At 69.5% G+C, this 57671-nt stretch carries 43 protein-coding genes, 1 tRNA gene, 1 pseudogene and 2 CRISPR repeat arrays (2 of these 47 cut by a window edge); of the genes and pseudogenes, 28 read left to right on the forward strand and 17 right to left on the reverse strand.

Annotation, left to right across the window (positions count from 1 at the left end; all coding sequences use genetic code 11):
• The 4 genes from ACZ6MZ_RS00505 to ACZ6MZ_RS00520 form a co-directional block, all read left to right on the forward strand.
• Positions 1 to 2239, forward strand: the 3' portion of a protein-coding gene (locus tag ACZ6MZ_RS00505) for an ABC transporter substrate-binding protein (protein WP_469348927.1). 635 nt of this gene lie to the left of the window's left edge; 2239 of the gene's 2874 nt are visible here — the last part of the coding sequence; its start codon lies beyond the left edge, outside the window; its stop codon occupies positions 2237 to 2239.
• Positions 2240 to 2346: 107 nt separating this feature from the next.
• A complete protein-coding gene (locus tag ACZ6MZ_RS00510; RefSeq protein ID WP_469348929.1) occupies positions 2347 to 5493 on the forward strand; it encodes a SpoIIE family protein phosphatase in 3147 nt (1048 codons plus the stop codon).
• A gap of 156 nt (positions 5494 to 5649) precedes the next feature.
• The gene (locus ACZ6MZ_RS00515; protein WP_469348931.1) at positions 5650 to 6066 is read left to right on the forward strand and encodes a YciI family protein; all 417 of its coding nucleotides are present in this window, start codon (positions 5650 to 5652) and stop codon (positions 6064 to 6066) included.
• Entirely contained in the window at positions 6063 to 7295 is a 1233-nt protein-coding gene (locus ACZ6MZ_RS00520) for an RNA polymerase sigma factor (RefSeq protein ID WP_469348933.1), read from the forward strand. The genes ACZ6MZ_RS00515 and ACZ6MZ_RS00520 overlap by 4 nt, the downstream gene beginning before the upstream one ends.
• Before the next feature lie 131 nt (positions 7296 to 7426).
• On the opposite strand, the gene ACZ6MZ_RS00525 is transcribed toward ACZ6MZ_RS00520, so the two are convergent.
• From ACZ6MZ_RS00525 to ACZ6MZ_RS00545, 5 genes are all read right to left on the reverse strand, one after another.
• Positions 7427 to 10018 carry a hypothetical protein gene (locus tag ACZ6MZ_RS00525; RefSeq protein ID WP_469348935.1) on the reverse strand — a complete coding sequence of 864 codons (2592 nt, stop codon included), beginning with the start codon at positions 10016 to 10018 and terminating at the stop codon, positions 7427 to 7429.
• Positions 10019 to 10167: 149 nt separating this feature from the next.
• Positions 10168 to 11142: an MASE1 domain-containing protein gene (locus ACZ6MZ_RS00530; RefSeq protein WP_469348936.1), complete on the reverse strand. Its 975-nt coding sequence runs from the start codon at positions 11140 to 11142 to the stop codon at positions 10168 to 10170.
• A 62-nt stretch (positions 11143 to 11204) separates the two neighbouring features.
• Positions 11205 to 12038, reverse strand: a complete 834-nt coding sequence (locus tag ACZ6MZ_RS00535) for a PP2C family protein-serine/threonine phosphatase (protein ID WP_389789933.1) — start codon at positions 12036 to 12038, stop codon at positions 11205 to 11207.
• A gap of 170 nt (positions 12039 to 12208) precedes the next feature.
• The gene (locus ACZ6MZ_RS00540) at positions 12209 to 13621 is read right to left on the reverse strand and encodes a nucleotidyl transferase AbiEii/AbiGii toxin family protein (protein WP_469348938.1); all 1413 of its coding nucleotides are present in this window, start codon (positions 13619 to 13621) and stop codon (positions 12209 to 12211) included.
• A gap of 99 nt (positions 13622 to 13720) precedes the next feature.
• Positions 13721 to 15976, reverse strand: coding sequence for a family 2 encapsulin nanocompartment cargo protein terpene cyclase (locus ACZ6MZ_RS00545; RefSeq protein ID WP_469348940.1), 2256 nt, complete (start codon positions 15974 to 15976; stop codon positions 13721 to 13723).
• 222 nt (positions 15977 to 16198) lie between these two features.
• Between ACZ6MZ_RS00545 and ACZ6MZ_RS00550 the strand changes: the two genes are divergently transcribed.
• From ACZ6MZ_RS00550 to ACZ6MZ_RS00565, 4 genes are all read left to right on the forward strand, one after another.
• On the forward strand, positions 16199 to 16795 hold the full coding sequence (locus ACZ6MZ_RS00550) for an HhH-GPD-type base excision DNA repair protein (protein WP_389789928.1): 597 nt from the start codon (positions 16199 to 16201) through the stop codon (positions 16793 to 16795).
• Positions 16796 to 16956: 161 nt separating this feature from the next.
• On the forward strand, positions 16957 to 18495 hold the full coding sequence (locus tag ACZ6MZ_RS00555; RefSeq protein WP_389789926.1) for a M28 family metallopeptidase: 1539 nt from the start codon (positions 16957 to 16959) through the stop codon (positions 18493 to 18495).
• Positions 18496 to 18725: 230 nt separating this feature from the next.
• Positions 18726 to 19028: a type II toxin-antitoxin system VapB family antitoxin gene (locus ACZ6MZ_RS00560; protein ID WP_041987019.1), complete on the forward strand. Its 303-nt coding sequence runs from the start codon at positions 18726 to 18728 to the stop codon at positions 19026 to 19028.
• Between the two features lie 141 nt (positions 19029 to 19169).
• Positions 19170 to 19805 carry a LytR C-terminal domain-containing protein gene (locus ACZ6MZ_RS00565; RefSeq protein ID WP_389789925.1) on the forward strand — a complete coding sequence of 212 codons (636 nt, stop codon included), beginning with the start codon at positions 19170 to 19172 and terminating at the stop codon, positions 19803 to 19805.
• A 167-nt stretch (positions 19806 to 19972) separates the two neighbouring features.
• On the opposite strand, the gene upp is transcribed toward ACZ6MZ_RS00565, so the two are convergent.
• The gene (gene upp, locus ACZ6MZ_RS00570; RefSeq protein ID WP_384334814.1) at positions 19973 to 20611 is read right to left on the reverse strand and encodes a uracil phosphoribosyltransferase; all 639 of its coding nucleotides are present in this window, start codon (positions 20609 to 20611) and stop codon (positions 19973 to 19975) included.
• A gap of 145 nt (positions 20612 to 20756) precedes the next feature.
• Here upp and ACZ6MZ_RS00575 point away from each other — a divergent pair, with 145 nt between their 5' ends.
• From ACZ6MZ_RS00575 to ACZ6MZ_RS00590, 4 genes are all read left to right on the forward strand, one after another.
• Entirely contained in the window at positions 20757 to 21002 is a 246-nt protein-coding gene (locus tag ACZ6MZ_RS00575; RefSeq protein WP_384177952.1) for a hypothetical protein, read from the forward strand.
• Positions 21003 to 21308: 306 nt separating this feature from the next.
• The gene (locus tag ACZ6MZ_RS00580; protein ID WP_384177955.1) at positions 21309 to 21845 is read left to right on the forward strand and encodes a tRNA adenosine deaminase-associated protein; all 537 of its coding nucleotides are present in this window, start codon (positions 21309 to 21311) and stop codon (positions 21843 to 21845) included.
• Positions 21846 to 21954: 109 nt separating this feature from the next.
• Positions 21955 to 22383, forward strand: coding sequence for a tRNA adenosine(34) deaminase TadA (gene tadA / locus ACZ6MZ_RS00585; RefSeq protein ID WP_384178592.1), 429 nt, complete (start codon positions 21955 to 21957; stop codon positions 22381 to 22383).
• Positions 22384 to 22496: 113 nt separating this feature from the next.
• Positions 22497 to 22581: transfer RNA gene (locus tag ACZ6MZ_RS00590), tRNA-Ser, on the forward strand.
• Between the two features lie 474 nt (positions 22582 to 23055).
• Positions 23056 to 26133: a CRISPR direct-repeat array (repeat unit 28 nt; unit sequence GTCGGCCCCGCGCCTGCGGGGGTGTTCC).
• A gap of 928 nt (positions 26134 to 27061) precedes the next feature.
• On the opposite strand, the gene cas2e is transcribed toward ACZ6MZ_RS00590, so the two are convergent.
• The 8 genes from cas2e to cas3 form a co-directional block, all read right to left on the reverse strand.
• Positions 27062 to 27340: a type I-E CRISPR-associated endoribonuclease Cas2e gene (gene cas2e, locus ACZ6MZ_RS00595; protein ID WP_469348943.1), complete on the reverse strand. Its 279-nt coding sequence runs from the start codon at positions 27338 to 27340 to the stop codon at positions 27062 to 27064.
• On the reverse strand, positions 27337 to 28455 hold the full coding sequence (gene cas1e / locus ACZ6MZ_RS00600; protein ID WP_389674986.1) for a type I-E CRISPR-associated endonuclease Cas1e: 1119 nt from the start codon (positions 28453 to 28455) through the stop codon (positions 27337 to 27339). Before cas1e ends, cas2e begins: the two co-directional genes overlap by 4 nt.
• 3 nt (positions 28456 to 28458) lie before the next feature.
• A complete protein-coding gene (cas6e, locus tag ACZ6MZ_RS00605) occupies positions 28459 to 29286 on the reverse strand; it encodes a type I-E CRISPR-associated protein Cas6/Cse3/CasE (protein WP_469349614.1) in 828 nt (275 codons plus the stop codon).
• A gap of 5 nt (positions 29287 to 29291) precedes the next feature.
• Positions 29292 to 30158, reverse strand: coding sequence for a type I-E CRISPR-associated protein Cas5/CasD (gene cas5e, locus ACZ6MZ_RS00610; protein WP_469348944.1), 867 nt, complete (start codon positions 30156 to 30158; stop codon positions 29292 to 29294).
• Complete coding sequence (cas7e, locus tag ACZ6MZ_RS00615; RefSeq protein WP_469348945.1) at positions 30155 to 31309, reverse strand: type I-E CRISPR-associated protein Cas7/Cse4/CasC; 1155 nt, start codon at positions 31307 to 31309, stop codon at positions 30155 to 30157. The genes cas5e and cas7e overlap by 4 nt, the downstream gene beginning before the upstream one ends.
• Positions 31310 to 31442: 133 nt before the next feature.
• Positions 31443 to 32063, reverse strand: a complete 621-nt coding sequence (gene casB, locus ACZ6MZ_RS00620; RefSeq protein ID WP_469348947.1) for a type I-E CRISPR-associated protein Cse2/CasB — start codon at positions 32061 to 32063, stop codon at positions 31443 to 31445.
• Between the two features lie 66 nt (positions 32064 to 32129).
• The gene (gene casA, locus ACZ6MZ_RS00625) at positions 32130 to 33899 is read right to left on the reverse strand and encodes a type I-E CRISPR-associated protein Cse1/CasA (RefSeq protein WP_469348948.1); all 1770 of its coding nucleotides are present in this window, start codon (positions 33897 to 33899) and stop codon (positions 32130 to 32132) included.
• 220 nt (positions 33900 to 34119) lie between these two features.
• Positions 34120 to 37104, reverse strand: coding sequence for a CRISPR-associated helicase Cas3' (gene cas3, locus ACZ6MZ_RS00630; RefSeq protein ID WP_469348950.1), 2985 nt, complete (start codon positions 37102 to 37104; stop codon positions 34120 to 34122).
• 185 nt (positions 37105 to 37289) lie between these two features.
• Positions 37290 to 40123: a CRISPR direct-repeat array (repeat unit 28 nt; unit sequence GTCGGCCCCGCGCCCGCGGGGGTGTTCC).
• A 1202-nt stretch (positions 40124 to 41325) separates the two neighbouring features.
• On the opposite strand from cas3, the gene ACZ6MZ_RS00635 reads away from it, so the two are divergent.
• The 12 genes from ACZ6MZ_RS00635 (at position 41326) to ACZ6MZ_RS00690 (ending at position 51020) form a co-directional block, all read left to right on the forward strand.
• Positions 41326 to 41784, forward strand: a complete 459-nt coding sequence (locus tag ACZ6MZ_RS00635; protein ID WP_384177958.1) for a helix-turn-helix domain-containing protein — start codon at positions 41326 to 41328, stop codon at positions 41782 to 41784.
• Between the two features lie 3 nt (positions 41785 to 41787).
• Positions 41788 to 42345 (forward strand): VapC50 family PIN domain-containing toxin, encoded by a 558-nt coding sequence (locus ACZ6MZ_RS00640; protein ID WP_384177961.1) that lies wholly within the window; start codon positions 41788 to 41790, stop codon positions 42343 to 42345.
• A gap of 907 nt (positions 42346 to 43252) precedes the next feature.
• On the forward strand, positions 43253 to 43666 hold the full coding sequence (locus ACZ6MZ_RS00645) for an ATP-binding protein (RefSeq protein WP_469348952.1): 414 nt from the start codon (positions 43253 to 43255) through the stop codon (positions 43664 to 43666).
• 364 nt (positions 43667 to 44030) lie between these two features.
• Positions 44031 to 44234: a cold-shock protein gene (locus ACZ6MZ_RS00650; protein ID WP_319684733.1), complete on the forward strand. Its 204-nt coding sequence runs from the start codon at positions 44031 to 44033 to the stop codon at positions 44232 to 44234.
• A 278-nt stretch (positions 44235 to 44512) separates the two neighbouring features.
• On the forward strand, positions 44513 to 46066 hold the full coding sequence (locus ACZ6MZ_RS00655) for a DEAD/DEAH box helicase (protein ID WP_469348954.1): 1554 nt from the start codon (positions 44513 to 44515) through the stop codon (positions 46064 to 46066).
• A gap of 151 nt (positions 46067 to 46217) precedes the next feature.
• Complete coding sequence (locus tag ACZ6MZ_RS00660; RefSeq protein ID WP_384177971.1) at positions 46218 to 46526, forward strand: SCO5918 family protein; 309 nt, start codon at positions 46218 to 46220, stop codon at positions 46524 to 46526.
• A 67-nt stretch (positions 46527 to 46593) separates the two neighbouring features.
• Complete coding sequence (locus ACZ6MZ_RS00665) at positions 46594 to 46797, forward strand: cold-shock protein (RefSeq protein ID WP_384177974.1); 204 nt, start codon at positions 46594 to 46596, stop codon at positions 46795 to 46797.
• A 177-nt stretch (positions 46798 to 46974) separates the two neighbouring features.
• The gene (locus tag ACZ6MZ_RS00670) at positions 46975 to 47139 is read left to right on the forward strand and encodes a hypothetical protein (RefSeq protein ID WP_384177977.1); all 165 of its coding nucleotides are present in this window, start codon (positions 46975 to 46977) and stop codon (positions 47137 to 47139) included.
• Positions 47140 to 47205: 66 nt separating this feature from the next.
• Positions 47206 to 47499 (forward strand): Dabb family protein, encoded by a 294-nt coding sequence (locus tag ACZ6MZ_RS00675; protein WP_384177980.1) that lies wholly within the window; start codon positions 47206 to 47208, stop codon positions 47497 to 47499.
• Positions 47500 to 47676: 177 nt separating this feature from the next.
• Positions 47677 to 48507, forward strand: coding sequence for an RNA polymerase sigma factor SigF (locus tag ACZ6MZ_RS00680; protein ID WP_384177984.1), 831 nt, complete (start codon positions 47677 to 47679; stop codon positions 48505 to 48507).
• 245 nt (positions 48508 to 48752) lie between these two features.
• Positions 48753 to 49619: an RNA polymerase sigma factor SigF gene (locus ACZ6MZ_RS00685; RefSeq protein WP_030349953.1), complete on the forward strand. Its 867-nt coding sequence runs from the start codon at positions 48753 to 48755 to the stop codon at positions 49617 to 49619.
• Between the two features lie 252 nt (positions 49620 to 49871).
• On the forward strand, positions 49872 to 51020 hold the full coding sequence (locus ACZ6MZ_RS00690) for a serine hydrolase domain-containing protein (protein WP_389790414.1): 1149 nt from the start codon (positions 49872 to 49874) through the stop codon (positions 51018 to 51020).
• 140 nt (positions 51021 to 51160) lie between these two features.
• Here ACZ6MZ_RS00690 and ACZ6MZ_RS00695 read toward each other — a convergent pair whose 3' ends face one another.
• Positions 51161 to 51367 (reverse strand): hypothetical protein, encoded by a 207-nt coding sequence (locus ACZ6MZ_RS00695; RefSeq protein WP_384177991.1) that lies wholly within the window; start codon positions 51365 to 51367, stop codon positions 51161 to 51163.
• A 306-nt stretch (positions 51368 to 51673) separates the two neighbouring features.
• On the opposite strand from ACZ6MZ_RS00695, the gene ACZ6MZ_RS00700 reads away from it, so the two are divergent.
• The 4 genes from ACZ6MZ_RS00700 (at position 51674) to ACZ6MZ_RS00715 (ending at position 56284) form a co-directional block, all read left to right on the forward strand.
• Positions 51674 to 52159 carry a MarR family winged helix-turn-helix transcriptional regulator gene (locus ACZ6MZ_RS00700; protein WP_384177994.1) on the forward strand — a complete coding sequence of 162 codons (486 nt, stop codon included), beginning with the start codon at positions 51674 to 51676 and terminating at the stop codon, positions 52157 to 52159.
• Positions 52160 to 52253: 94 nt separating this feature from the next.
• Entirely contained in the window at positions 52254 to 54713 is a 2460-nt protein-coding gene (locus tag ACZ6MZ_RS00705; protein ID WP_469349616.1) for an MFS transporter, read from the forward strand.
• 153 nt (positions 54714 to 54866) lie between these two features.
• Complete coding sequence (locus ACZ6MZ_RS00710; RefSeq protein ID WP_389790410.1) at positions 54867 to 55694, forward strand: YceI family protein; 828 nt, start codon at positions 54867 to 54869, stop codon at positions 55692 to 55694.
• A gap of 119 nt (positions 55695 to 55813) precedes the next feature.
• Positions 55814 to 56284, forward strand: coding sequence for a PPOX class F420-dependent oxidoreductase (locus tag ACZ6MZ_RS00715; protein WP_469348958.1), 471 nt, complete (start codon positions 55814 to 55816; stop codon positions 56282 to 56284).
• A 36-nt stretch (positions 56285 to 56320) separates the two neighbouring features.
• Here ACZ6MZ_RS00715 and ACZ6MZ_RS00720 read toward each other — a convergent pair whose 3' ends face one another.
• Together ACZ6MZ_RS00720 and ACZ6MZ_RS00725 are read right to left on the reverse strand one after the other, a co-directional pair.
• Positions 56321 to 57142 (reverse strand): TetR/AcrR family transcriptional regulator C-terminal domain-containing protein, encoded by an 822-nt coding sequence (locus tag ACZ6MZ_RS00720; RefSeq protein ID WP_469348959.1) that lies wholly within the window; start codon positions 57140 to 57142, stop codon positions 56321 to 56323.
• 121 nt (positions 57143 to 57263) lie between these two features.
• Positions 57264 to 57671, reverse strand: a pseudogene (locus tag ACZ6MZ_RS00725) (MFS transporter); it runs 1097 nt beyond the window's last position.

Consider the following 57671-nt stretch of genomic DNA (forward strand, 5'->3'; position numbering starts at 1 on the left):
GGCCGCGGTGGGCACCCTGAGTGCCCTGCCCGGCAAGGCGCCCGTCTTCCTCGGACTGCGCCGTGAGATCCGCTGGTTTCTCGGTACGACCTACCTCAACCAGGGCCCGAGGGCGGAGCGCAGTGAAGGCCGTACCTGGCGGGTCCTCCACCTCTGGCCGCCCGGCTCGGTCCGTCAGCGTCTCGGCGCCGTGGTCCGGGACATCCGGGACGGCGGTCTGATGGACAACGCGGAGCCGACCGGGCTGAACGAGGACGCCCAGCGCAGGCACCTTCAGCTCCGTGTGCACGCCTTACGGGAAGACCTGCGCGACGCCCACTCCGCCTGGGCGCCGGACCTGCGCGGCCGCAAGCGCCCGACGCCGCCGGTGCTGATCCTGCCCCGGGCCGACATGGACAACGGCCGCATCGAACTGATCAAGGCGATCAGCGACATCCGCAGTATCCGCAGTGAACTCGACCCGATGCTGGTGATCGCGGCCGTCCGGCAGCCGGACATCGAGAATCTGCAGCGCAGCGTCACCGCCCGGCGTTCGGCGGGAGGTTCCCTTCCCAGGTCGGCCGCGGAGCTCCCTGACTGGTACGCCGCCTGGAACCGGGCCCGACGTGTGAGCCAGTCCCCGAGTCTCGAGGGGAGCACCCTGCCCTGGGTACTGAGGATGCCGCTGCCCGACAGGTTGCTGCACCAGCCGGACCTGGGGGTGGGCAGTCTCCGCCGTCCGGGACTCTCCGCCGGAAGGCCGCGGTGGACCTGGCTCTGGTCCCTGCCGGCCCTCACCCTGTTGCTGGGCGCCGCGGGAGTGGGCGTCGTACTCCGCGACGCCGAACTGGGCAAGGAATACTGCGTGGGCGGCCTGAGCGGCATAAACCGTGACTCCGAGCGCGTCCCGTTCGGGGGCGGCGAGAACGCCGAGTGCGTGGGCGTCGCCACCGGCACGGTCACCTTCCCCGTCGCGCCGAAGGTGCAGGCCCTCATAAAGAAGGCCAACGAAGAGATCGGCGACAGCGACTACGTCACGATTGTCTACGCGGGTCCACTGAGCGGCACCACCGGGGAACTGGTCAAGGGCGCCGAAGAACTGCGCGGCGCCTACCTCGCGCAGGTGACACGCAACGAGCAGTCCCCGGTCAAGCTCAGGATTCTGGTGGCCAACGGCGGCAAGGACATGTACAGCCAGCAGATCATGGCCAAACACATCGTCGACCTCGCGCGCAGGGACAAGTCGATCGTCGGTGTGGTCGGCATGGGCCGGGACATGACCGACAGCGACAAGGTCCAGGACATGTTCCGTGAGGCCGAACTGCCGGTGGTCTCCGGCACCAACTCCGGGACGTACCTCGCCCAGTACCCCAACTTCTTCGGCCTTGCCGCGACCGACAAGTGGCAGAGCGAACAACTCGCTCTCATCGCTCAGCAGTTGACGACGACGCCCGAGAAGGAGCGTGCTGTCGTCCTCGCCCGCGACCCCGGGGAGAGCCACGATCGCTACACCGTGGAGCAGAAGGAGTACGGCACGCGGATGCTGACAGCCGCCGGCTACCGGGTGGAGGTGCTGCCGGACTACAGCCTCGAGAACGGCAAGCCCGTGCTCGACAGTCAGATCGCGGACATCTGCCGGGGAGACGTACCGCTGGCCTTGTATTTCGCGGGCCGGTCCGAGGACGTCACGCCGCTGATGAACGGCATCATCTCCACTCCCGCCTGCAACCGGGAACAGATCGCGGTGCTGGCCGGCGACGACCTGTCCAGGGCGGGCTTCGCCACCAAGCGCAGCCTGGTCGCGGCCAACGTCACGCTCTACCACCTCACCCTGACCGCGCTGGAGAAGTCCGCGGACCGCTCGGTCTTCTACGACCGCCTGGCCAACCTCCCCAAGAAGGCGAGCGAGGACCTCGGCCTGAGCCCCCGGGCGACGTACAAGTCCGAGGAACTGGCCGACGGGCAGACGGCGCTCACGCATGACGCGACGGAAGTGCTGTACCGGGCGGCCACCCGCGACGGAAAGCCGCGCGGCCGGGCGGAGGCGTGGGCGAACCTCCGGATGATGGACGTGACGTCACTCGCGACCGGGCGCATCAACTTCACCGTGCCGTTCTCCGACGAGCGCCCCAAGGGGTACGCGGTCTCCCTCGTACGGGTCGCGAACCCGGGCAGCGGTGACTACAAGCGGACCGTGCTGTGCGCAAGGGCAGCGGGCGACACCGAGCCGCTGACCAAGGAGCTGTGTTCCATCGGGTGAGCCGTTCACGTCACGATTGCTTCAAATAGACTCCAAAGGGGAAGTAGGGGCTGTAAGGGGCATCCGAGGCAGCCCTGTCGTACGCGTGCGCGGCGGGAGGTGGGCGAATGGCGGAGCAGGTCCCCAGGGACATGGATGCCACCTCTGCCGCGCGGCTGCACATGATCACCAAGGCGGGTGACGAGCTGGGGGGCGCCGATCTCCTGGGCTTCGCGCTCGACCACGCGGTGACGGAGGTGGGCGGGCTGGGCGGGATGGTGCATCTGCGGGGGCCCGGCGGCCGGGGCCTGCTGCTGATGGCGGCGCACGGACTGGTCCGTACGGTCGCCCAGGACTGGGAAGAGATCGAGGAGACCGGGCCCACCGCCCCGGCCCGCGCGGTGACCGACGGCACGACGGTCTGGGTGCCCGCCCATGACGGCGGGGGCGGTACGGACGACCATGACAGCGGGGACCGTACGGACCGCGAGCCCGGTCCAGTCAGCCACGACGACCCGGACGGTCCAGACGGTCCAGCCGCCCGGGATGATACGGACGGCGGAGACACGGTGCCCGGGGTCGCCCCCGGGCACCTCCCGTACGCAGCCGCGCACCGGGAGCGCGGCTCGGCGCTGCCGGCCGGCAGCGGCCTGCTGGCCGTCCCCCTCCTCACCCCGGGCGGCGTGGCGGGCGCCCTGTCCGTGCTGGCGGTCGACGGCGACGAGCCCACACCACGGCAGCGGGCGACCGTCGAGGCACTCGCCGCCTGGGCCTCCCTCCGTCTGCGCGAACAGTCGGTGACGCCGCGGGCGGCGGACGCCGGTCAGCTGTGGGAGCTGCCGCCCGACACCCCGCTGTGGGAACAGCCGCCCGCCACCCCTCTGCGGCAGGCGCTGCAGGCGGTCAGGGTGGGTTCCTGGGAGTGGGAGCTGGCCACCGGCGAGCAGATCTGGGACGAGCCGACCCTCACCCTCCTCGGCATGGACCCGAGCTCACCGAAGCAGCGCTTCGAGACCTGGACCAGCCTGGTCCAGCCCGATGACCTGCCGTGGGTGCTGGTCGAGGTCGAGCAGGCGATCCGCAACCGCAGGGTGTTCAGCGTGGAATACCGGATCTGCCGGCCGGACGGAACCACGGGCTGGGTCACCGCGCGTGGCCGGGTGCTGCTCGGCAAGGACGGTGAACCGGCCCGCATGGTGGGCACGCTGTGGGACTCGACCGAGAGCCGTATCGCCCGGGATTCGGTGAGCCGCGCGCTACGCCACATGAGCGACGCGTTCTTCGCGGTCGACCGGGACTGGCGCATCACCTTCGTCAACGTTGAGGCGGAGCGGCTGCTCGGCGCCTCCCACACGCTGCTCGGCCGGGTCCTGTGGGACGCCTTCGCGGCCGTCAGCGTCGATGTCGTGGAACTGGGCCTGGAGACGCGCTACCGGGACGCCGCCGACAGCGGCACCCCGGTCGGATTCGACGTGCGGTGGCCCGCCAACCAGCACTGGTACCACATGCGGCTGGTCCCGGTGCCCGACGGACTGACGGTGTACGCCGCCGATGTCACCCAGACCCGGTCGCGGGAGGCCGAGCGCACCGCCGCGGAACACGCCGCGGCCGAGCGCAACGCCCGGATCACGGAGCTGACCAACGCGCTCGCGGAGGCCCTGACGATGCACGACGTGGTGAACGCCGCCGCCGAACGGGTCATGCAGCCGTTCGGCGCCACCGGCCTCGTCGTCCAGCTCATCCAGGACGAGACGATACGAGTCGCCGGGGCCGTCGGGTATCCGCAGGCGTTTCTCGACAGCATCGACGGCTCTGCGGTGGGCGCCGTCGGCGCGGTCGAGGATGCCTTCCGCAGCAGGAAACCGGCCTTCATCTCCTCGGTTGAGGAGTACGTCGAGCTCTATCCCGAGTCGGCCGAGCGCCCCGCCGCGGCCGAGAAACGCGCCTGGGCCTTCCTGCCCCTGATCGTCTCCGGCCGCGGCATCGGCTGCTGCGTCATCTCCTTCAACGAGTCGCGCCATCTCATCGGGGAGGAGCGGGCGCTGCTCACCGCGCTCAGCGGGCTGATGGCGCAGGCCATCGAGCGCGCCCGGCTGTACGACACGGAGCACACCCGGGCACAGGAGCTCCAGCGGGGACTGCTGCCGCACGCCCTGCCGACGCTGCACGCCGTCACCGCCGCCGCGCGCTATCTGCCCGCCAGCGAGGGCATCGACGTCGGCGGCGACTGGTACGACGTGATCCCCCTGTCCGGCGCCCGGGTGGCGCTGGTCATCGGCGATGTGATGGGGCACGGCCTGTCCGAGGCCGCCACCATGGGGCGGCTGCGCACCGCCGTGCACACGCTGGCCGATCTGGAGTTCCCGCCCGCCGAACTGCTCACCCGCCTCAATGACGTGGTGAACGACCTCGGGGACGACTTCTTCGCCACCTGCCTGTACGCCGTGTACGACCCCGCCACCTCCACCTGCACCTTCGCCCGCGCCGGGCATCCCCCGCCGGCCATCCTGCATCCCGGGGGCACCGTCCAGTTCCTCGACCACTCGCCCGATCCCCCGCTGGGCGCCGCCCGCCCGCCGTTCGAGACCGTCGAGGTCAGCCTGCCGGAGGGCAGCCTGCTCGTCCTCTACACCGACGGGCTGGTCGAATCCGCCACCCGGGACATCGACCGCGGTATGGAGCAGCTGGCGAGCACACTGGCCGGCGCGGCCCCCGGTCCCGGCGTTCATGCCGCGGGGACCGGCGTTCACGCCGCCGGGACCAAGGCCGCACGGCGCGACATCGCCCGGGGCGAGAGCGAGTCACTGGAACGGCTGTGCGACGACGTACTGGCCGCGCTGCTGCCGGAGAAGCAGCTCACGGACGACGCCGCGCTGCTCATCGCCCGTACCCACGCGACCGCCCCCCGCGACATCGCCGCCTGGCGGCTCTCGGACGGGCCGATCGCCGCGGGCGAGGCACGCGACCATGTCCGGGAGCAGTTGACGCGCTGGGATCTCGACACCCTCACCATGACCGCCGAGCTGCTGGTCAGCGAGCTGGTGGGGAACGCCATCCGGTACGGCAAGGGCCCCATCGGGCTGCGTCTGCTGCTCGGTGAGGGGCTGATCTGCGAGGTCTCGGACGGCAGTCTGACCACGCCCCGTATCCGCCATGCCTCGGACACCGACGAGGGCGGCCGCGGACTGCAGCTGGTCGCCGCGCTCTCCCAGCGCTGGGGTACGCGCTACACCGCCACCGGCAAGTGCATCTGGACCGAACAGCAAGTGCCCTGACCCCCGAGCCCGGCCACTCCGCCTGACCTGCGGCCCGGCCCCGCGAAAAAATTCCAAGAAAATCTTCCGCGCGGTGTCGAGAACACGTCGCCCGCTCCGACGTCCCCTGTGAGAGTTGCCCACGAGGGGCGACGGCGCGGCCGAGGAGCAAGAATCATGAAGTATCTGGTGATGGTGCAGGGCTCGCAGGCCGACTACGAGGCGATGCGCGGCAAGGGCTCCGCGCACTGTCCGGCCTGGAGCGAGAAGGACCTGCAGGCGATGTTCGCGTTCATGGGGGAGATCGCGAACGACCTCGCCGAGTCCGGTGAGCTCGTGGACGGGAACGGACTGACCGAGCCCGCGGAAGCCCGCTTCGTGAGCGCGGGCAAGGACGGCCGGCCGGTGATTTCGGACGGTCCCTACGGCGAGACCAAGGAGCTGCTCGCCGGGTACTGGGTGATGGACTGCGAGAGTCTGGAGCGGGTCACCGAGATCGCCGTGCGCCTTGCCCAGTGCCCGGGGCCCGAGGGCTCCCCCGTCTACCCGGTGGTCATCCGCCCCATCCAGGGCGCCGGCGGAGGCGATGTGTGAGACGCACGACCGGTATCGAGGACCTGCTGCGCCTGCACGCGCCGCAGGTCCTCGGCGCGCTGGTACGCCGGTACGGGCACTTCGGCGCGGCCGAGGACTCCGTACAGGAGGCGCTGCTCGCCGCCGTGCGGCAGTGGCCCGAGACCGGCCTGCCCGACAATCCGCGCGGCTGGCTGATCAAGGTCGCCTCCCGTCGCCTCATGGACCAGCTGCGCGGCGACGAGGCGCGGCGCGGACGCGAGGAGACGGCCGCCGCGCTCACACCGCGCGACGCCTTCACGGCGCCACCGCCCGGTGAGAGCCGCGCGCCGTCCGAGGACGACACCCTCACCCTGCTCTTCCTGTGCTGCCACCCCGGGCTGACCCCGGCCGCACAGATCGCGCTCACCCTGCGGGCCGTCGGCGGTCTGACCACGGCCGAGATCGCCCGCGCGCATCTGGTGCCCGAGGCGACGATGGCGCAGCGGATCAGCAGGGCCAAACAGAAGGTCAGGGGCGTGCCCTTCCGGCAGCCGGGTCCTGAGGACCGCTTCCAGCGGCTCGCCGCCGTCCTCCAGGTGCTCTACCTGATCTTCAACGAGGGCTATACGGCGACCTCCGGCAGCGATCTGCACCGCGCCGATCTCGCCCGCGAGGCGATCCGGCTGACCCGGGCCGTGCGCCGGCTGCTGCCCCAGGAGGGAGCGGTGACCGGGCTGTTGGCGCTGATGCTGCTCACCGACGCCCGCAGCGCGGCGCGCACAGGACCGCACGGCGAACTGATCCCGCTCGACGAGCAGGACCGTACGCGCTGGGACCGGCGGGCCATCACCGAAGGCACCGCCCTGGTCGAGGAGGCCCTGTCCCAGGGGCCCGCCGGCGCCTACCAGTTGCAGGCGGCCATCGCGGCGCTGCACGACGAGGCGGCGCGGGCCGAGGACACCGACTGGCCGCAGATCCTCGCGCTGTACGACATCCTCGTACGCCGCGCCCCCGATCCCATGGCCGAACTCGGCAGGGCGGTGGCGGTCGCCATGGTGCACGGCCCCCGGGCCGGGCTGGCCGAAGTCGCCACGCTGGAGGACCGCTTGGCGGGCCACCACCGGCTCGATGCCGTACGCGCCCACCTGCTGGAGAAGGCCGGAGATGTCGAAGGCGCACGCGCCGCCTACCAGTTGGCGGCCCGGCGCACGCTCAGCATCCCGGAGACCCACTACCTCCACATGCGCGCGGCCCGCCTGCCGCGCTGAACCGGCCCTGATCCGGCCCCGGAAGTGACGCGGCGTAACGCGGCGTCGGCCGCCGGTCCTGGGGACCGGCGGCCGACTGTGTGGATCCTTGAGGTACCGGGCGCGCTACTTCACGTCGCGCGCCGGGCGGGCTACTTCACGTCGACGTAATCGCCGGCGGTGGTCACCGGACTCGTCGTGGCGGTGCCCGCGAAGCTGTAGCGCCAGTAGCCGTCCACGGAGGCGGTGACCGTGGTCTTCAGATTGCTGGACGCGTCGGTCTTGATCGTCTTGACGGTGGTGTAAGTGGTGGAGTTGGCCTTACGGAACTGCAGCTTCACCGACTGGCTCGCGTACCCGTCGTACGCGGACGCCTGCCAGCTGCTCCGGGTCAGCTTGCCCGTGACGGTGATGGTCTTCCCCTTCGTGACCGGCTCGGGCGAGGCGTTGACCGTCAGCTTGGCGAAACGCAGGATCGAGGCGTTCTGCGCGGCGTGCAGGTCGGTGAAGCTCCGCCCGTCGGCGGACTGCGCCCAGGCGGCCACCTTCCACTCGCCCGCCAGCCCGCTCAGGCCCAGGTCACGCCGTACATCCACGACGAAGTCGGTCCTGCAGGTCGAGGTGGTGGCGTTCACCTTCGTACAGACAGCAGGCCAGGGGCTGATGAGGACACCGTCGGGCGTGGTGTACGAGCGGTGGTAGAGGTACAGATCGCCACCGGCGATGCCGGCCGGGTCGGTGGCGGTGAACTGCGCCGGGATCACCTGCGAGCCGGCCGTGTCGAAGACAACGGGCTTGCCGCCGTTGACCAGCACATTGGAGATCTTGGTCGCGCCGACCGTTTCGTCTCCGCCGGGTGTCGCGCCCGCGAAGGCGCGCATGATCGTACGCCGCAGGCTTCCGCCCTGGTCGTTCACGGCCGTCGCGCGCAGCGAGACGAAGGAGACCGAGGACGGAACGGTCAGCTCGGCCGAGGCGCTCTCACCGGAACCGGAGAGGGGCAGCGCGGTCCAGTGAGCCCCGTCGTCCGTCGAGTATTCGAGGCCGGTGAGGGTGTCCACCGCCTCGGAGTGCCGGGTGGCGGCCGTCGCGCCGATACGGACCGGGCCCGCTCCGGCCGTGTTCCTGGCGTCGAGTCCCGACGTCGCGAAGTCGAGGTCGATCAGCGGCAGTTCACCCGAGCCGCTCTGGCTCGAGGAGCTGAACGTCCACTCGCTCCGCACCTGCGTGGAGAGCCGGGCGTACGGCACCCTGCGGGAGACGGTCTGGTCGAGCTCGTATGTCGCCCGCCCGCTCGGGACGGTGGCGGACAGCTGCTGATACGGCGTCATGTCGGCGCCCGAGGCGAGGATCTGCCCCTGCGAGGTGAGCAGGAACGACGTCTTGGACCGACCGTCGATCCCCGCGTTGCCGTCGCTGTCGGTGAAGGCCATGGGCTCGTACAGCCACATCTTCGTGGACTGCCGGGACGACCCTCCGCCGTCGCGCAGGCTCGGTGCGAACGGGGCCGCGCCGAGCGTCTCCCCCGCCGACGTGCCCGCCGCCAGGGTCCTGTCCTTGAGCGTCAGCGAGTGCTCGTAGGTGCCGTAGTGCAGGATCCGCGAGTACGAGACGCCCGGCGTCGCGTACTCGGTGACGGTTCCGGGGGCCGGGACCGAGGAGCCGAGGTACACACCGGTCCATTCCCCGAGGTTCGGCACGGAGAGCAGTTCGCCCAAGGTGCCGTTGCCCGGGGCGCGTACGGACGTGACCGTCTTGGCCAGGCTCGCCGTGCCCACCTGGGCCACGGGCGAGGCGGGAACCGTGTTCTGGAACGCGTGCGTCAGGTCGTACCGGTACGGGCTCGGCACACTGGCCGAGGTGCCCTTCTTCGCCAGCACGTCATGGATGCGGAGCGCGGTTCCGGGGACGGAGAAGGGAGTCACGTACACCGCGGCCGATCCGCTTCCCGCGAAGCCGGCGAGGTCACCTCCCGGAAGCGAGATCCATACGGCGGAGCTGTAGCGGCTCGCGGTCGTGTCGTCGACCTTGATCGCGGTCTCCTTGGCCGCGCTCTGGTCGAACGACACCGTCAGGCTCTTGGCGGCCACCGTGAAGGTCTTGGTGAGGAGGTAGCTCGGCTGCTCCCAGTCGCTGTGCAGCCCCACGGCGAAGTAGTCGCCCGGCGGCAGAGTCACGCTCGCGCTCGCGCCTGCCGCGTCCGTGACGTCGTAGGCCGCCCAGGTCTTGCGGTCCCACACCCAGAACATCTTGCTCGTGACGTCCGCGTTGGTGATGGTGAGCTTCACCGGGTACGTCGCGGCGGCGGCCTTCGTCACGGCGGCGGCCTTCGTCGCGTTGAGCGCCCGGGCGCTCCGGTCGCTCGTGGCAATCTCCGTCGCGGCCACGGGCTGCCGCTGGTCCACCGGCCGCACCCGCAGGCTGCCGTCCGTGGACGTGTAGGCGTAGCGCCCGAGGGGCTTGCCCTGCGCGGGGACGACCTGGAAGTCAGGACCCGAGGCGGCGCCGCCGTCCAGGAGTTCGAGCCGCTCGCCGGTGGCGAGCCTGGCCGTTGTCGCGTCACCGGCCGCTTTGGCGTCACCGGCCGTTGGCGCGGACTCGACCGTTCCGGCCGTCGCGGCGGGGGCCGTACCGTCGGCCGCCCAGCTGCCGCCGGGTATGAGCAGCACGGAGGCCGCCACCACCGTCCCGGTCAGCAGGGCGAGTACAGCTCTTCGCGGTCTTCGGCTCCAGGTGTGCGGCATGTACGCGCGTCCCCCCTCTTGTCAGCATCGCTCCTCACATGTCGCATCATCACAGGAGCTGATAACCGCACACCTTAAGGTCCGTCTTGTACGTCCGCAGGACCGGCCCGGACATGGACCGTGCAGGATCATGCAGGACCGTGAAGGACCTAGGTCCTGTCCGGCGGCAACCGGTTCCCCGCCGCCCCCGGCGCGAGGTGGGCCACCACCTCGGCCAGGTCGTTGCACACTTGATCGATCTTCAGACGGATGTTGCGCTTCTCGGTGACGATGGCCGCCAGCAGCAACGCGGTCAGCGCCACGGATCCGTTGAAGAGCTGCAGCGTGACCACGACCTCGATGAGGGTGTGGTGGGCGAACGGTCCCACGCCGTCGGTCGCCGCCAGGATCGTCAGGACGGACGCGAACAGCGCGCACGGCGCGCTCCCGGCGAGCTGGAAGCGCAGGGCCGCCCAGATGATCAACGGGAAGACGAGGAAGAGCAGGGCAAGAGGGCTCCTGGTGGCCAGCGGTGTGATGACGGCGGCGCCGATCACCAGGGCAAACATCTCGGCCCACCGGTGGGTGTCCCGGGGCAGCCGGATCTTGCGCAGGATGAGCAGCAGCGGGGTGACCACGAGCACCCCCATGGCGTCACCCGTCCACCACGCCGACCAGACCGGCCAGAAGTCGTCCAGATGCAGCCGGCCGCTGAACACCAGCATCCACGTTCCGATGGTCGCGCTGATCAGCATCCCTCCCAGGGCACCGAGGAACACCAGCGCCAGCCCGTCCCGCAGCCGGTCCACCTCGGTGCGGAAGCCCACCCGCCGGAGCATCAGACAGGCGCAGACCGGTGCGAGCGTGCTGCCCGCGATGATCCCCGGGTCGGTCGAGTAGATCGGGCCGATCGTCACGATGTTGAGAAGGGCGCCGAGAGCGATACCGGGCCACACCCCGATGCCCATGTAGAGCAGGCAGGTCAGGGCGATGCCCGTGGACGGCCAGAGAGGTGTGACGACCGCGCTCTCGACGTTCACCTCCCGCAGCAGGCCGAGCTGTGCGCCCCCGTAGTAGAGGGCGGCGACAGCGAGGATCCGGAGAGCAGCCACGGAGAGACGTCGGGTTTCCTCGGTACGCACCACAGCAGCAATCAGACAGCGTCACCCGCCCGCCCGGGCCATGACACGCTGCCAGGGCCCTCGCGTCACTCGTTCCCGTACGGCGCCGCGTCGTGGCACAGCACGAGGACGGCGGAGTCGTCCTCGTGCCCGGTGAACTCGGCCACCTTCATCACCTCGGCGGCCAGCTCCTCGGGTGCGGCGGCGGCGCCGTCACGGACCAGCCGGGCCACCCGCGCGAGCCCCTCCTCGATCGGGAAGGACGGCCCTTCGACCACCCCGTCCGTGACCAGCACGAACGCTCCCGCCGTCGTCAGCCGGTGCCGCGTCACCGGGTACACGTCCACCGGCAGGATGCCCAGCGGCAGGCCGCCCGGGTCCTCGGCGATGCCGTACCGCCCGTCGACCGTGGCCCAGACCGCGGCGACATGGCCGGCCCGGGCCGCCTGCAGCTCCCAGGCGACGGGGTCGAAGCGCAGATACGTGCAGGTCGCGAAGAGGCTGGAGTCCACCGACAGCAGCAGATCGTTGGCCCGTCTCAGCACCTCGCCCGGGTCCGGGGCGGCGGTGGCCACCGCCCGCATCCCGATACGGATCTGCCCCATGAACGCGGCCGCCTCGACGTCGTGACCCTGCACATCGCCCACGGAGAACCCGAGCGCGCCGTCGGGCAGCACGAAACCGTCGTACCAGTCACCACCGATGTCCAGGCCGTCCCGGGCGGGCGAATAGCGCGCCGCGCTCCGCAGCCCCGGCAGGGCCGGCAGTACGGCCGGCAGCATCTCGCGCTGCAACGCCTCGGCCAGCTCGACCCGGGCCTGCTGCAACTCGGCCCCTTGCCTCGCTTGGGCGGTGAGTCGTCCAAGTGTGGTCAGCAGCTCGTCGGAACTCGCCGGCTCCGCAGGACGACGCCAGGTCATGGACCGCTCCGAGGGACGTCCGTTCATGGACCGCCACGAGGGCTTCCTCGCCGCGGCATACGCCTGAGGACCCACTATGCGCTGCTGACCTGGCCGGATCCTTGATCCCTGCGTGGTCCCGGTCCCAGCCGCTCATACGAAGGCTTCCCCTCGATTGTATTTCCGCGGCGCTACTTCCGCCGGGCGAGAGCCTCTGAGTGAGAGACACCGCGCGAGAGCCACTTTGCGGCGGTGTGCGGATCGCCGAGGAAACGCGCCTGGTCGACGACGACCGGGGCGCCGGTCCTGAAGGCCGCCACGAGGTCCGCCGCGCGGGACAGGTCGCACGCGGCGCGTCCGAGGAGTTCGCGGGTGATCACGAGCGCCACTACGGCCGGGGCCCGGCGGTCGACAAGATGGGACTGGACGGCGTCCATGCCCGACTCGGCCAGCACGGTGCGATGGGCTTCCGTTCGTGGTGCGAGCCAGTCGGCGAGGCACTCGTAGGGGCCGTCGGCGCCCGGGACGAACGTGGGGGCGACGGCGATGAGGAGCCGGGCGAGCTGGTCGGCGCCGTTGCCCGGGAAGTCGGGGTAGTCCTTGCCGAACTCGAACCAGTCGGCCTCCACCTGGGCGAGGTGGTCCAGACTGACCAGGTGCTGGTGGTAGTACGTGTCACTCCCCATCCGGAACACCCGGTGCAGCAGGTCCTCCGAGAGGTCCGTGGTCTCGGCGAGCAGGATCGCGTCGTAGAGGTCCTTGGCCTCGGGGTGGACGTCCGAGGCCAGCCAGAGGATCTTCCAGGCGAGCGACAGTTCGGGCGTCGCCGCGTTGAGCACCAGGTCCGCTCCGCCGCGGAGCGGGGCGACCGCGGTCATGGCCGGGGGCGCGGGCAGGGGCTCGTTGAAGACGAAGTCGAGCTGGACCGTGCCACCGAGCGCCTCCGCCGTCGCCGTCGCCGTCGCCGTCGCCGTCGAGGGAGGAACCGCATCCGTCGAGGGAGGGACCGCATCCGGCCCTGCCGGGTCCACGGCGGTCCAGGGGAGGACCAGCCGACGGCCCGGCACCCGGTCGTACGTCCAGATCTCGTCGCTGAGCGCGCCCGCCGCGTCGATACGGACCGGCCCGCCGGCACGCGACAGCGCCTCGGCGGTGCTCGCGAGGTCGTTGAGCATCGTGTCCGTACGGGGGTCGGTGAGTTCCCAGGTGTCGGGGACGACGACGAAATCCAGGTCGCCCGGATCGCGGGCCGCGTCCCCGAACCATGACGTCAGCAGCCGGCTCCCGCGCAGCACCAGGTGCTCGGTCCACCGGGAACCGGCGACGGCCGCCAGGGCATGGTCCAGCGCCTGGCGCCGGCCGGCGAACCAGGCGGCTTCCCTGCGCGCGTCAGCGAAACGCGGCTCGCTCAGCCGCATTCCCCTCGCATGATGCGCCGCCGCGGGGTCGAACACCGGACGCTGTACGACACCCTCGCCCGGCACCGGACGCAAGGTGCCCGGCAGGCCCATACGGGCGCGGACGACGTCGGCCGGTGACTCCTTCGGCACGGTCTCGGTGTTGTCCCACGGCCCGTAGCCGAACTTCTCCCAAGCGCTCACCATTGGATTACCCACCGCTCCGTCGCCCACTGTCCGTCGTCCGCCACCGGGTGGGACTGCGATCGGCTCACCGCTGGTTCCTCCCTACGTGGCCCGGCCGGGCTACCGCGCCATGTCCGGTACGGATCCGGGCCCCGGCAGCACCAGCCGCGCCGCCGAGGTGCCGAGCCCGCTCGGCACGGGCGGCAGCCAGCGGGTGATGCCCGACCGGTCCTGGATCAGATCGGACTCCTTGTAGCGATGGCAGCCCTCATGCCAGTTCAGAATGCCGGAGAGCCAGTGCTCCAGCTCCTTCACATAGCCGTCGAGCACCCCGCGGGCGTCCTCGTCCAGATCGAAGTCGTCGTACAGGACGGGCAGTTCGTTGGCGGCGACATGCTGGAACTGGCGCATCCGCGAGTTCATCAGGTCGTCGATGATGGCAAGGCCGGTCGGGTAGTCGCAGTTGAAGAAGTTCTGCACGACGAGCACACCGTTGTGGACCTCGCCCTCGAACTCGATCTCCTTCTGGTACGAGAAGACGTCGTTCAGCAGACAGGCGTAGTCCTGCGCCGCGTTCTCCAGGGATTTCATCGGACCGCTGCGGTAGATCTCCGGCGGCACCTCCCGGCCGTGGCTCAGCCGGGACAGACTCATCGTCATGTCCGAGCCGAAGGTCTGCCGGCGCATCTCCATGTAGTCGACGGGGTCGGGGATGCGGTTCTGCGCCTGGTTGGCCAGCTCCCACAGCCAGCTGGCGGTCATGTCCTCGACGGACTTACGGAAGGTGCGTCGACCCTCCTGCTCCATCGGGCCCGCCGTACGGGCCCACAGATCGGCCAGGCCCCGTTCCAGCGCGGTCGTCGGCACCGGCGTCTCGGAGGTCTCGACCGGCATGAACAGCGAGAGCCGTTCGTTGCACGCCTTCGCGCCCGCCAGATCGCGGGTACTGCCGTAGACGACCGGGAAGTAGTCGTCGCCGTACGTCCCCCAGGCCAGCCAGTCCGAGGTCAGATCGAGCCCCTCCGGCGTGGCGTCCGGATGGATGCCGGCCGAGCAGAGCGGCAGGTCGATCCGCCTGATCCGCTCCTCGTCCCAGACGTCGGAGCCCGGGATACCCGGCTGCGCCCGCAGAATCCCCATCCGGTGCGCCCACTCGACGACATGCTCCCGTGAGTGATCCAGATGCGGGCTCACGGTGAGCTCGAACGGCATGTGGAACTCGGGCAGCAGGGAGGGACCGACGCGCTGGAACGGGACATGGCTGTGGCTGCGCGCCCGCGCGGGGGCGCCCGCGCCGATCGTCTTCGCGATGTCGGCGGCGGCCGTGCCGAGACCGACCGGGGTCATCGAGAACGACGTACCGGACGGGTCATCGGACTCGGACCCCGCGCCGTTCATATAGCGGCTGGAGCGCATGTGCCACTCGTGGCCGCCCGACTGCCAGTCCTGGAGCCCCTTCACATAGGCGAGGGTGTCGGCGCACGACTGCGGGTCGAGACCCTTCTCGGCGAAGAGCGGGGCCAGTTCGGTCAGCGCGGTGTTCTCGAACTGCTGGATGCGCGAGGTGAGCAGGTCGTTGACGGCGTCCGCCGCCTCCTGCGTCGTACAGCCGAGGAAGGTCTCCAGGACGAGCACGCCATTGCTCAGCTCGCCCTCCTCCTCGATCTCCCGCTGGTACGAGAACAGGTCGTTGCGCAGATGGACTCCGTCGGAGAACGTGTCCTTGAGGACCCGCAGCGGGCGGGAATCGGCGATCTCCGCCGGGACCTCGGCGCTCGCGGCATATTCGATGAGACCGGCCGACCAGGGCGCTCCGCCGACCTTGCGCCGCATTTCGATGTACTCGACGGGGTTCGCGATGCGCTCCGCGTTGATGTTCGCGAGCTCCCAGTCGGACTCGTTGAGCAGATTCTCGGTGCTCTCCGCGAACCGCTCACGCCACCCCATGGACATGCTGGGGACCGTACGGGCCCAGAGATCGGCGAGACCCGCCTCGACGGGATTGGTCGGCTCCGGGAATCCGGCGGACAGGTCCATCGGCATGAAGGCCGCGAGCCGGTCCAGATACGCCTTGCCGCCCTCCCGGTCCTGGGGCCGTTTGAAGACCTCCAGGAAGTGGTCGTCGAAGAAGAACACCCACACATACCAGTCGGTGACCAGCGACAACGCCGGTCCGTCGCAATCCGGATGGGTGTACGAGCAGAGCAGGGCGTAGTCGTGTGAATCGAGGTCGTGCTCCTCCCAGACCCCCGAGCCTTCCAGCATGCCCATGTCCCAGGCCCACTTCTTGGAATGCTCCCTGGCCTCTTCCAGGTGGGGGTTGAGCCGGGCCGGATAGGCCATGTAGAAATCCGGCAGTTCAAAGGGCTGTGTCACGGGCGCGCGGCCTTTCCCGAAGGTTCCGGAAGATTTCCCCTGCGCCGGAATGAGCCGGTCAGGAATGCCGGCATCGCGTACCGCCCCCCTGCCGTGTCACCCGGTCGGCCCAGATCTACCCCTCGTCCGGTTCCGCCATCCGCGCCCCAAAATAGTCATATGAACATACCGACAGCGCGTGGCGTACATGCGATGCGCCGGAGCCGGGGCGATCATCGCTTAATGAGCACCACAATTCGGCTCGCACAGCAGCCCGAGGCCGACGAACTGCTCGGCCGCAGCCCGCTGGCCGCGCTCGTCGGCATGCTGCTGGACCAGCAGGTCCCGATGGAGTGGGCGTTCTCAGGCCCGTACACCATCGCCGTACGCATGGGCGGGGACGATCTCGACGCACGGGAGATCGCCCTGTACGACCCCGACGCCTTCGTGGCGCTGCTCTCGGACAAGCCCGCCGTGCACCGCTATCCGGGGTCCATGGCCAAGCGTGTGCAACAGCTCTGCCAGTACCTCGTCGAGCACTACGAGGGCGATCCCGGCTCGGTCTGGCGTGACGTCGCCACCGGCGCCGAGGTGCTGGCGCGGCTGAACGCGCTGCCAGGCTTCGGGAAGCAGAAGTCCCAGATCTTCCTGGCGCTGCTGGGAAAGCAGTTCGGGGTACGCCCCACGGGCTGGCGGGCGGCCGCGGGCGCGTACGGCGACGAGGGGTCGTACCGCTCGGCGGCGGACATCACCGGGCCCGAATCGCTGGCCAAGGTCCGGGCGTTCAAGCAGGAGGCGAAGCGCGCGGCAAAGGCCGGCAAGCCCGCGGGGAAGGGCTGAGCACGAGGGGCGGTCCACGGCCTGCCGTCGGCCGGTACGCGGCCGATCTGCGGCTGATCTGCCGATACGCGTCCGTGACCTGTGGCACACCTGTTCCCACGGGGCACGCCGGTCGCTAGCTTTCCCTCACATTCGTTCGCACCGGAAGGACCCCAACCCCTGTGAACGCAACTCCCCGCAGATTCCTGGCTGTGGCGGCCGCGACCGCGCTCGCCGCCCCTCTTCTGCTGTCCGTCTCCCCCGCGTCCGCGCGACCGCACGACCCGGCCAAGGACGCGGCGAAGCTCTCCCGCGAGCTGGTGCGTGAGGCCTCCGCCAAGGACGCCTACCGGCATCTGAAGATGTTCCAGGCCATCGCGGATTCCGCCGACGGCCACCGGGCCGCCGGAACGCTCGGCCACGACGCCTCCGCCGCCTACGTGTACAGCCAGCTCAAGAAGGCCGGCTACCGCGTCTCGTACGACACCTTCGGCATCACCTACATCGAGACGCTCGCCGAGAAGCTCTCGGTCACCGCGCCGACGCCGCGCGATGTCTCGATCGCGGCCATGTCGTACACCAAGTCCACCCCGGTGGGCGGTGTCACGGCGGCCCTCGCCGTCGTCCCGGTCGACGCGACCACGGGCTGCGAGCCCGCCGACTACGCCGCCGGCGCCTTCACCGGCAAGATCGCGCTGATCCAGCGCGGCGGCTGCGACTTCGCCACGAAGCAGAAGGAAGCGGGGGCCGCCGGTGCGGTCGCCGCGATCGTCTACAACAACACCGAGGGCGCGCTCAACGGCACGCTCGGCGGTCCCGACGCCGGCGTGATCCCCACCGGTGGAATCACCCACGCCGAGGGCCAGGCGCTCGTCGCAGAGGCTGGCAAGGGCGCCGTGACGGTCTCCCTGGAGGTCCGTCAGCTCCAGGAGGAGCGCACCACCCGCAATGTGATCGCCGAGACCGAGGGCGGCAAGGCCGAGAGCACCGTGATGCTCGGCGCCCATCTCGACTCGGTCACCGAAGGCCCCGGCATCAACGACAACGGCTCGGGCTCCGCCGGTCTGCTGGAGGTGGCTCTCGACCTCGCCAAGACGCACGAGAAGCCCACCAACAAGGTGCGCTTCGCCTGGTGGTCGGCGGAGGAGCTGGGGCTGCTCGGCGCCGAGGCGTACGTCGCCGACCTCACCCCGAAGCAGCGCGCGAGCATCGCGCTGTATCTCAACTTCGACATGATCGCCTCGCCCAACGCCGCCCAGTTCGTCTACGACGGTGACGACTCGGACGGCGAGGGAGCGGGACCGGGGCCCGAGGGCTCCGCCCAGCTGGAGAAGGGCATCACCGACTTCCTCGACGGCAAGAAGTCCCCCCACGAGGGCACGGACTTCGACGGCCGCTCCGACTACGGGCCGTTCATCGACGCGGGCATCCCATCCGGCGGCACCTTCACCGGCGCCGAGGGCATCAAGACCGAGGCTCAGGCAGCGAAGTTCGGCGGCGAGGCCGGTGTCGCGTACGACAAGTGCTACCACTCGGCCTGCGACGACCTCTCCAACATCGATATGAAGGCCTTCAACGTCAACATCGACGTGATCGCCAACGCCGTGGGCACCTACGCCCATGACCTCGGCTCGCTCTCGAAGCCGGCCGTGGCGGCGCGTACCGCGCGCGGCGACAGCGGCAGCGGCGTCCCCGCCCGCGGCCACCAGCCCGCCGCGTAAACACGCAACGCGTAACCACGCGACGCGCCCTACCGAACACAGCCCCTTTCGAGCGAATCAGCGGTTCGCGCGCGGGGCCGGCGAATCCGCCGCCGAGGACGATCTCGGCGGCGGGCTCACCGGACGATGGGCTTCCGCTCTTGCTTCACTCCCGCTTTGACGCCCAATGACGCTTTTACACTCCGGCGCCATGGCTGCGCCCGGAGCCGCTCGCCCGGTAGGCTTTCCGTGTGATCTTCAAGCGCATCGGTAACGGGCGGCCCTATCCCGACCACGGCCGGGAAAGCACCCGGCAGTGGGCGGATGTCGCGCCGCGCCCGGTCCGCCTCGATCAGCTCGTGACCACGAAGGGTCAACTGGACCTGGAGACGCTGCTCGCCGAGGACTCCACCTTTTACGGAGACCTCTTCGCGCATGTCGTGAAGTGGCAGGGCGATCTCTATCTGGAGGACGGGCTGCACCGCGCCGTCCGCGCCGCGCTCCAGCAACGCCAGGTGCTGCACGCGCGCGTGCTGGAGTTGGACCGTGGCTGACCGGCACTGACCGTGGCTGACCGGCGCTGACCAGGACCGTACGGGTGAACACTGAGCCTTTCGGGGCCTTTCCCGCCACGGACGGATCAATCAGTTGATCATTTAGTAGGAATCATTACCAGCGCGCACTACGCTGCGGCCATGAGCATGCTGACTCCCCCCGGCATGGGCGGAAAGTACCGCATCACGGGTGGCAAATACCCGCGAATGCGCCGCCCCCGTCATCGCCGCAGGATCGTGCTCGCGGCTGTCGCCGCCGTTGTTGCCCTCGGCCTGGCCGGCTGGGGGACCTTGCAGCTCATCGACGTCTTCACGGGCGACGGCAAGAAGAACACCGCCGCCGGCCTGAAACCCGACTGCAAGCCCTCCAAGGCGCCCGCGAGGTCGCTGCCCAAGCCCGGCCAGATCACGGTCAACGTCTACAACGCGACCCCGCGAGACGGTCTCGCCCAAACCACCGCCGACGAACTCAAGAAACGCGGCTTCCTCATCGGCAAGGTCGGTAACGCCCCTGCCGCGTACGACAAGAAGGTCCCGGGCGCCGGAATACTGCTGGGCGCCACGCTGACCTCGGACGGTCCTTTCAGCGTCCTCGGCACCCAGCTGAAGGGGGCCACGTCGAAGACCGACACTCGCGAGACCGCGGACGTCGATCTGATCATCGGCTCGGCCTTCAAGGCGCTGACCGTCCAGGCGGACGCCGACCAGGCGCTGGCCACGCTCGCCAGCTCCACGTCCAAGGCCTGCGGGGACCTGGCCTCCCCGAAGAATCCTTAGGGCGCCTGCTTTTTTGAGGCTCGGTTCGCCTCCGGGGCGCTTTGTGCCGCTGTCGACGGTCGATCGTGCTCGGCCAGTCGTGGAGACGGGCCGGCTCGGGCCCACCGGCGGGTGCTGCCTCTCCCCTCCCCAAACGGGGCAGGGGGAGGCGGGCACTCGCCTTCGTCTCAGATGGACGCGGTTCCGTACATACGGTCACCCGCGTCGCCGAGGCCCGGGACGATGTAGCCGTGCTCGTTGAGCCGCTCGTCGACCGCCGCGGTGACCACCGTCACCGGCGCGCCCGCCAGCTCACGCTCCATCACCTCGACGCCCTCCGGCGCCGCGAGCAGCACCACCGCCGTGACATCGTCCGCGCCGCGCTTGATGAGCTCCCTGATCGCCGCGACCAGCGTGCCGCCGGTCGCCAGCATCGGGTCCAGGACGTACACCTGGCGGCCCGACAGGTCCTCCGGCATGCGATTCGCGTACGTGGACGCCTGAAGCGTCTCCTCGTTACGGATCATCCCGAGGAAGCCCACCTCGGCGGTCGGCAGCAGCCGCACCATGCCGTCGAGCATGCCGAGGCCGGCCCGGAGGATCGGGACCACCAGCGGGCGCGGGTAGGAGAGTTTCACCCCCGTCGTCGATGTCACCGGGGTGGTGATGTCGACCTGTTCGGTCCGCACATCCCTGGTGGCCTCGTACGCGAGGAGGGTGACCAGCTCGTCGGCGAGGCGCCGGAAGGTCGGAGAATCGGTGCGCCGATCGCGCAGCGTGGTGAGTTTGTGCGCCACCAGCGGGTGGTCGACGACATGAATCCGCATGGCGCCCACAGTAACCGGGGGCCAAGGCTCCACGCGCTGCCACCAAGGCGTCGGCATCAACCACCGTTACGGAGGGAAGGTGAGAAGGGGTCTCCCCGGTGAAGCCGCGGAGTTACGGACCCAGCCTTGGGGTGGTGAGGCGTCGATGCCGGACCGGTATCAGCAGGGGCAGGATCAGGACCGCGACCAGACCAGGGCCGAGGGCACGGACACGGACACGGAGATAGGCCCGGACACGGCCCCGGAGAGCGAAGCGGAGCGCCGTCGGCGGCGCGCGCAGTTCCTGCGGGAGCTGAACGAGGCCAAGGCCCTGCGCGAGCGCGTGAAGCCGCGGCAGGCCCGCGCCGCGCGGATGCGCCAGCAGATGCGGATGCGGACCTTCCGCTGGTAGCCGCTCCCGAGACACGGGGCGGACGACGCGCGGGCCGCGCGTGGGCCATATGCGGACCGTACGCCCGCCTGACGCGAGCAATGTGCGGGGCCGCATACCGGGCCCGTAAGCGGCCGTTCGCCCGGTCCCGGGGCCGGACAGAGGGCATCCGACGCGTGGGGCCGAACAGGCGCCTAATAAAATGGGCCCCCGACGCAACGGTGGAAGACCTCTCGCGAAGCGCTCGTTTCTGCCACGATTCCGAGTAGGCGGGGCAGAGCAGCGCACCGCCGGTTCGTCACACCTCTGACCAGTGGGAGAGTCACGGTGTACTTCGCCGCACTGCTCGCGCGCACCGAAGACGGGTGGGAAGCGAGCGATACAGAGCTCGACGATGTGGAGACCTTGTCGGACCTGACCGACCTGGCCCGCGACGCCTCGGTGGACGAGGACACAGTTCTCCTCTTCATCGAGCAGGAGGATGCCTGGTTCGGCATCCTCCGCGTGGAGGGCGAGGAGGACCCTCGTATCTACGTCTCCGACGCGGCCGCGGCCGCACGCTCCTCGTACGGGGAGATCCTCATTGATGAACTGCTCGGCGGGGAGGACGACGACCCGGCCGACGACTTGGACACGCTGGACCTCGACGGTACCGAGGACGGCGAACCGGACGAGAACGACGAGGAGGACGAGGACAGCCCCGTGATCGACGGGGAGACCGTGCTCTCGGGAGCCGTCGGCGACCGTGAGATTCTCGCCGACCTCGGCCTGCCCGAGGCCGATCTGCTGGCGCTGGAGACCGATGCGATGGCCGAGATCGCAGAGGCTCTGGGAGCCGCCGAAGTACTGGAGACCGTCCGCTAGTGCCGCGACCGGGAATGTTTGCGCGACGGGGCAAACCTTGCCGGGAGGGGCACGGGTGACCCGGCACGACACGGTGCCCGACCCGGTACGCGATCCGTGGCGGACGTCCATGCTCCTCGCCCTCGACGAGGCGGCACGGGCGGCCCGGTCCGGTGATGTGCCGGTCGGCGCCGTCGTGCTGTCCCAGGACGGCACGGTGCTCGCCGTGGGCCACAACGAACGCGAGGCGACCGGCGACCCGACGGCCCATGCGGAGATCCTGGCGATCCGCAGGGCCGCCGGGACGCTCGGCTCCTGGCGGCTGCCGGGCTGCACGCTGGTGGTGACCCTGGAGCCGTGCACGATGTGCGCGGGCGCGATCGTGCAGTCCCGGGTGGACCGGGTGGTGTTCGGCGCCCTCGACGAGAAGGCCGGCGCGGCCGGCTCACTCTGGGACGTCATACGCGACCGCCGGCTCAACCACCGGCCCGAGGTGATCCACGGAGTACTGGCCGAGGAGTGTTCCGCACTCCTGACCACCTTCTTCCGCGACCGCTGACCACCCCCGACACCCCCTTCCGCACCTCCCGGACCCCCCTCCGACCCCCCTCCCCTCGCCACACCGCGATATCGATTTCGGAGCACGGCCCACCGTGGGCTAAGCTCTCTCCCGGTAGCGTGTCCGAGCGGCCGAAGGAGCTCGCCTCGAAAGCGAGTGTGGGGAAACTCACCGAGGGTTCAAATCCCTCCGCTACCGCTCTCACACCCTCCTGACCTGCGGAAACGCGATCAGGAGGGTGTTTTGCGTGCGGCACGTACTGCACGACCGTGCCTCACGGGAGTCGACAGGAGAACAACTGGCCAGCGCACGAGGCACGTTGCACCTTCCCACGGAGGGATCTACCACCTGCAGTCCCTCCGAGAGGATCCCTCCAGCCCGGCCACGTCGCCGGCGATCCAGTCCGCCATCACGACGAGCCCCCTCAGATGCAGCCGCACCGCTCGCGAGGGGAACCCTGCACGGCTCCACCCCAGCCAGGTCACCAAAGACCAACTCCCGTCAGTTCAGTAAGGTCATGGGACGGCCTAAATGCCAGCACTGACAACATGCGAGGGATCGACCACATTGTTCTTTCCGGCCGCCTACCGACAGAGCCTCGATCAACGTCTCAGGCCGATCCCACTGAATGAAATCAAGGCTCCCTGCAGATAAAAGCCCAGGTCAACAAGTGTCGGCCCCGCGCCTGCGGGGGTGTTCCCGTCTGGACCCTCATGGGCCGCTGGCTCCGAGAGTCGGCCCCGCGCCTGCGGGGGTGTTCCGCAGCTGCGCAAGCAGCTCGTGGCACGCCTCGGGTCGGCCCCGCGCCTGCGGGGGTGTTCCGATGTTCACCGAGGGTGTCATCTCCGACGACGAGTCGGCCCCGCGCCTGCGGGGGTGTTCCGGGCGCCAGCGGACTCGGCGGACCGAAGATCCAGTCGGCCCCGCGCCTGCGGGGGTGTTCCGAGGCGCACGGTGACCCGCAGGCCGACGGTCAGGTCGGCCCCGCGCCTGCGGGGGTGTTCCGCTGTGCGTTGAGTTCAGCGGCGGGCGCCGGGCGTCGGCCCCGCGCCTGCGGGGGTGTTCCGTTCTTCTTCCTCGAGACAGTCGCCGCCGGAACGTCGGCCCCGCGCCTGCGGGGGTGTTCCCTTGAGGTCGGCGGACAGGTCGCCGCTCGCGGTGTCGGCCCCGCGCCTGCGGGGGTGTTCCGGCACCGACAGGGACATCGCTCGATGGCAGGACGTCGGCCCCGCGCCTGCGGGGGTGTTCCTATTCCTAAGCCGGGCCCTGAAGAGTGCCTCAGGTCGGCCCCGCGCCTGCGGGGGTGTTCCCGAACGGCGCCAGACCGAAGGCTTGCCGGTGGAGTCGGCCCCGCGCCTGCGGGGGTGTTCCGTCGAGGACCAAGAGCGGGCGGCCACGATCATCGTCGGCCCCGCGCCTGCGGGGGTGTTCCAGGGGGGAGGGGTCATGGCTGACAAATACTCGAGTCGGCCCCGCGCCTGCGGGGGTGTTCCGTCGCACCGCTGGACGGAGCGCTCCGTCATCGGGTCGGCCCCGCGCCTGCGGGGGTGTTCCCCTGGAATGCACGTGGTGCGACACCGCGTACACGTCGGCCCCGCGCCTGCGGGGGTGTTCCTATGAATCAGGGGAATACCGCCTGGTCATCGAGGTCGGCCCCGCGCCTGCGGGGGTGTTCCACGCCCCCTTCGGATCGCCCCGGCCCTCTCAAGGTCGGCCCCGCGCCTGCGGGGGTGTTCCTCCGACTGGCCGGACCCGCTCCGGCTGCACTACGTCGGCCCCGCGCCTGCGGGGGTGTTCCCCAGCGAAAGAGCCAGGAACGCGAGCAGGGATCGTCGGCCCCGCGCCTGCGGGGGTGTTCCACACGTTCGCGACCGCGCCCTTTTACTTTTCAAGTCGGCCCCGCGCCTGCGGGGGTGTTCCATCGCTTCCGCACTACCGCCGTCGGCCGCAGCAGTCGGCCCCGCGCCTGCGGGGGTGTTCCGGGCGGCAAGTGATGGATTGCTGCGGACGGTCGGTCGGCCCCGCGCCTGCGGGGGTGTTCCCCCCCGGCCACGGCTGGGGGTTTTCTGCTGCCCGTCGGCCCCGCGCCTGCGGGGGTGTTCCGTGCGACGCCTGGGTGACTCACCGGATCCCTCCGTCGGCCCCGCGCCTGCGGGGGTGTTCCACGGCGCCCGCCGGCCTTTCGGTCGGCGGGCGCGTCGGCCCCGCGCCTGCGGGGGTGTTCCGGCGATCACGGAGCACGTCCGGCGCGGCGGCATGTCGGCCCCGCGCCTGCGGGGGTGTTCCCCAGCGGGGGGCGTGACGCCGGCCCACACGGCGGTCGGCCCCGCGCCTGCGGGGGTGTTCCCACGCTCGCGCAGCCCTCCTGCTTCGGGTTCCTGTCGGCCCCGCGCCTGCGGGGGTGTTCCGACGGTTCCCTGCACATGGTGGGGTGGGGCCGGGTCGGCCCCGCGCCTGCGGGGGTGTTCCCGTGGGCGGCAACACGGGCGCCATCGACACCGAGTCGGCCCCGCGCCTGCGGGGGTGTTCCCCTCCTGTTCGTCTACCGCGACTCGACCGGTTCGTCGGCCCCGCGCCTGCGGGGGTGTTCCCATGCCAGCCAGCCCGCCGCCGCCCTTGCCGAGGTCGGCCCCGCGCCTGCGGGGGTGTTCCGACGTTCCCCATGCCCTACACCGAGGCGCGCGAGTCGGCCCCGCGCCTGCGGGGGTGTTCCGGTGTGGTAGCTCTTCGCGATCTCCTCGGCCGGGTCGGCCCCGCGCCTGCGGGGGTGTTCCTCGCAGATCTTCCGGAACGGTGGGTACCAACCTGTCGGCCCCGCGCCTGCGGGGGTGTTCCGCGCCAGCGCCTGCGAGAACTCACGGCGCGCACGTCGGCCCCGCGCCTGCGGGGGTGTTCCGCCGGGCTCGTGGAGGTTCGCGGCATCGTCGGCGTCGGCCCCGCGCCTGCGGGGGTGTTCCCCGGAACCATCAGGCCTCGGTTCGCCCGCGCCGGTCGGCCCCGCGCCTGCGGGGGTGTTCCTGGCTGGCCTTCTTCACCCCTGCAGAACTGGCCGTCGGCCCCGCGCCTGCGGGGGTGTTCCGACGAACGCCGGCGAATCATCCGACGGCGACGCGTCGGCCCCGCGCCTGCGGGGGTGTTCCCACGGCTCTGACCTGCAAAAACAGTCCGATCCCGTCGGCCCCGCGCCTGCGGGGGTGTTCCGGACTGAGCCCGATCCGGCCCCCGGACTCCCCGGTCGGCCCCGCGCCTGCGGGGGTGTTCCGGGATCACGGCTCACGTAGGGTCGGACCAGGTCGTCGGCCCCGCGCCTGCGGGGGTGTTCCGGCGTACGGGCTGAACGCCCATCTCGTCGAGACGTCGGCTCCGCGCCTGCGGGGGTGTTCCGGGCTGACGATGGTGCGCAAGCGCAAGCAGGTGGTCGGCCCCGCGCCTGCGGGGGTGTTCCGGCGACCTCGACGTACCCGACCCCGACCCGCTCGTCGGCCCCGCGCCTGCGGGGGTGTTCCGTCCACGCCGGGGACTGCCATATGAAGGGCAAGGTCGGCCCCGCGCCTGCGGAGGTGTTCCTGCTCGCCCATGCCCGCACTGCGGCATGCTGATGTCGGCCCCGCGCCTGCGGGGGTGTTCCCCGTTCTACGACCATGACCCCAAGGTCGCGCCGGTCGGCCCCGCGCCTGCGGGGGTGTTCCGCACCTCCCCGGCCGCCAGGCGAAGTACCTGGAGTCGGCCCCGCGCCTGCGGGAGTGTTCCCGACCGAGCCGCTGCTCACGGTGTGGACACGTCCGTACCAGTCCCGGCAGAGGCCGATCGAGGAGGACTCAGCGGGATGGAAACGGCGCGGTATGTCCGCCTCTCGGGAAAAGCCGCACAGGTGAAACGGGGCGCGAAAGCGGGCTCAAATCCCTCCCACTACCACTCCCACCACCCTTCCGACCTGCGAAAACGCAACCAGTATGCGGCAAGAACACAACCGGCTCACACCCCGGACGCCTTGCCCCCTCCCACGGGGCGATCTACCCCTACGGCCCTTCCGAGGCGATCCCCGCAGCTGGCCTGCTCAGGTACCTCATATCAAGGCCCACCCGTCCTTGACAGACAAGCGGGCATGGCGCGGAGCCCGAAAAAGCGGAATACCGCGGGGCGGGTGGGGGCGATCGGTCAGAGGTGCCTCTGGGCCCACACAGCGAGGATGCTGATGGCGCCGGTTCCAACGCCATAGCAGGCGCCCCGGAGCATCTGATCGGCAGCGGTCTGACGCTGGCTGAGGACCCAGCGGAAGAGTCGCCTCATGATCCTGATGGCCTTGTGTAAGAAGAATCGAGCGGAGCTGCAGTCCATGGTCAAGGTCCTTATATTGCGGGGCCCCGTTTACAGAATGGCCTAACGACTGGGGCATCACTTGGACACGTCTAGAAAAGATCGACGAGGGAAACGCGAAGGCCGTCCGCACCCAGAGGTGCGGACGGCCTTCGCGCCTTGTTACTGAAGTGACCCCCGCCACTGCGAGGCCAGAACCCATGCGACATGGCACGCCCAGTCGTCAGGCCAGGGCAATCCCCGCGCATGCAGGGCAACAAGAACCTGCTGGACACCGACGAAATCTCACCGAAAGACTACGCCGGGCATCAACACGAAGACGACTGCGTGCCTCGTGCCCGCGAACCGAACGGCGATTTGGTCACCGTCGGTTGCGGGCCGAGAGGATCAGGCCATCAAAGTCAGCCGGCCGCCAGCGGTCTCGGCCGGCTGTCCGGATGGCCCAGCCCTGTTCGTTGGAGGCGGGTTCAACGAGGACTGCTTGGCCGTCGCCGATGCGGGTGGCGAGGAGTTCCCAGAGGCGGTCACGGATGCGGCGGCTTGGGTTGCCGACGAAGACGCCAGCGTTGACCTCGACCATCCAGCGGGTGAGATGGCCGCGGAGCCCGTCGGGAGCGGCGATCAGGACGATGACGGTCATGAGGTCTGCTCCGGAGGCTCTGGTGATTTCGGGGGCTCCGGTGAAGGTGGTTCCTCGAATTCCGGTCCGATAATGGCAATGTGCTGCTCGCCCATACCGGCGTCGGTCAGGTCCATCGGGGCGGGTCCATCCGGTTCCGCCTGATCGGCGAGTTCGGCGGGGGGCGAGGCATCCGCCGAGTCGTGCGGCGCATCGGCGGCCCAGTTGACTCCTGCGGCGACCGATCCCAGTCGTTCGTCCCACAGTTCGCTGGTCTCCGGAGTGTCGAAATCAATGCCCGGTGGATTCAGAAGTGCTTTGACGTCATGCACGATGCGGCCCAGAAGCTTGGTTTCGGCGATCTGGTTGCGGAGGCCGATGCGGGCGTCCCGTTCGTCGGTGAGTCCCTGGGCAGTGAGGTCGAAAGCGAGGGGAAGGGTGTATTCGGCCTTGTAGAGGTCAGCGATGTCGAGGACGAAGGAGATCGCCGATCCCGTGTGGACGAAGCCGAGCCCGGGGCTGGCGCCGAGCCCGACGATGACGGCGTGGCAGATGCCGTAGAGGGCTGCGTTGGCGGCGGACAGCAGGCGGTTGAGGTCGTCGCCTGCGGCGAAGGCGTCTCCGGCCTTGTAGACGCGGCCGTCCCAGGGAACACCGCTGCGGCGTGAGTGTTCCTGGTAGAGCTTGCGGAAGCGGGCGCCTTCGCGGCCTCGGAGCTGCTGCATGGTGGCTTTGGTGACGTCTTCGCCAGGGAAACGCATGCCGTACATGGCACGGGCGACGTTGAGGCGTTCCTTGGGCCGGGTGATGAGCCATGCCTGGCGGTGGAGGAGGCCGGCGCTGCGGCTGGGGCCGAGTCCGGCCGCGTACATCCGTACGCCTTGTTCGCCGACCCAGCAGATGGTGGTGCCGGAGTCGGCGAGGAGGCGGATGGCGCCGTGGGTGACGCGGGTGCCGGGGCCGAGCAGCATGACGGCGATCATGGCGGCCGGTACGCGTACGGTTTCGCGTTTGTTCACGATGACGACGGCGTTCTCGTCGCGGTCGAGGTGGCTTCGCTCGACGTAGACGCTGGATACGCGGTCCACGATGCGGTGGAGGTCGTGCGGGTCGGCTTTCCACCAGGGCTCGGCCATGGCTCAGTCCTTCTGTGCGGGGAGCGGGGCGAGGGTGAGGAGGCCGCAGCCGTAGGCCTTGGAGGGGCCGATCCCTTCCAGGAGGCGGGTGGTGAAAGCCGTGGGATCGGTGATGCGGAGATGTCCCTCAAAGGTGGCGCTGTGGAAGGTGACGCGGGGGCCTTTGCCACTCTTGGTGAAGGAGTGGCGCTGCCGGTCGGTGATACGGACTTCGCGGAGAAGGTTGGTGTCCTGGCGTGCCGCCTGCGTATCCGGCGCGGTTTCCGGATTCGGGCGGTCGAGGCCGGGAGCCGGGGAGTCTAGGCCAGGCGCCGGAGGGTCGGTGCGCGATGCTGGGATGTCGAAGCCCCAGCGTTCGGTGCGGTCGAGGAACCAGCCGAGTTGGGCGGCGACGGTGCGGTGCCCGAGTCGGAAGCCGCGTTCGCGGTTGCTGTCGGTACGGGTGGCCAGGCGGGCGGCCTGGGCGGGGGTCGGGGTTTTCGGTGCCTGGGTGTTCTGGACGGGGCTGGCGGTCAGGCGGAAGGCGAACTCGCGTCCGGCGGCGAGCTGCCGGAGGAGGGGGGTGTAGTCGCGGACAGCCGCGTGTTCCCCGTCGGCGTCGGGCCAGCCGGCCTGCTCGATCACATGCGTCCAGTCGGGCTTGGAGCTGGTGAGGACGAACAGATGGGGGCGGTGAGGGTTGTCGGCGTCCAGCCGCCACAGGACGCGTTCGCTGCCCGCTGCGCCCGGGATACCTCCCATGACGGCGCCGTGCATGGCGCGGGGGCTGGCGAGCAGCAGGCGGCTCTGTGCCCGGAGCGGGTTGATGCGGATACGCGAGAGATAGGTCATGGCGGTCACCAGCCCAGCAGGGCGAAGGGGTCGTGTCCGGCGTCGTCGTCCGAACCGTTGGGGTCGTCGTGGACTCTGGGGAAGCCGGTGGGGATGCTCAGCCAGTCGTGCCGTACGCGTCGGCTGGTGAAGGTACGGGCATGCGGGTGGAAGGAGACGGGGGCGTCGTGGAGGATGTCGTCGCCGTCCGGATCCTCGACGGTGACGGCGCGGTCCACCCGAGCCGGGTAGAGGGAGTGGCCCAGGTTGCGCTCGCGGCCCCGCTGGGCGGCGTATTGTTCGCGGGCTCGTCGGGACGCCTGCCAGGGCTCCTGCCGCAGCACGTCCTCGATGCTTCCGTCGCGCACGCCGTGGGAGACCGGTTGGGTGGGCGGACACGAGCGGCGGCCCAGTGCGAGGGGGAACGCGGGTGCGCGAACCGCCTGGTCGAGTGCGGTGAGCAGGGGGCGGGGCCCGGCCACTGCGGCGAGGAACACCGCGTCCTGGAGGTAGTAGCGGGTCGTCACATGGGTGTTCTTGGCGGGGGAGGTCGGCTTCTGGATTCCCTTGGCGTTCACACCGGCCTGGGGCAACGGACGGCCCCGGTAGTCGCTGACGGTGTGGTAGTCGCGCAGCAGGGTTCCGGGCTGGTCGACACGGATTCCCAGTCGCAAGGGCAGGAGTTCGTCGAGGGGGTCCTCTCGGGCGAGTCCGGAGGCTGCGGCGAGCAGGCCGATCACTCCGGACTTGGTGGGTTCCGGGCTGGTCTCGCGCCGGTTGAAGGTGCTGCGTGAGCCCCATGACTGGAGCGGGCCGGCGAGGCGGAGCAGCAGTACCGCGTGCCCCTCGTCCTGCGGGGCGGGTGATGACGCGGAGGTGAGGGGCTGCGTCATCGGGCGGCCTGCTTGAGGGCGTCGGTGAGGTGAGTGCGCAGGCCGTTGAGGAGCTGGGGGAAGGAGAGTGCTTCGCCGAAGGTGTGCTCCAGCAGCTTCGCGGTGTCGCCGGTTTCGGCGAAGGTGTGGCACAGGGCGGTGAAGGCGGGGGTGTCGCCCCAGGTGCTGACGGCTCTGGCGTGCTCGTGGGCCAGCCGGGTCGCGGAGGCTGCCGCGATTCCTGAGGAGCCGGCGACCGGTTCTTCGAAGGCGGAGACGAGGTTAACGGGCTGGTCGGACCGTACGGTGACGGCGACGAGGCTGGGCAAGGTGCGGTGCGCGAAGGAGTTCCCGTACCCCGAGGGAATGGAGCGCGCGAACGAGGTCATGAACTCCTCTACCGCGGTCACCGCCGCTTCCTCGTCCGTGAGGTTGTCCACGAGCTGGTGCAGGCCGACGGACGCGTAGCGATAGAGGGTCGCGGAGTTGAAGCCGATGGTGCCGATCATGCCGGCGCCGGTCTCCTCCCCCTTCTCCTGTTCGTCGTCCACCGCGGTGAAGTAGTCGAACTCCAGCTCCACCGCGTGGGTGGAGAGGGCGTGGGCGACCTGGGTGGCCGCCTCAACGTTGAGCGCCGGAATGTCGGCGACCATGCGTCCGAAGAGAGCGACATCCATGGGGTGCCCGGTGCTGAACTCCTTCTGGACGGAGAGCTGTTTGATCTCGGCGGTCAGCTCTTCTTCGTCCAGGGCGACAAGTTCGGCCGCCTTGTCCTTGACCAGGGCTGCGACGGCGTCGAGCTGGCGGCGTCCGTAGAAGAACAGATAGGCGGTGTCGCCCTCCTTCTTGCCGGCGCTGATCTTCAAGGGCGCCAGGAGGGCGCCCGCCAGACGGTTCGCGGCCTCGGCATCCAGGTCGGTCACGGAGGCGATCCGTTTGGCGAGCGCGCCGCCCATCCGCCGGGTACGGGTGGCGAGGTCCTGCTTGGGAATGCGCTCGGTGAAGTGGGTCCGGGTGGCACGTTTCCATGCCTGGGAGGAGACACGTGAGCGGCGCACGCCGCCGAAGTACGCCTCCTTGGGGTTGCCCTGGTCGTCCCGGTTGAGGTTGGCCGGGGGCACGGTCTGCAAGATGTGAACGTCGATGTAGGTGCGGGACGCGGGCAGCGCCATGAGTCCTCCAACAGTTCGGCCAGTGTCAGTGGGTACGTGGAAGGCGCGGCCCTGACGGACCGCTACGGGTAAGGTGATAGGGGTGCCGGAGCCGGGTGTCAGCTCGGTCGGCTCACCGGAGGACGCGGCGCGGTCAGCGCGCCTTCGCCGGAGATTCCTTGTCGCCGCGGGCGCTCCACGCGTGATAGGCGAGACCCCAGTCCCGGCGGACGCTCTGCCGGAATTCGGCGTAGTGCCAGCGCTTGATGTCCTGAAGCAAGCGGTCGTAATCGAGCGGCTGTTCCACGGAGCGCAGCTGGGTGACCAGTCCACGCAGCCGGTAGACCAGAGCGGTGACGGAGGAGGTGTGAACCGCTGCGGCGACGCGGCGGTCGACGGCCTCCTCACTGAAGCGTTCGCTGCGGTGCAGGGTCCGCAGTGCGGTCCCCACGTGGATACCGGGCTTGTGCATGGGGCGGCTCTGGCTTTGCTGGTGCAGGCCGTAGAGCGACAGGGCCGCGTGTTCGGCTTCCAGTTCTGGCGTTACCTGCCCGTCGACGGGGCTGGTGTAGAAACGCCAGAGTGCGGGTACGGTGCCAGCTGGTCGCCCCAGGCCGGAGCGCAGAGCTGCCAGGTCCTCGCCGGGCGTGTGCATAGGCGTCCTGCTTGCCTGCTGCTTCCGCCAGGCACCGTTGCTGTCCACACGTTGCGCCCAGTAGCGGCGGAGGTTGGGGGTGGTGGCATGGGTGGTGTCGGTCTGCGGAGCGGTGGACACAGCGGTCTCCTTCGGTCAGAAGGCCATCAGGCCTGAAGTGGTGCCGGGAACGCGCAGAGTCATGGTTCACCGGCCCTTGCGCTGTGCCGAGCGGCGGGTGAGGACCGCGTCCAGACGGTCGCGGAAGCTCTTCTCTGCGGTGCTGAGCCGGTACACGTAGTCCTTGCCGTCCCTGCTTACCGAGCGGCCGGTGAACAGAGCGGGCGCGGCGGTGGAGAAGACCTGCTCAGCCACCTTCCACGTTGCACGTCCGGCTTTCTCCTCCCAGGCTTCAAGACCGCGCTCGGACTGGTCGAAGTCCTCTCCTACCGTGCGCAGACCGGCCAGCAGGCGCCGCACGACCGGGTCGAGGGCATGCAGCAAGGTGTCGCCGGGGCGCTGTCCCTTGTCCCAGGGAATCGGTTCGCTGCCTGCGGCCCGCCGCAGATCCGCGGAGAGGTTGTTGACAGCCGCGGCCAGTTTCTCGGCCTGCTCCACAGCTGCCAGGAGCGAGCCGTAGATGACGCCGCCCGGGTCCAGTGCGGTCAGCGGCAGCGGAATCCGGTCGAAGAAGACGTCTTCGATGACGGCGGACTGGTTGCCGTAGGCGATACCAGTCAGCTCCACCTGGAGCGGGTACGCCTCCGGCATCCGGTCCACCGTATCGCTGAGGGAGCTGAGCAGGACACTGGAGCGGAAACCGGCGCGGGTGGCGGTCGCGTCGTAGTCCGTAGTGGCGCTCTCGACTGCCAGCAGGGCTTCAAGACCGCGCCAGGCGGCTCGCCCCGGCTGATGCCGGCGGGGCCGCTCGCTCGTCGGCGCCACGGTCTTGCCGGTCTTGCCGGTCTTCTTGGTGCGCGATGCGGGACGGTCCCTGATCCAGGTGGTGTGGGGCTCGTCGGCGGGCGTCGGGGCGAGCCGGTCGCCGGCCGCCACGATGACTCGGGTGACCCGTGTCCCGGCCGGGGTCTCCTCGGGGATCAGTCGGATACGCCGTGACTGCCAGGTCCACAGATCCAGCAGCCCGCGAGCAGGCCGCGTCTGCCAGGCGGCGGTGGCACACGACAGGGTGTCTTCGACCCTGCCCTCCTTTGCGCGTCGGGACCACTGCGGCAGGTCGTCCGACAAAGGTGCCTGCCCGAAAGGGACGTTCAGCAGAAGGGTCTCGTACACCGTGCGCCCGACGGGCATCACGACGCCCAACTGGCCCAAGGGCCCGGTCGGGTTGCCCGTCGTCTTTCCGGATTTCGCCTGCGGGTCTCCCACAACGCCGGTCTTAATGGCGGCCGTGTCCCAGCAGTGTGTGTGCACAAGCCAGCGGGCGGCTTGCGCGGGAGTCAGTTCGAGCGGGTCGCCCTCCGTGCGGGAGGAGAACAGCGGCACATTGTTCCCGGTCGCCGCCGTCGCGACCAGCAGAGCCGATCCCTTCGTCTCCCCCTTGGCCGTGTGCAGTCCGGCGACCTGCCCGAAGGGATCAACAGGATCGAACAGGTCGAAGAGATGACGGTTATCGCTCAGATAGCCGTCCAGCTTCTGCCGCTGCTCCGGCGTGAAGGCACCGGCCCGGAACATCGCTGTCCACTGGGCGGGGTCCGCCGGTCGGCCGAGAGCGTGCACCAGGATGGGCAGCAACAACTGGCGGAAGATTGCGGGCTTCTGAGTCGCCGGATCGACCACGAGGTCCTGTAACCGATCGGCCTCCAGAAGAAGACGACGCAGCCCAACCTCTTCAACCGCACCAAGATGCGCCGAACTTGACCCCGTGACGCCGTCCAGGACCCGTACGGGCAGCCATGGCTCATCCAGCAAATTGAACAACTCGGTTCCCCCCAAGCCCTTCCCCATCTCATGACGCATAAGGAACTCTACACATCAGCGTGCGACTTGAGATGGAAATGAAGAAGGACCAAATCATTGGCCAAAGGTCCCCACGATTTTGACTGATATCCTGGAAGAGTCCTTTCGTTCTCCAGGACCGTCCCAAAAGAAATCTGCCGCATCTCGTCCCGGGGGCTCCGACGACCGGTACCTCTCCTCGTACGTCCTACGGGACGCGGAGCGCCGATTTCGCTCTCCCCTATCTCCCCGGCCCGGCAAGAGCCCTCTCCTCCACCAGCCCCAAGTCCCGCTCATAACGCACTGTCCGATCGGCGAGAACAGTCCCGCGTCCGGAGTCAAGGACGAGTGCCGGGCTGTATCCGAGCCGCGGGTGACCGAGCCATCCGGGCAGCGGAGCAAGCTCCAGAGCCGCTGCCGCCGTATAGCGCGGGGGAAGCCTCACCGTCCCGCCGAGGACCTCCTCCAGCAGATCGTCCGGCACATCGCCGTTCACCGTCAGGGCACGACCCGACAGCGTCCGGTACGTCTCACCGTCCTGAATTACGACGATGACCTCTGTACTGGCCTCACCGTCACGGACCACGGCGTCCAGGTCTGTGTCACGGCCCGCACCCGGAACCGAGCAATAGTGCAGTCCGGACAGGGTCGTCCCCTCTTTGTCACCCCGCCGGGTCAGGAGATAGCCGGCCGCGTTGTCAGCGCGCCGCCGCTGCTCGCCCTCCCATCGCAGCCGGGCCGACTCCGCGTCCTTGCGCCATGCCTGCGGCATCCCGTCCTCGCCCTCCCCGTAGCCGGCCGCAACCAGCTCGGGCACCTGCCCCGGGATGCGCCAGCTGTGCGCAGCCGTGAACAACTGCACAGCCGCCCGAAGCAGGAGGTGCCGCCCGTAGATGAACTCGGACCCGCCGAGAAACCGTGGCGCGGGACGCTCAAGTGCCCTCGCGCAGCCTTCAAAGCCCGCACCCTCGCACGTACCGTCCGCGTCGGCGAAACCAGTGATCACCACACGAGGTCTGGCCAGCCGAGCGCAGCGCCGAGTCTTCTCATGCCGGTGCAGGCGGCCGACCCGCTGAAGCACCAGGTCGATCGGGGCAATGTCGGTGATGAGGAGATCCGCATCGACGTCGAAGGACTGCTCCGCGATTTGAGTGGCGACCACGATCAACCGCTCGGGTCTGCTCGGCGGCCGGCCCTTCTTCTCCGCGCCGAGCAGGCGCAGGCACTCTTCCGTACGGTCAGCTCGCGGCCCGACCGCGATGCGCCCGTGCAACAGGAGCACATCGTCACCGAAGCTTTTGCGGAGTTCTGTATACAGAGACTGCGCGCGGTCAACGGTGTTCCGAATCACCAGCGCACACCCGCCGTCGGCAAGCTCGCGGCCGAGATACGTCGCAACCGAGGCGTTGACCTCCGCCTTGACCGCCTCCCTCTGTTCGTACGACGCCTGCGGGCCGGGAATCATCTCTGGCATGAACTCGACCGCGACGGACAGATCGTCACGCCAGCCGGCACAGTCCTCGACACCGAAGCGCGGACCGGAGCCATCGGGCGCCATCCACGCGGCGCTGACCGACGGATAGCCCTGCGGATCGGGCAAGCTCTCGGCCGTGAACTCCTCACGGGATGCGGCGCCGGCCAGGTAAGCGTCGATCAGCTCGCGGCGCTGCCGCGGCGGAAGCGTCGCGGACAACAGGACCACCGGCACACCCGCCTGCCCCAGCCAGCGCAGGCCCTCCTTGAGGAACTGGGACATGTAGACATCCGCGGCATGGATCTCGTCGAGCACCACGACTTTGCCGGCCAGCCCCGCCATACGGAGCATCACATGTCTGGTCCGGGTCGCGGCGAACAGCAACTGATCGATGGTCCCCACCACGAACGGACACAGCAGCCCCCGCTTCGCGCCCAGGAACCACTCCGCAGGCCCACGCGAAGACGGCTGGGGCAGCACTCCTCCTCCTACGGCCACGCTGCCCCCGTACAGATCGCCGTCTCCGTACAGATCGTCGCCCTCGCACTCGCCGTACTCGTCGATTCCTCCGAACCGGGCCTCGGAGGCTGAGGCGCAGCCTGACTCCAGCAGTTCCCGCCACTCCTTGTTGAACATCCGCTTTCCATGAAGCAGGGCGACCTGAGAGGCCAAGTCCTCGTCAATCGCGGCCACCCACGTTCTGACCTGGCTGAACATCGGGTCGCTGGTGGACTGTGTCGGCATCCCCACGAACACGCCGTCTGCCCCGAACTTCGCTGCCAGGATCTCGGCCGCCAGCATCGCGGCCTTCGTCTTGCCCTCCCCCATCGGCGCCTCGACCACCAGCAGCCCCGGAGCCTCCATCCTCCGCGCCGCCTCCATGACCATCCTCTGCGACGGACGAGGACTTTGCCCGAACCGGTCACCGAACGCCTCCGGCCCCGGCTCGGCCAGATGACCCCACCCACCACGCAGGCGAAGCGCCTCCCACGCCAGTCCGGCGCGCACACGGGCGTGGTCAAGGGTCACCTTCGCCAGGACATCGACACCCTTGAACTGCCGCTCGTCGCTGGCGATCCAGTCCGCCATCACGATGAGCCCACTCAGATGCAGCTGCGCCGCCCGCGAGGGAACCCGGCACGGCTCCACCTCAGCCAGGTCACCAAAGCCCAGCTCCTCAGTAAAACGCTGTACCAATGCCTGCTGGACCTCGGGCCAAAGACCACCACCAGCCAACTGCCCCCGCGCCTTACGCGCCGGCTTCGTGGCGGCGCGGTCGGGGAACGCACCGTGGTGCCCCGCCACCAACGGCCATACCCAGAAAACCTGTTCCTCGCGCCAGCCGCCCTTCGGCAGCAGCTCCTGCAGCAGATACCCACCAGCCCGGTCATGCCGCCACCTACACCGAGCGATCGCAGGCTCGGACCAGCCAAGCCCAGCCGCACGCACCGACTCTGCGCCCTTCACCCACATCCGCTGAAAAGCCGGTGTCGCCTTCCCACAGTCATGCACCCCACACAGCCAGGCGAACAGACGACGCCCCCTACCCATGCCTCCTGCGGTTTCATCCAACATTCGCCTGGTGGACGGTGCCAGGAAGCCGTCCCACATACGTTCCGCCACCGCTGCCGTGTCCAGGAGATGCGACAACAGCAGATTCATCGTCCCTCCGGCCTTCTCCTCGGACTTCCCCCACAGCACACCAAGAAGATCACCGCAACCACTGCCCGACTCAACACCGCTTCCGGACACGCCACCCGCTCCACTCAGTTCAGTAAGGTGACTGGGTAGCCTAAACCCAGCGCCGACAACGAGTGAGGGATCGACCACAATTGTTCTTTCCCGCCGCCTACCGACGGGCCCTCGGTCAACATCTCAGGCCGATCCCACTGAATAAAATCAAGGCTCCCCGCAGATAAGAGCGCAGGTCAACAAGTGTCGGCCCCGCGCCCGCGGGGGTGTTCCCGGTGGCGCGGCTGTCGCCGCGCGGCGGGTGCTGTCGGCCCCGCGCCCGCGGGGGTGTTCCTTCTGGCGGCCGCAGAAACCGCCGGGCTATGTGGTCGGCCCCGCGCCCGCGGGGGTGTTCCCCATCGACCGCATCAGCAACGGCGACTGACGTCGTCGGCCCCGCGCCCGCGGGGGTGTTCCGGCTGAGCCCCCGACCTCCTGACGCCCCCGCCCGTCGGCCCCGCGCCCGCGGGGGTGTTCCTGGATCATCGGTAGCCTGGAGTCCCGTTTTGGAGTCGGCCCCGCGCCCGCGGGGGTGTTCCGGCGCCGGCGGAACCTGCCGCGGATGCCGCCGTGTCGGCCCCGCGCCCGCGGGGGTGTTCCGATCTTGCGGCGCACCGCCACCGTCCGGCCGTAGTCGGCCCCGCGCCCGCGGGGGTGTTCCGCGAAGCGGCCCGGACGCCACATCCGGACCGCTGTCGGCCCCGCGCCCGCGGGGGTGTTCCGTAGCCGACGCAGTCTTCCCATTCGAGGGAGATGTCGGCCCCGCGCCCGCGGGGGTGTTCCGGGTCGGCACGTGTGGGAGCCCCACGCGGCGATGTCGGCCCCGCGCCCGCGGGGGTGTTCCCGCCGGTTATTCCGTCCGGGCCCGTCACGTCCTGTCGGCCCCGCGCCCGCGGGGGTGTTCCCTGGCGCCCGGTTGCGGCCACGTCCTGGCTCACGTCGGCCCCGCGCCCGCGGGGGTGTTCCCTGCCGCCGACTGTCGCATCTGCGCTTCCATGGGTCGGCCCCGCGCCCGCGGGGGTGTTCCCCAGCGGGGGGCGTGACGCCGGCCCACACGGCGGTCGGCCCCGCGCCCGCGGGGGTGTTCCGCAGCAGCCGTGGGCGCGTGAGGGCGGCGTCTGGTCGGCCCCGCGCCCGCGGGGGTGTTCCTGCCGCCCGGTACGCGGACTCGGTGCCCGCGTGGTCGGCCCCGCGCCCGCGGGGGTGTTCCTATGAATCAGGGGAATACCGCCTGGTCATCGAGGTCGGCCCCGCGCCCGCGGGGGTGTTCCTCGCTTGAGTTCCGGATTCACCAGGTTGGCGTGGTCGGCCCCGCGCCCGCGGGGGTGTTCCGGAACTGGAGCGGCGCGGCGTACTGGTGACCACGTCGGCCCCGCGCCCGCGGGGGTGTTCCCTCGACCTCGTACTTGTTGATCCTCATGTCAGTGTCGGCCCCGCGCCCGCGGGGGTGTTCCTACGATCGGACTTCCGTCCGATGCCGTCACGACGTCGGCCCCGCGCCCGCGGGGGTGTTCCCGGGAGCCCCTCGCATCCGCACGCCGTGCCGTCGTCGGCCCCGCGCCCGCGGGGGTGTTCCCCGCCGGCCGCCGCGCCAGCGTTCGCGAACTTGGTCGGCCCCGCGCCCGCGGGGGTGTTCCTTAGCGTGGGAGTGGCCCTCGTGGCAGCGGTAGGTCGGCCCCGCGCCCGCGGGGGTGTTCCCCGAGAGTGAGCGCGGCCGCTACCTCCGCAGGCGTCGGCCCCGCGCCCGCGGGGGTGTTCCGGTGTCGCGCTTTGGCGCGCTTCGATTTCGACAGTCGGCCCCGCGCCCGCGGGGGTGTTCCCTGCTGTCACGGGGCTCCGCCATGCCAGGAACGGTCGGCCCCGCGCCCGCGGGGGTGTTCCACTGCGTACGCGTGGATGGTTCCCTACCTGAATGTCGGCACCGCGCCCGCGGGGGTGTTCCGGGGGTGACTGTGGTGGTGCGTGCCCCGGGCCCGTCGGCCCCGCGCCCGCGGGGGTGTTCCTACTTTCCATTGGTGATTCCCTCCCACGCCCCCGTCGGCCCCGCGCCCGCGGGGGTGTTCCTCTGATCCCAGAAAGGATCAATCCCATGGGAATGTCGGCCCCGCGCCCGCGGGGGTGTTCCGCAGGTCCGCAAGATGCTGCTGGAGCTTCAGCGGTCGGCCCCGCGCCCGCGGGGGTGTTCCGCGAAGAAGCTCCCGACGTTCCGCGTCGAGAGCGTCGGCCCCGCGCCCGCGGGGGTGTTCCCGAATTCCCCACACCTTTGCATCACGATCCGCAGTCGGCCCCGCGCCCGCGGGGGTGTTCCGCAAGGTGGACGGGGCCGACTTCGCCGGGGTCGGTCGGCCCCGCGCCCGCGGGGGTGTTCCCTGATCCGCGCCTACGCCCGGGAGCTCGCGGAGGTCGGCCCCGCGCCCGCGGGGGTGTTCCGGCGATGATGCCGGAGACGGTGTTGCCGGTCACGTCGGCCCCGCGCCCGCGGGGGTGTTCCCCCCCGGACCGCCTTCGGTCCGGAGCCCAAGACGTCGGCCCCGCGCCCGCGGGGGTGTTCCTGGCAACGGGATCCCCGGTCTACGTCCTGGTCCGTCGGCCCCGCGCCCGCGGGGGTGTTCCCGCAGCGCCTGCCCGGAGCTGAGCTTCCTTGACGTCGGCCCCGCGCCCGCGGGGGTGTTCCGCTCGACGCGCAGAAGGCCAGCGCGGATGGGTTGTCGGCCCCGCGCCCGCGGGGGTGTTCCGCCGGGCACAGCGTGGCGTACATCCTGGACCAGGTCGGCCCCGCGCCCGCGGGGGTGTTCCTTCATTCTCGGCCTCGGCCTGAACTGGGCCGTCGTCGGCCCCGCGCCCGCGGGGGTGTTCCTCCGGGGCCGGCGGGCGTCCACCTCCGCGTACAGTCGGCCCCGCGCCCGCGGGGGTGTTCCGTAGGCGGCTGCGTTGTGCTTCCTCCCGTCACGGTCGGCCCCGCGCCCGCGGGGGTGATCCGAGGAGGTGGGCGGTACCGACGTCGCGCTCATCGTCGGCCCCGCGCCCGCAGGGACGTCCTCCGCAACGTGCCCGAGATGCTCGAGATGCTGACGCCGGCTTCACACGTACACGGTTGACCCCACACCGAGCTCGCGGGCTCGGCCGATATATCGATGGCGTCCAAGGTCGTTGGACACCCCACGGTGGCGGAACCCCAGGCCCGAGAAAGACGCATAAGCACCAGCAGGAAGCATGCCACGATTCATATCAACCGAGCTGCCCGAGTCGGCTCGTCACTGATCCCAGGCCGCAGAAGTACCCGGCAAGCCATAGGGGCAGTCCAGCCTCTCAGCCCGCGTCACCTCACACATCAGTTACACAATGCGACTATCCGCAAGGATCGATCCACACCCATCAAAGGCAATGTGGAGGATCCTCCAGCGGCATCAGGGATACAGAAGCGACGGTCATCACGCAGCCCGGATCATCCGCCGAGAAGGCGGGCGAAAGACGCCGGCGGGGCCCATCCTCGCCGTGCGGAACGTTCCGCACCGGAACCGTCAGAGGCCGATCGAGCAGGACGCAGCAGGATAGAAACAAGGTGGTATGTCCCACTCTCAGGAAAAACCGCAGGTGAAACGGGTCACGTAAGCGGGTTCAAATCCCTCCGCTACCGCTCTCACACCCTCCTGACCTGCGGAAACGCAGCCAGGGGGGCGTTTTGCGTGCGGCACGTACTGCACGGCCGTGTTGCTCGCCCAGGCGCTCACAGTGCGGTACGAGCACAACTGGCCGACGCTCCAGGCGACTTACGCCCACATCCCGGAGGGATCTCTCCCTGCGATCTCTGAGGGCCCCCTCTGCCAGCCCGCGCATCCGGCTTTACATCAGGGCAAAGCCGTTCAGGACCAACAAGTGGGCACAGCCCAGCCCAGCCGTGCAACGCAACGTCGTCCGCGATGGGATGGGCAACAGCAGACCTCGACAGCCTGCCGGTCATACCCGTAGCCAGAAACTCTCGTAGATCGATCGCGTAGTGCGTCCGCGTGGGTGGCCGCAGGGCCTGAGGGTGTGGAGACCGCGTGCGTAGCTGCCTGGGGAAGAGTTCTGGAGATCACCCCCAGGGTAGCGATTTTTCCGACGAAAGTACCTGGTCACAGAGTGGTGCGAGATTTTGGCCACCCAGGGAGCCGTTTAAACGTTGCAGATATTTCGATTGTTTCGGATACTGCAACTGTCGGCTGTAGACGCGCCGTCTACCGGAGTAGCAAGGGGTGCGCGATGACGAAGACAGACATCAGGCCAGTGACGATCCCCCCTGAGCAAACCGAGTCCACGAATCAAGCCCTCAGGCAGGTCCGCGGCTACCTGGAGACCCACCAAGACCGCCGCGAGATCACAGTCACCGTTGAGGACGGCGAACCGGAGCCGCTGACCCTGCCCCGCGAAGCAGTCGAGCTCCTGGCCGGCATGCTCGCGCACCTGGGAGCCGGGCGCGGCGTCTCCGTTGTCCCGGCGGATGCCGAGCTCACCACCCAGCAGGCCGCTGACATGCTCAACGTCTCGAGGCCCTTTCTCGTCGGACTCCTCAACGCTGGCGAGATCGAGTACCGAAACGTCGGAACTCATCGCAGGATCAAGGCGTCCTCGCTCATGGAGTACAAGCAGCAGGACGACCTGAGGCGGCGCGTAGCTGCCGACGAGCTGACACAGCTCGGCCAGGAGATGGGACTGATGTAGTCCATGGCCTTTGTCGCCATCTACGACGCCAACGTGCTCTATCCGAGCGTCTTACGTGACGTCCTCATCCGTGTCGCCGCGGCGGGCCTGGTGCAAGCCAAGTGGACCGAGGCCATTCTTGATGAGACGTTCCGGAACCTCATGGCCAACAGGCCTGACCTCGATCCGGACAAGCTGGACCGGACGCGGAACGCAATGAAGGGGGCCATCCGGGATTGTCTGGTCATCGGGTACGAACCACTCATGAGCGCGATAGAGCTACCCGATCCCGATGATCGGCATGTGTTGGCTGCGGCGATACGCGCAAGGGCCCAGGTGATCGTTACGTTCAACCTCAAGGACTTTCCGCAAGAAGCGCTAGCTCCCTGGGATGTGGAAGCCATCCACCCCGACGCGTTCCTTGAAGCGCAGATCGGCCTCAACCCGCAGATCGTGTATGCGGTACTCCAGTGCATCGCTGACGGCTGCAAGAAGCCGCCACTGACCGTCGCAGACCTCATCGAGAGCCTGGAACGGACCGGCCTGGTGGCTTCAGTCGCCGCTCTGCGGGCCCTGAACTGACAGCTGCGGCCCCGTGCACCCTGCCCAACGTTTCAGGGCGGGGTACACGCCGCCCTCATGGGGGACGCTCTTTCGTGGCGATGGCTAACCATCCCGATGACGACAGCCTTGGCGGCAAAGCGGGTGATTACCTCACCTCTGCCCCCGGACCGTGATCGGGCTTCGCCGACGGCGCGGAGGGAGGCGGGCGTGGCGCCTGGTCGTCTCTGCGGCGCGGCCCATGGGGTGGGTGGGATAGTCGTCGTGGGCTGGGCTTTTGCGGGCATCGTCGTCGGACGCGTCCAGGGGCCCTGGTGCCGTATGGCACCAGGGCCCCTGGGGGAACAACACCATCTGTCGGCCTACTGCTGCGCCGACTTACCGTTTCCGCACGTCCGTCTGGGAGGACCGGGGTGCGGGGATCGCGGATGCGTGACCGGGGACCACCTTCCATTCCGGGGCCTGCGGTACCCGAGCGGCTACAACCTCGCCCGGGCGATCCTGATGGCGTCCGCCTCCTTCTTTCCTACCTGTTCCTTCTTGCCTACCTGTCGTACTGCTGGAACTGCTGGACTGCTTGCGGCCCCTCTGAGCCGCCGGCCCGGCTGTCAGTGGCGGGGCCCCTGCGTACCGTCCGGGCCCCGCCACTCCACTGCCGTGCCACAACCTGCTGGACCTGCATGCGCGGCAGTTCGTCTCTGCCGCGCCTCACTTGCCGTCTTGGCTACGGACAGAACATTAACCTCGACAGGCACCCATGTCTACTCTCGCCACAACAGATTTTCTGCCAGCCCGGAGGCGGTGATTCTGTCCCCCGCGCATACTGGAAGCTGTATCGAATGTGCCACTCCCGGGTGTCTGAACGCCGGAAGAACGGGCACCCTTCCCCTCCTGAGCGGTACAACCGATACAGGTGGGGTGTACGCGCATGAACCACACGAAGAGCACCAGCAGGCCAGCCCCCACACCCATCGTGGTGCGGGGAGACAGCGCCGCCGGCGTCCACCGCGTCCGGGACATCGTCCGCACGTTCACCGGCGGCCTCGCCCCGGCGCCGGACTCCGATACGGCGGAGAGCCTCGTCCTCGTGGTGTCCGAACTCGTCACCAACGCACTGCGTCACGGTGGTGGCCGATACACCCTCGTACTGTCCGCCGGAGCCGACCTCGTGCATGTCGCCGTCAGCGACCCCAGCCCCACGCCTCCGCGCGAACGCGCGCCCGACCTGAACGGCGGCAGCGGCGGTTTCGGCTGGCACATGGTCCGCCGGCTCAGCCACCGCCTGGCCATCACACCGGGCCCCGGACCCGGCAAAACCGTCCACGCCCAACTCCGCCGGTAGCGTCCCGGCACGCAACCCCGGCCGCCCGACCGCTCCGACCGCTCCGGCCGCCCGACCTCGCGGCTCGGACCAGGCCGGAAATAAATATCTGATGCGGCAAGTGGAGAAATAGCCACCGCGCGGCGTGATGAGTTCTGCGGCCTTGACGTTGAATTACAGAAAGTCGTCCCGCATCGCCGCTCGGGTCGTGTTACTGTTGATCCCAGTTGCAGTTGTGGTTCCCAAAGACTTCAAGTGCCCTCATTGGTCTCTGTACCGGTGAGAGCACTTTTGTATTTCCGGTGCTTTCCGGACGGGGTAATCATCGCGGCGACGCGGGGCTCGCACAGTGCGGGCCCCGGGTAATGCCCCGAAGGAGATTGACATGGCTACTGGCACCGTGAAGTGGTTCAACGCGGAAAAGGGTTTCGGCTTCATCGAGCAGGACGGTGGCGGCGCTGACGTGTTCGCCCACTACTCGAACATCGCCGCCTCCGGCTTCCGCGAGCTGCAGGAAGGCCAGAAGGTGAACTTCGACGTCACGCAGGGCCAGAAGGGCCCGCAGGCCGAGAACATCGTTCCCGCCTGACGCTGACGCGTACACGAGCTGGGGCCCGCACCTTGGGGTGCGGGCCCCAGCTCGTTCGTCTTTTGCGCTCCACGAGCCGTGACGGCTCCACGAGCGGCCAGGGGACGGCATGCACCCGACCGTGATTCTTTCCGGCGGACCGCCGCCTTTTCGAAGCACCGAGTCTCCTATTCGGCCTCGCTTCATTTCGTTTTTCTTCGGCCCGTTCTTGCGATTCCTCCTGCGGCCCCTTGCTGCCGGGAATTCCTCGATACGTGCCGCATCGAGGAAGGTTCCGAATGAACCGCACAGCACGTTCGAACGACCGTTATTCCCGCACTCGTACCGGCGGGTCCGCCGGCTACGGGGGCTCCGCCGGCTCCGGCGGCTCCGGCAGGGGTGGCCGCTTCGGTGCCCAGGCCTCGGGCCGCTCGGGTGGACAGGGCCGTTCGGGAGCCCCCGGCCGCTCCGGCGGTTACGGACGACGTCCCGCCGCGCTCCAGGGCGAGTTCGCCCTTCCGGTCACCATCACCCCGGCCCTGCCCGCCGTCGCGTCCTTCGCGGAGCTGGGCATGCCGGCAGAGCTGCTGGCCACCCTCACCGCCGAGGGCGTGACCGTGCCGTTCCCGATTCAGGCGGCGACGTTGCCGAATTCGCTGGCGGGCCGGGATGTGCTGGGCCGGGGGCGTACGGGGTCGGGTAAGACGCTGGCTTTCGGGCTGGGTCTGCTGGTCCGTACGGCGGGGCAGCGTGCGCAGCCGAGGCAGCCGGTGGCTCTGGTGCTGGTCCCGACGCGGGAGCTGGCCCAGCAGGTCACCGACGCGCTGACGCCGTATGCGCGGTCGCTGAAGTTGCGGCTGGCGACGGTCGTGGGCGGTATGTCCATCGGGCGGCAGGCCAGTGTGCTGCGTGGCGGGGCCGAGATCGTCGTGGCGACGCCGGGGCGGCTGAAGGATCTCATCGAGCGGGGTGACTGCCGGCTGGACCAGGTTGCCATCACGGTGCTGGACGAGGCCGACCAGATGGCCGACATGGGCTTCATGCCGCAGGTCACCGCCCTGCTCGACCAGGTGCGGCCGGAGGGGCAGCGGATGCTGTTCTCGGCCACCCTCGACCGTAACGTCGACCTGTTGGTGCGCCGTTACCTGCACGACCCGGTGGTCCATTCGGTCGACCCGTCCGCGGGCGCTGTCACCACGATGGAGCACCATGTGCTGCATGTGCACGGCGCGGACAAGTACGCGACGACCACCGAGATCGCGGCCCGTGACGGCCGGGTCCTCATGTTTCTGGACACCAAGCACGCCGTCGACCGGCTCACCGAGCACCTGCTGAACAGCGGGGTACGTGCCGCCGCGCTGCACGGCGGCAAGTCCCAGCCCCAGCGCACCCGGACGCTGGCCCAGTTCAAGACGGGTCATGTCACGGTGCTGGTGGCCACCAATGTCGCGGCCCGGGGCATTCACGTCGACAACCTGGACCTCGTGGTCAATGTCGACCCGCCCAGCGACCACAAGGACTACCTGCACCGCGGCGGCCGCACCGCCCGGGCCGGGGAGTCCGGCAGTGTCGTCACGCTGGTCCTGCCCAACCAGCGCCGCGACATGAGCCGCCTGATGGCCGACGCCGGAATCACCCCGCAGACCACCCAGGTCCGCTCCGGCGAGGCCGAACTCAGCCGCATCACCGGCGCCCAGGCCCCCACCGGAGTCCCCGTCACCATCAGCGCACCGGTCACCGAACGCCCCAAGCGCGACGGTTCTTCCTCGCGCGGACGGCGCAGCCGCCCCGGCCAGGCCCGACGCTCCGCGGTCTCGTCCCAGCGACGTTCCTCGCTCGGCACCGCGGCCTGAGAGCCTGTCGGGTGACCTGAGCACGGCCCGGACGGATACGTCCGGGCCGTTGGTTCATCCCGCCACGATGTGGCGTCCGCGTTCTCTCCCGCTGATCCGCCGCCGGTCCGCGATCCGCTGCCGGCCTTCTTCTCGATCCTGTTGAGGCACTATGCGCTGCGTCATCGCCCGCTTCCCCTTCGACCTCGTCAAGAACGACGTACAGGCGTCCATGAAGGGCATCAAGCCGGAGCCCATCACGGGCGAGTCCGTGATCATCGGCCGCCGCCACTACCCGGTCAAGCAGGTCGGTGAAGTCATCACCCGCCAGGACCGTCGCGACTTCACCGCCGGGGAAGTGACCCGGGCACTGACCCGCCTCGGCTTCACCTGCCGCTCCGCCCCCACCCTCGCGCCCGCCGCCGCCCTCACCCCGCTGCAGACCGCGGCCGCGCTCCTCGGAGCCACGACAGCCGCGTAACGGGCTACGCAGGACAGAGAGGCTCGCACGGTGCGAGCTCCTGAGCACTTCCTTGAGGAGGTACGACATGGCTGCCGGCACCGTGAAGTGGTTCAACCCGGCAAAGGGTTTCGGGTTCATCGAGCAGTCAGACGGGGGCGCCGACGTGTTCGCCCACTACTCGAACATCGCCGACCGAAGCCTCCCGGGGCTACGGACAGGTCAGAAGGTGGAATTCGAGGTCACGCCGGGGCTCGAAGCCCCGTACGCGGAGAACATCGTTCTCGTCTGACGTCGCAGCACCTTGGGGGAGAGCGGCGTCGAGGGGACAGGCCGCTCCCCCCGGGACGGGAACCGGGCCCGCAAGCCCGCACAAAGGTGGATCAACGCGTGAACGGCCTCCAGGCGGTGGCGTTCATATGGTTAGACTCTCGCGACCGCACTGGAGACGCAGGGGAGGAAGCGGCTGATGGGGCAAGTGAGAAAAGTCGTGCTCTATGCGCTCGCCGTCTTCGTGCTGTACACGATCATCACGTCGCCTGCCCGGGCCGCTGATCTTGTCCAGGTAGGGTTCGAGGGCATTTCGAGCGCCGCTCAGGGCGTCGGCCAGTTCATGTCCGAGCTCATTAACTAGCCCGGACGCTCGGCAACTGGCCGGGCCGCTCGGCCGACAGCCAGGATCGTCCCCCAAGGAGTGCCCGTGATCCGCCACCTGGTCCTCTTCAAGCTCAATGAGGGTGTCTCGCGCGACGAGCCGCGTGTGATCGCCGGTGCGCGGGCCTTCGCCGAGCTCGGCGGACAGGTGCCCGAGCTGGAGTTCTGGGAGTGCGCCTGGAACATCAGCGACCGGCCGATCGCCTATGACTTCGCCATCAACTCCGCCGTCGCCGACCGGGATGCGCTGCAGCGCTACCTCGACCACCCGGCCCATCAGGCGGGCGTCGGCCAGTGGCGGGAATTCGCCACCTGGGTGATCGCCGACTACGAGTTCTGAGCCCTCCGCTCCCCCTGCCCCACACCCCTCGGGTGTGGGGTTTTTGGGCTTAATGCCCCAACTTGCCGTCAACACGGTGTTATCTGGTGCTTGCACACAGTGGACATGTCTTGTGATGCTATGACCGCTTTTGACGGATGAGTTGACCGTAGTCGACCGCTAAGGGGTGGCGTGACCGTGCCGGCCAGTACTACGCCTCAGGTGCCGCCCCAGATCGAGACCGAACCCCGCCCCGCGACCCAGAGCCGGGGAGCGGACACGAGGGCGCTGACGCAGGTGCTGTTCGCCGAGCTGAAGGAGCTGGAGCCGGGCAGCCAGGAGCACACCCGGGTACGCGGAGCGCTCATCGAGGCGAACCTGCCGCTCGTCCGCTACGCCGCCGCCCGGTTCCGCAGCCGCAACGAGCCGATGGAGGATGTCGTCCAGGTCGGCACGATCGGCCTGATCAACGCCATCGACCGGTTCGACCCGGACCGCGGGGTGCAGTTCCCGACGTTCGCGATGCCGACGGTCGTCGGCGAGATCAAGCGGTACTTCCGCGACAACGTACGGACGGTCCACGTGCCGCGCCGGCTGCATGAGCTGTGGGTCCAGGTCACCGGTGCGACGGAGGACCTGACGACCGCCCATGGCCGCTCCCCGACGACCGCGGAGATCGCCGAGCGGCTGAAGATCTCCGAAGAAGAGGTACTGGCCTGCATCGAGGCGGGGCGTTCGTACCACGCGACCTCACTGGAGGCCGCCCAGGAAGGTGACGGGCTCCCCGGCCTGCTGGACCGGCTCGGCTACGAGGACCCCGCCCTGGCCGGGGTCGAACACCGCGATCTGGTCCGCCATCTGCTCGTACAGCTGCCCGAAAGAGAGCAGCGGATCCTGATGCTGCGCTATTACAACAACCTGACGCAGTCACAGATCAGTCAGGAACTGGGCGTTTCCCAGATGCACGTGTCAAGACTCCTGGCCAGAAGTTTCGCCCGACTGAGATCCGCAAATCGGATCGAGGCGTAACCCTCCCGGGCACATCACGAGTAAATCCACTCCGGTCCCACCTCCCCCGCCGAAAAGCCCCACACCCTCCCTTTCCTGGACGAATGCAGCTCCCACTTGTCGACATGTCACTACAGCGTGTTGCCGACATGTGACATTCTGCTGGAACCGCGTTTGCCGCAGCCCCACCTCCGGTATTCAGGTGGAGGCTGCGTTCCTCCGACGGGAGCGGCCGACGCGACCGTCCGCGACCTTAAGGGGGTGGCATGTCCGTAGAACAGGGCAGCTCGAAGGTGCTCACGCTCACGAAGAGCGCTCCCGCGCCCGATGCTCTCGACCACGTGGTTCAGCCACGCGTGTCCCAGCCGGAAGCCATCGACACCCGCACTCTGTCCCGCTCCCTGTTCCTGCGGCTAGCCGTGCTCGACCAGGACAGCCCCGAGCGCACCTATGTACGTGACACCCTCATCGAGCTGAATCTGCCGCTGGTGCGCTATGCCGCGGCCCGGTTCCGCAGCCGCAACGAGCCGATGGAGGACATCGTCCAGGTCGGCACGATCGGCCTGATCAAGGCGATCGACCGGTTCGACTGCGAACGGGGCGTGGAATTCCCGACGTTCGCGATGCCGACCGTCGTCGGCGAGATCAAGCGCTTCTTCCGGGACACCTCGTGGTCGGTGCGCGTGCCGCGCCGGCTCCAGGAGCTGCGCCTCGCGCTGACCAAGGCCAGCGACGAGCTGGCGCAGAAGCTCGACCGCTCGCCGACCGTCCCCGAACTCGCCGCCGTACTGGGCGTGTCGGAGGAGGACGTGGTCGACGGTCTGGCCGTCGGCAACGCGTACACCGCCTCCTCGCTCGACTCGCCCTCGCCGGAGGACGACGGCGGGGAGGGCTCGCTCGCGGACCGGCTGGGCTACGAGGACATGGCGCTGGAGGGCGTCGAGTACCGCGAGTCGCTCAAGCCGCTCCTCGCCAAACTCCCGCCCCGCGAGCGGCAGATCATCATGCTCCGGTTCTTCGCGAACATGACCCAGTCGCAGATCGGCGAGGAGGTCGGCATCTCGCAGATGCATGTCTCGCGGCTGCTGACCCGTACGCTCGCGCAGCTGCGGGAAGGGCTGATCTCGGACTAGTCCCTGGAGGGGCGCTGGGCCTCGGACTAGTGCCGTGGCTGGCAAGCTGTAGCCGGCTCGTGCTTGGCAGGCGGGGCCCCGCCTGCCCAACTCCGCTCACTTCCATGCGCCTTGGTGGTCAGTCTCGGCCCGGTCGGCCGCGCCTGCGTGAGCCGTGGCGGATCGGGGCGGATCCGGCGGCGCCGGCCCGATGATTTCGCGCCGCTCGCCCGGTCTTCCTTCCGACAGCACACGCGTCGAGAAGGCAGACCGATGACGAACCTGCGCGACATCCTGGATCAGCACGTCAGCAACGGACCGGTGCCGGGAGCGGTGGGCCTGGTGGCCCGCGGCGACCGGATCGAGGTGGAGGCCGTCGGCTCTGTCGACATCGACGGCTCCTCCCCGATGGCCAGGGATTCGATCTTCCGCATCGCTTCGATCACCAAACCCGTCACTGCCGCGGCGGTGATGATGCTGGTCGAGGACGGCCTGATCGCGCTGGACGACCCGGTCGACCGATGGCTCCCGGAGCTGGCGTCACCGACCGTCCTCCGCACGCCGGCCGGACCGGTCGACGACGTGGTCCCGGCTGCCCGGGCGATCACCGTGGTCGATCTGCTCAGCTTCCGCGCCGGGTATGGCTTCCCGTCCGACTTCTCGCTGCCGGTGATCCAACTGTTGTTCAGCGAGCTGCGCCAAGGGCCACCGCAGCCGCAGCATGTCGCGGCGCCGGACGAGTGGATGGCGACGCTGTCCCGTATTCCGCTGCTGCACCAGCCGGGCGACGTCTGGCTGTACAACACCTGCTCCGACATCCTCGGCGTGCTGATCGCGAGGGTCTCAGGGCGTCCGTTGCCCGAGTTCCTGGCCGAGCGGCTGTTCGAGCCGCTCGGCATGGTCGACACCGGATTCGCAGTTCCGGCCGCCAAGCTCGACCGGTTCACCAGCTACTACCGGCCCCTTCCCGAGGGCGGTATCGAGCTGGTCGACGCTCCCGACGGACAGTGGAGCAGCCCGCCGGCGTTCCCGTCCGGCGCCGGCGGCCTGGTCTCGACCGTCGACGACTGGCACTCCTTCGCCCGGATGCTGCTCGCCGAGGGAATTGTCGGCGGACGCCGGCTGCTGTCGGCCGCGTCGGTGCGACAGATGACCACCGACCACCTGACCCGGTCCCAGCGCGAAGCCAGCGGGCTGTTCACGGAGGGCCAGGGATGGGGTTTCGGCGGTTCGGTCGACGTCGCGGCCATCGATCCCTGGAATGTGCGGGGACGCTACGGCTGGGTCGGTGGCACCGGAACGGCAGCGCACATCACCGCGTCCACCGGCGCGGTGGCCATCCTGCTGAGCCAGCTGGCAATGGCCGGACCGACCCCGCCCGCTCTGATGCGGGATTTCTGGCGGTACGCGGCCCAGGCCTGAGGCCGCCGCCGGGTGCCTCAGCGCCGGGCGCCGGGCACTCCAACACCCCCGCGGACCCCGCCCATCGTGCGTGCTCCCGGGCGGGGTTCCGAAGGGAATCAGGCGAAGGGCATGAGGCGAAAGAGGTCAAGCGGAGGGGATCAGGCGAAGGCCAGCCAGGCCACCACGGCCAGGATCACGACGACCGCGACGACGCCGACGATCAGTCCGACCTTCGGTCCGCTCTGCGGAGGCGCCTGCCGACGCTGCGGCTCGCCGTCGTCGACAAACGCACGGAACATCTGGGTGCTGCCCGCGGGGTCGGGATTGCCCTCGGGGCCCTGCGGGGCATGGGGGTTGTGTGCCATGGGGCAGGACCCTAGCGAACGCGGCGTTCCCGCCCAACCCCGGGCCCACCCCCGCCTCCCCCTAACCGCCACAAATCGGGGCCGGTCGCCCTCATCACCCAGGCCAGGCGCCCTCCCTCGACTCTCCTACGTCCTCCCGCGCCCCTCACACGCCCTCCCGCACCCTCCCGCGCGAGGCATTGACCCCGTCCATGCGAAGCCTTTTGGGTTCCTTTACTCCGCTCGGCCCGATTTCGTTTGCCTGCAGCAACCAACAGCTTCTATGGTTCTATGGTTGCCCTAAGCAACAAGATGTCGGGAGGGCCCATGGCCGCAGCAAGGAGTCAGTACGCGGAACTGGCCCGACAGCTCAGTGCCGTCGGCGTCGTCAAACGAGGCCTGGCGCGCATCCTGCCCGCCGAGTGCCCGGCCGGCTCGGCCGCCGTGCTGACCCTGCTGGAGCGCCACGGCGAGATGCGGATGAGCCGCCTCGCGGAGCTGCTCGCCGTCGACATGTCGGTGACCAGCAGGCATGTCGCACACACCGCGGAACGGGGCTGGATAGAGCGGTCCCCCGACCCCGCCGACAAGCGCTCGCGCATCCTGCGGCTCACGCCGACGGGACAGGACCTGCTCGACGAGCTCGTCCGGCGGACGACCGAGATGTTCGCGCGCACGCTCGACGACTGGACCGACGACGAGGTCGGCCAGCTCAGCACGATGCTGGAGCGGCTGCGCGGCAGTTTCGGCGACTGCCGGGACTGGCGCTACGAAGATTCGTACTCCCGTACACCCATGCGGCAAGAGACGTAAGACAAGGAACTCAATGGCTACGACCACACCAACGGGTGTGCGGGGCGGCCACGCCAAGCACGGGGGCGACCCCGCTTCCGCGACCGGCGCGCCGATGACACACCGTCAGATCATGGAGGCGCTCTCCGGGCTGCTTCTGGGCATGTTCGTCGCGATCCTCTCGTCGACGATCGTCTCCAACGCGCTGCCCGAGATCATCTCCGACCTCGGCGGCGGCCAGAGCGCCTACACCTGGGTGGTGACCGCTTCGCTGCTCGCGATGACGGCGACCACCCCGCTGTGGGGCAAGCTCTCCGACCTCTTCAGCAAGAAGCTCCTGGTCCAGATATCCCTGATCATCTATGTGACGGGTTCGATCGTGGCCGGCCTCTCGGTGAACGCCGAGATGCTGATCGCCTGCCGGGTGTTCCAGGGCATCGGCGTCGGCGGTCTCTCCGCTCTCGCCCAGATCGTGATGGCCGCCATGATCGCCCCGCGCGAGCGGGGCAGGTACAGCGGCTACCTCGGTGCGACCTTCGCCGTCGCCACCGTCGGCGGCCCGCTGCTCGGCGGTGTCATCACCGACACCTCGTGGCTGGGCTGGCGCTGGTGCTTCTACGTCGGCGTCCCGTTCGCCGTCATCGCCCTGATCGTGCTCCAGAAGACCCTGAAGCTCCCGGTCGTGAAGCGCCAGGTCAAGGTCGACTGGTCCGGTGCCTTCTTCATCAGCGCGGCCGTCTCGCTGCTGCTGCTCTGGGTCACCTTCGCGGGTGACAAGTACGACTGGGTCTCGTGGCAGACGTACGTGATGGTCGGCGGGGCGATCCTGCTCGGCGCGATCTTCGTCTTCGTGGAGTCGAAGGCCAGCGAACCGATCATCCCGCTGCGTCTCTTCCGTAACCGTACGATCACCCTGGCCTCGCTGGCCTCGCTCTTCGTCGGTATCGCGATGTTCGCGGGCACGGTCTTCTTCAGCCAGTACTTCCAGCTGGCGCGCGACAAGTCGCCGACGATGTCCGGTGTGATGACCATCCCGATGATCGGCGGGCTGTTCATCTCCTCCACCGTCTCGGGCATGATCATCACCAAGACGGGCCGCTGGAAGGTCTGGCTGGTCACCGGTGGTGTGCTGGTGACGGCGGGCCTCGGGCTGCTGGGCACCATCCGGTACGACACCCCGTACTGGCACATGGCGATCTACATGGCGGTGATGGGCCTCGGCGTCGGCATGATGATGCAGAACCTGGTCCTCTGCACGCAGAACCAGGTCTCCCCGCAGGACCTCGGCGCCGCCAGCTCCACCGTCACCTTCTTCCGCTCCCTGGGCGGTGCGATCGGGGTCTCGGCGCTGGGCGCGGTGCTCGGCAACCGGGTCACCCACTATGTGAAGGACGGCCTGGCCGACCTCGGCCCGCAGGGCGCGGCCCTTGGCCACGCCGGGACCGGCGGCGGCGCCATCCCGGACCTGGACACGCTGCCCGCCCCGCTGCGGACGGTCATGGAGATGGCGTACGGCCACGGCGTCGGCGATGTCTTCCTCTACTCGGCTCCGGCCGCGCTGCTCGCCTTCCTGCTGACGCTGTTCATCAAGGAGGTCGCGCTGAAGACGCGAGCCGGCGGTGACACGGCGGAGACCGCCGTTCCCGTATCCGCGGGGGCCACCGCGGCGGTCGGGATGGCTGCCGGGACTGCCGCCGGGACCGCTGTTCCGGCGCCCGCGATGACTGCCGCGATACCGGCCCAGGCCGGAGCGCCAGGGCCCCTGGGGGCGGAGCCGCTCGCAGCCGCAGCACAGGCCACAGCGATCCAGGGCATCGCCGTACGAGGTGTGGTGCTCGGCTCCGAGGGCACGGCCGTGCCCGGCGCGGCCGTCACCCTGATCTCCCTGGCCGGCCGCCAGCTGGCCCGCTCGGTCGCCCAGCCCGACGGCGGCTACGTCCTGGACGCGCCGGGCTCCGGCTCGTACGTCCTGATCGCCTCTGCCGACGGCTTCCAGCCGCAGGCCTCCACGGTGGTCGTCGGTGACGGGCCGCTCGGGTACGACATCCTGCTCTCCGGTACGAGCGGCCTCACCGGATCCGTGCGCAGCGCGGACACCGGGCTGCCGATCGAGGGCGCGATGGTGATCGTGACCGATGTGCGCGGCGATGTGCTGGCCACCGGGAAGTCCGTCGAGCAGGGTGAGTTCGCCTTCGGTGAGCTGATCCCCGGGTCGGTGACCGTCGCGGTGAACGCCGCCGGCTTCCGGCCGCTGGCCCTGCCGGTGGAGATCGGCGGCCACGGCGTCACCCGTATCGAGGCGGTCCTGCAGTCCGGCGCCCTGCTCCAGGGCACCGTCAGGGCGGGAGCTGCCCGGCGCCCCGCGCCCGACGCCCGCGTGACGCTGATGGACGCGGCCGGGAACGTGGTCGCCACGGCGACGACCGGGGAGGACGGGGCGTACGCCTTCGCCGACCTGAACGCGGGCGACTACACGGTCATCGCGACCGGATACCCGCCGGTGGCGGGCGCCCTGACGGTCACCGGCCGCGGGGTCGACGGCCACGACATCGAGCTCGCCCACCCCGGCGAGTAGCCAAAACCCCCCGGACGGCGCGGCGCTTTGTAGCGGGGCGGCGCGTGCGTCCGGGGCGGACATGGGCCCCGGTGGCGGGGGCGGCGGGCAGGGACGGCCTGCCGCCCCCGGGCCGGGGCCCGGTTCTTGACGAGATCAAGGAGAGAGAACGGGATGGGACTTCGCGGACAGGTACGGACGAGGGACGGCTGGGCGGTCCAGCACGCGATCGTGACCATGACCGATATGACCGGCGCTCAGGTGCTGCGGGTGCCGGCCGACGAGGACGGGGCGGTGCGCGCCGACATGGCGCTGGCGCCGGGCCCGTACACCGTGATCGTGACGGCCGTCGGATACGCACCGGTCGCCTCCACCGCGCTGGTCACGGCGAGCGGCCGCGCCGAGGTGGGCACGGTGGTCCTGGCCCGGCAGGGCGGGGCCGAGCTGCCACCGCCCGGCGTGTGGAGCCTGGACCCGGCGCACTCCTCGGTGAGCGCGGTGGCGCAGCATCTGGGGATCTCCAGCGTGCACGGGCGGTTCAAGGAGTTCGGCGGACGGATCGAGATCGTCGAGGCCGCCGGGGGCCATGAGCGGTCGCGGGTCGACGCGGTCATCGGCGCGGCGAGCATCGACACCGGCAACGCGCTGCGGGACAAGCACCTCAAGTCGCCGGACTTCCTGGACGTCGAGCGCTTCCCGGAGATCACGTACCGCAGTACGGGGCTGACACCGGCGGGTCACGACCGCTGGACGGTCCACGGGCAGCTGTCGCTGCACGGGGTCGTACGCGAGGTCGATCTGGAGCTGAGCTATCTGGGCACAGGGCCCGATCCGTGGGGAGGCGTACGGGCGGCCTTCCGCGCGACCACGGAGCTGCGCCGCGAGGACTTCGCGATGAACTACAACCAGGTGGTGCAGGCGGGGATCTCGGCGATCGGGACGACGCTGCGGGTGGAGCTGGACATCCAGGCGGTCCAGGGCGAGGGTCTGCCGGTCGCTTAGGCCCTGTTCGCCAGGTCCTCTTCACGCGGGGCGGTCGCTCCGGCCGGGTGGCGTGAGGCGGGCGCGCATGTGGAGTCGTCCCGGCGGCCGGGCGGGCGCGGAGGTCGTAGGCTGCGGACATGGCCCCGAATATCGCAACGAATACCGCCGTTGACCTCGAAGAGCTGCTGGAGTTCGTACGCCCCCGGCACCGGGCGATCCTGCTGACCACCCGCTCCGACGACCGCCCCCAGGGCTCGCCCCTCGCCTGCGGGGTCGACGATTCGGGCCGGATCGTCGTCTCCACCTACCCGGAGCGCGCCAAGACGCGGAACGCCAAGCGGGACGAGCGGGTGAGCGTGATCGTCCTGTCGGACGACTGGAACGGTCCGTGGGTGCAGATCGACGGCACGGCCGAGGTCATCGACTGCCCGGAGTCGGTGGAGCCGCTGGTGGAGTACTACCGGAACATCGCCGGCGAGCACCCCGACTGGGACGAATACCGCGAGGCGATGGTGAGGCAGGGGAAGTCCCTCATCCGCATCACCCCGACCCGCTGGAGCCCCCTCGCCACCGGCGGCTTCCCGGCCCACCTCGCCCCGAAGGACTAGGTCCGGACAGGGCTTAGGGAGCCTGCGAGGCGTGTTCTAGCCTCGGGCGCGCATCGTCTCGATGCCGGCGATCAGGAGTTCGAGCGCGAACGTGAAGTCCCGTTCGCGCATCTCCTCCACCGTGTCGCCGCCGCGCGCCTCCATCAGCTCGCCTGCGCCCTCGAACAGCCTCTGGAAATGCGGCTGTTCATTGATCGTCCCCATGGCCTGCCGGTAGTACTCGTCCTGGGTCAGCCCCGCCTCGGCGCAGCGCTGCACGAAGTGGCCCTCGATCGTGCCGAAGCCGTACACGAACTGAAAGACCGCGGCGAGCGCGCCCATCTGGCCGTGCGGCGCCAGGCCCGTACGTCCGACGACCGCCTGGACGGCAGCCGAGAAGACCATCGAACTCGGTCCGATGTTCAGGTACTTGCCGATCAGCGGCGATACCCACGGGTGGCGGACCAGCACCGACCGGTAGCTGGCGGCCAGTTCGCGCATCTGGTCGCGCCAGTCGGCGGTCTCGTCCGTCAGATCCGGGACCTGGACCTCGCCGAAGACGGAATCCAGGGCGAGTTCCAGCAGGTCGTCCTTGGTGTCGACGTACCAGTAGAGGGACATCGCCGTCACACCCAGCTCCCCGGCGAGCCGCCGCATGGAGAACTTCGCCGGGCCCTCCGTGTCGAGCAGCCGCACCGAGACCGCGATGATCCGGTCGCGGTCGAGCCCGGCGGGCTGGTCGGCCCCCTGATCGGACCGCTGGTCCGCACGTTCGGAGCGTTCGGGGCGTTCGCTCTTGCGGCCACGGGCCGCCGGCTTCCCCTCTAGCCATACGCTGGTCCGGGTCGGACGCTTGGCGCGATCGGCTTCCGACACCATGGGTGAGCCTCCTCGGTTCCTTCCGGCCGGGCGGACCGGACTCCAGTGACCTGCCCCCTCCCGGCCACCGGACGACTGTGCGGCCGGCTACCGGAGCCCGGCAGTCCGCCCGGTCCCGATGCTATGCCGCCCCTGCGGAAGAGTCTGCCCGCTCGGCGCGGCGCAGCAGCAGCGCGGCCAGCACTCCGCCCACCAGTACGGCCACCGCGCCGACCAGCTGACTCGTCTCCAGACCCGAGGCGAACGCGTCGGAGATCCGCAGCCGCTCCGCCTCCCCCTCGGCCGCCGCGAGCGCGGCGGGCAGCGAGGCGGCTCCGACGGCCGCGGGGACGAGCGCGGCGAAGCGGGAGTTCAGTACGGCGCCGAGGACGGCGACCCCGAGGCCGTTGCCGCATTCGGCGAGCGTGCCGTTGATGCCCGCGCCCACGCCCGCCTTCTCCGGCGGGATCGCGCTCATGATGGCGTTGGCCATGGCCGGCATGGAGAGGGCGACTCCCGCGCCCATCACGATCAGACCGAGCAGCATCCC

The sequence above is a fragment of the Streptomyces sp. NPDC042201 genome (assembly GCF_055582185.1).

Bases quoted from the DNA above. Each gene is read 5' to 3' on its own strand.
- ACZ6MZ_RS00510 (WP_469348929.1), top strand. From the start codon at position 2,347: ATGGCGGAGCAGGTCCCCAGGGACATGGATGCCACCTCTGCCGCGCGG.
- ACZ6MZ_RS00515 (WP_469348931.1), top strand. From the start codon at position 5,650: ATGAAGTATCTGGTGATGGTGCAGGGCTCGCAGGCCGACTACGAGGCG.
- ACZ6MZ_RS00525 (WP_469348935.1), bottom strand. From the start codon at position 10,018: ATGCCGCACACCTGGAGCCGAAGACCGCGAAGAGCTGTACTCGCCCTG.
- ACZ6MZ_RS00535 (WP_389789933.1), bottom strand. From the start codon at position 12,038: ATGACCTGGCGTCGTCCTGCGGAGCCGGCGAGTTCCGACGAGCTGCTG.
- ACZ6MZ_RS00540 (WP_469348938.1), bottom strand. From the start codon at position 13,621: ATGGTGAGCGCTTGGGAGAAGTTCGGCTACGGGCCGTGGGACAACACC.
- ACZ6MZ_RS00550 (WP_389789928.1), top strand. From the start codon at position 16,199: ATGAGCACCACAATTCGGCTCGCACAGCAGCCCGAGGCCGACGAACTG.
- ACZ6MZ_RS00565 (WP_389789925.1), top strand. From the start codon at position 19,170: ATGAGCATGCTGACTCCCCCCGGCATGGGCGGAAAGTACCGCATCACG.
- upp (WP_384334814.1), bottom strand. From the start codon at position 20,611: ATGCGGATTCATGTCGTCGACCACCCGCTGGTGGCGCACAAACTCACC.
- ACZ6MZ_RS00575 (WP_384177952.1), top strand. From the start codon at position 20,757: ATGCCGGACCGGTATCAGCAGGGGCAGGATCAGGACCGCGACCAGACC.
- tadA (WP_384178592.1), top strand. From the start codon at position 21,955: ATGCTCCTCGCCCTCGACGAGGCGGCACGGGCGGCCCGGTCCGGTGAT.
- cas2e (WP_469348943.1), bottom strand. From the start codon at position 27,340: ATGACCGTCATCGTCCTGATCGCCGCTCCCGACGGGCTCCGCGGCCAT.
- cas1e (WP_389674986.1), bottom strand. From the start codon at position 28,455: ATGGCCGAGCCCTGGTGGAAAGCCGACCCGCACGACCTCCACCGCATC.
- cas6e (WP_469349614.1), bottom strand. From the start codon at position 29,286: ATGACCTATCTCTCGCGTATCCGCATCAACCCGCTCCGGGCACAGAGC.
- cas5e (WP_469348944.1), bottom strand. From the start codon at position 30,158: ATGACGCAGCCCCTCACCTCCGCGTCATCACCCGCCCCGCAGGACGAG.
- cas7e (WP_469348945.1), bottom strand. From the start codon at position 31,309: ATGGCGCTGCCCGCGTCCCGCACCTACATCGACGTTCACATCTTGCAG.
- casA (WP_469348948.1), bottom strand. From the start codon at position 33,899: ATGCGTCATGAGATGGGGAAGGGCTTGGGGGGAACCGAGTTGTTCAAT.
- ACZ6MZ_RS00635 (WP_384177958.1), top strand. From the start codon at position 41,326: ATGACGAAGACAGACATCAGGCCAGTGACGATCCCCCCTGAGCAAACC.
- ACZ6MZ_RS00640 (WP_384177961.1), top strand. From the start codon at position 41,788: ATGGCCTTTGTCGCCATCTACGACGCCAACGTGCTCTATCCGAGCGTC.
- ACZ6MZ_RS00645 (WP_469348952.1), top strand. From the start codon at position 43,253: ATGAACCACACGAAGAGCACCAGCAGGCCAGCCCCCACACCCATCGTG.
- ACZ6MZ_RS00650 (WP_319684733.1), top strand. From the start codon at position 44,031: ATGGCTACTGGCACCGTGAAGTGGTTCAACGCGGAAAAGGGTTTCGGC.
- ACZ6MZ_RS00655 (WP_469348954.1), top strand. From the start codon at position 44,513: ATGAACCGCACAGCACGTTCGAACGACCGTTATTCCCGCACTCGTACC.
- ACZ6MZ_RS00660 (WP_384177971.1), top strand. From the start codon at position 46,218: ATGCGCTGCGTCATCGCCCGCTTCCCCTTCGACCTCGTCAAGAACGAC.
- ACZ6MZ_RS00665 (WP_384177974.1), top strand. From the start codon at position 46,594: ATGGCTGCCGGCACCGTGAAGTGGTTCAACCCGGCAAAGGGTTTCGGG.
- ACZ6MZ_RS00670 (WP_384177977.1), top strand. From the start codon at position 46,975: ATGGGGCAAGTGAGAAAAGTCGTGCTCTATGCGCTCGCCGTCTTCGTG.
- ACZ6MZ_RS00685 (WP_030349953.1), top strand. From the start codon at position 48,753: ATGTCCGTAGAACAGGGCAGCTCGAAGGTGCTCACGCTCACGAAGAGC.
- ACZ6MZ_RS00690 (WP_389790414.1), top strand. From the start codon at position 49,872: ATGACGAACCTGCGCGACATCCTGGATCAGCACGTCAGCAACGGACCG.
- ACZ6MZ_RS00695 (WP_384177991.1), bottom strand. From the start codon at position 51,367: ATGGCACACAACCCCCATGCCCCGCAGGGCCCCGAGGGCAATCCCGAC.
- ACZ6MZ_RS00700 (WP_384177994.1), top strand. From the start codon at position 51,674: ATGGCCGCAGCAAGGAGTCAGTACGCGGAACTGGCCCGACAGCTCAGT.
- ACZ6MZ_RS00705 (WP_469349616.1), top strand. From the start codon at position 52,254: ATGACACACCGTCAGATCATGGAGGCGCTCTCCGGGCTGCTTCTGGGC.
- ACZ6MZ_RS00710 (WP_389790410.1), top strand. From the start codon at position 54,867: ATGGGACTTCGCGGACAGGTACGGACGAGGGACGGCTGGGCGGTCCAG.
- ACZ6MZ_RS00715 (WP_469348958.1), top strand. From the start codon at position 55,814: ATGGCCCCGAATATCGCAACGAATACCGCCGTTGACCTCGAAGAGCTG.
- ACZ6MZ_RS00720 (WP_469348959.1), bottom strand. From the start codon at position 57,142: ATGGTGTCGGAAGCCGATCGCGCCAAGCGTCCGACCCGGACCAGCGTA.